At 70.5% G+C, this 56709-nt stretch carries 54 protein-coding genes and 2 pseudogenes (2 of these 56 running past the window's edge); 30 read left to right on the forward strand and 26 right to left on the reverse strand.

The genetic code is table 11. From position 1 onward, the window contains the following. Both ACWPOB_RS07815 and ACWPOB_RS07820 read left to right on the forward strand, forming a co-directional pair. Positions 1–354, forward strand: partial view of a CPBP family intramembrane glutamic endopeptidase gene (locus ACWPOB_RS07815; RefSeq protein ID WP_455400497.1) — the end only. The gene continues 444 nt to the left of window position 1, outside the view; the window shows 354 of its 798 coding nt (coding positions 445–798); its start codon lies off the left edge, out of view; the stop codon is at positions 352–354. 112 nt (positions 355–466) lie between these two features. Further along, entirely contained in the window at positions 467–1759 is a 1293-nt protein-coding gene (locus tag ACWPOB_RS07820) for an LCP family protein (protein WP_455400498.1), read from the forward strand. A gap of 93 nt (positions 1760–1852) precedes the next feature. Here ACWPOB_RS07820 and ACWPOB_RS07825 read toward each other — a convergent pair whose 3' ends face one another. Genes ACWPOB_RS07825 through ACWPOB_RS07840 form a run of 4 tightly spaced genes read right to left on the reverse strand, consistent with a single transcriptional unit; the run spans position 1853 to position 4670 of the window. Further along, positions 1853–2767 (reverse strand): DUF5926 family protein, encoded by a 915-nt coding sequence (locus ACWPOB_RS07825; RefSeq protein WP_455400437.1) that lies wholly within the window; start codon positions 2765–2767, stop codon positions 1853–1855. A gap of 9 nt (positions 2768–2776) precedes the next feature. Beyond that, entirely contained in the window at positions 2777–3550 is a 774-nt protein-coding gene (locus ACWPOB_RS07830) for a glycerophosphodiester phosphodiesterase (protein WP_100059057.1), read from the reverse strand. Further along, positions 3547–4533, reverse strand: a complete 987-nt coding sequence (locus tag ACWPOB_RS07835; RefSeq protein ID WP_455400438.1) for a DUF4328 domain-containing protein — start codon at positions 4531–4533, stop codon at positions 3547–3549. Before ACWPOB_RS07835 ends, ACWPOB_RS07830 begins: the two co-directional genes overlap by 4 nt. Continuing rightward, the gene (locus ACWPOB_RS07840; protein ID WP_455400439.1) at positions 4533–4670 is read right to left on the reverse strand and encodes a hypothetical protein; all 138 of its coding nucleotides are present in this window, start codon (positions 4668–4670) and stop codon (positions 4533–4535) included. The genes ACWPOB_RS07835 and ACWPOB_RS07840 overlap by 1 nt, the downstream gene beginning before the upstream one ends. Before the next feature lie 370 nt (positions 4671–5040). On the opposite strand from ACWPOB_RS07840, the gene ACWPOB_RS07845 reads away from it, so the two are divergent. After that, positions 5041–5967 (forward strand): LLM class F420-dependent oxidoreductase, encoded by a 927-nt coding sequence (locus ACWPOB_RS07845; protein ID WP_100057841.1) that lies wholly within the window; start codon positions 5041–5043, stop codon positions 5965–5967. A 13-nt stretch (positions 5968–5980) separates the two neighbouring features. On the opposite strand, the gene ACWPOB_RS07850 is transcribed toward ACWPOB_RS07845, so the two are convergent. The 3 genes from ACWPOB_RS07850 to ACWPOB_RS07860 all read right to left on the reverse strand — a co-directional run bounded on the left by ACWPOB_RS07850 (position 5981) and on the right by ACWPOB_RS07860 (position 8512). Continuing rightward, the gene (locus ACWPOB_RS07850) at positions 5981–6577 is read right to left on the reverse strand and encodes an Rv1733c family protein (protein WP_100057840.1); all 597 of its coding nucleotides are present in this window, start codon (positions 6575–6577) and stop codon (positions 5981–5983) included. Between the two features lie 153 nt (positions 6578–6730). Next, positions 6731–7399, reverse strand: coding sequence for a peptide-methionine (S)-S-oxide reductase MsrA (gene msrA, locus ACWPOB_RS07855; RefSeq protein ID WP_455400440.1), 669 nt, complete (start codon positions 7397–7399; stop codon positions 6731–6733). Between the two features lie 9 nt (positions 7400–7408). After that, on the reverse strand, positions 7409–8512 hold the full coding sequence (locus ACWPOB_RS07860; RefSeq protein ID WP_100057838.1) for an acyltransferase family protein: 1104 nt from the start codon (positions 8510–8512) through the stop codon (positions 7409–7411). Positions 8513–8797: 285 nt separating this feature from the next. Between ACWPOB_RS07860 and ACWPOB_RS07865 the strand changes: the two genes are divergently transcribed. The 5 genes from ACWPOB_RS07865 (at position 8798) to ACWPOB_RS07885 (ending at position 12864) form a co-directional block, all read left to right on the forward strand. Next, positions 8798–9421, forward strand: coding sequence for a superoxide dismutase (locus ACWPOB_RS07865; RefSeq protein ID WP_006944654.1), 624 nt, complete (start codon positions 8798–8800; stop codon positions 9419–9421). Positions 9422–9602: 181 nt separating this feature from the next. Then, a complete protein-coding gene (locus ACWPOB_RS07870) occupies positions 9603–10130 on the forward strand; it encodes a hypothetical protein (RefSeq protein WP_006944656.1) in 528 nt (175 codons plus the stop codon). 258 nt (positions 10131–10388) lie between these two features. Continuing rightward, positions 10389–11096, forward strand: coding sequence for a TMEM165/GDT1 family protein (locus ACWPOB_RS07875; protein ID WP_455400441.1), 708 nt, complete (start codon positions 10389–10391; stop codon positions 11094–11096). A 125-nt stretch (positions 11097–11221) separates the two neighbouring features. Continuing rightward, positions 11222–11641, forward strand: a complete 420-nt coding sequence (locus ACWPOB_RS07880; RefSeq protein WP_029546932.1) for a MarR family winged helix-turn-helix transcriptional regulator — start codon at positions 11222–11224, stop codon at positions 11639–11641. Then, positions 11638–12864 (forward strand): MFS transporter, encoded by a 1227-nt coding sequence (locus ACWPOB_RS07885; protein ID WP_455400442.1) that lies wholly within the window; start codon positions 11638–11640, stop codon positions 12862–12864. Before ACWPOB_RS07880 ends, ACWPOB_RS07885 begins: the two co-directional genes overlap by 4 nt. Positions 12865–12906: 42 nt before the next feature. Here the strand turns inward: ACWPOB_RS07885 and ACWPOB_RS07890 are convergent, their stop codons facing one another. Then, a complete protein-coding gene (locus ACWPOB_RS07890; RefSeq protein WP_100058211.1) occupies positions 12907–13689 on the reverse strand; it encodes a class II aldolase/adducin family protein in 783 nt (260 codons plus the stop codon). Positions 13690–13798: 109 nt separating this feature from the next. After that, positions 13799–14932, reverse strand: coding sequence for a PucR family transcriptional regulator (locus tag ACWPOB_RS07895; RefSeq protein WP_455400443.1), 1134 nt, complete (start codon positions 14930–14932; stop codon positions 13799–13801). Positions 14933–15105: 173 nt separating this feature from the next. On the opposite strand from ACWPOB_RS07895, the gene ACWPOB_RS07900 reads away from it, so the two are divergent. After that, a complete protein-coding gene (locus tag ACWPOB_RS07900) occupies positions 15106–15873 on the forward strand; it encodes an SDR family NAD(P)-dependent oxidoreductase (RefSeq protein WP_100058213.1) in 768 nt (255 codons plus the stop codon). 70 nt (positions 15874–15943) lie between these two features. Beyond that, complete coding sequence (locus tag ACWPOB_RS07905; RefSeq protein WP_100058214.1) at positions 15944–16759, forward strand: alpha/beta hydrolase; 816 nt, start codon at positions 15944–15946, stop codon at positions 16757–16759. 1 nt (position 16760) lies between these two features. Here the strand turns inward: ACWPOB_RS07905 and ACWPOB_RS07910 are convergent, their stop codons facing one another. Continuing rightward, a complete protein-coding gene (locus ACWPOB_RS07910; protein WP_455400444.1) occupies positions 16761–18353 on the reverse strand; it encodes a TM0106 family RecB-like putative nuclease in 1593 nt (530 codons plus the stop codon). Positions 18354–18460: 107 nt separating this feature from the next. Here ACWPOB_RS07910 and ACWPOB_RS07915 point away from each other — a divergent pair, with 107 nt between their 5' ends. The 6 genes from ACWPOB_RS07915 (at position 18461) to ACWPOB_RS07940 (ending at position 22946) form a co-directional block, all read left to right on the forward strand. Then, a complete protein-coding gene (locus ACWPOB_RS07915) occupies positions 18461–19135 on the forward strand; it encodes a DUF6474 family protein (RefSeq protein ID WP_455400445.1) in 675 nt (224 codons plus the stop codon). A 7-nt stretch (positions 19136–19142) separates the two neighbouring features. After that, positions 19143–19628 (forward strand): hypothetical protein, encoded by a 486-nt coding sequence (locus tag ACWPOB_RS07920; RefSeq protein WP_455400446.1) that lies wholly within the window; start codon positions 19143–19145, stop codon positions 19626–19628. Positions 19629–19659: 31 nt separating this feature from the next. Beyond that, complete coding sequence (locus ACWPOB_RS07925; RefSeq protein WP_455400447.1) at positions 19660–20262, forward strand: copper resistance CopC family protein; 603 nt, start codon at positions 19660–19662, stop codon at positions 20260–20262. Between the two features lie 16 nt (positions 20263–20278). Continuing rightward, a complete protein-coding gene (locus ACWPOB_RS07930; RefSeq protein ID WP_455400448.1) occupies positions 20279–21226 on the forward strand; it encodes a CopD family protein in 948 nt (315 codons plus the stop codon). Positions 21227–21382: 156 nt separating this feature from the next. Continuing rightward, positions 21383–22177 (forward strand): VOC family protein, encoded by a 795-nt coding sequence (locus ACWPOB_RS07935; protein ID WP_455400449.1) that lies wholly within the window; start codon positions 21383–21385, stop codon positions 22175–22177. Between the two features lie 40 nt (positions 22178–22217). Continuing rightward, positions 22218–22946 (forward strand): ABC transporter substrate-binding protein, encoded by a 729-nt coding sequence (locus tag ACWPOB_RS07940; protein ID WP_455400450.1) that lies wholly within the window; start codon positions 22218–22220, stop codon positions 22944–22946. On the opposite strand, the gene ACWPOB_RS07945 is transcribed toward ACWPOB_RS07940, so the two are convergent. Continuing rightward, on the reverse strand, positions 22899–23657 hold the full coding sequence (locus ACWPOB_RS07945) for a DUF998 domain-containing protein (RefSeq protein WP_455400451.1): 759 nt from the start codon (positions 23655–23657) through the stop codon (positions 22899–22901). The two genes, ACWPOB_RS07940 and ACWPOB_RS07945, sit on opposite strands and share 48 nt — an antisense overlap. Positions 23658–23862: 205 nt before the next feature. Here ACWPOB_RS07945 and ACWPOB_RS07950 point away from each other — a divergent pair, with 205 nt between their 5' ends. The 3 genes from ACWPOB_RS07950 (at position 23863) to ACWPOB_RS07960 (ending at position 25640) form a co-directional block, all read left to right on the forward strand. Next, positions 23863–24780 (forward strand): helix-turn-helix domain-containing protein, encoded by a 918-nt coding sequence (locus tag ACWPOB_RS07950; RefSeq protein WP_455400452.1) that lies wholly within the window; start codon positions 23863–23865, stop codon positions 24778–24780. A gap of 180 nt (positions 24781–24960) precedes the next feature. Continuing rightward, positions 24961–25341 carry a PLDc N-terminal domain-containing protein gene (locus ACWPOB_RS07955; protein ID WP_455400453.1) on the forward strand — a complete coding sequence of 127 codons (381 nt, stop codon included), beginning with the start codon at positions 24961–24963 and terminating at the stop codon, positions 25339–25341. A 29-nt stretch (positions 25342–25370) separates the two neighbouring features. After that, positions 25371–25640 carry an alpha/beta-hydrolase N-terminal domain-containing protein gene (locus ACWPOB_RS07960; RefSeq protein ID WP_100057662.1) on the forward strand — a complete coding sequence of 90 codons (270 nt, stop codon included), beginning with the start codon at positions 25371–25373 and terminating at the stop codon, positions 25638–25640. 47 nt (positions 25641–25687) lie between these two features. On the opposite strand, the gene ACWPOB_RS07965 is transcribed toward ACWPOB_RS07960, so the two are convergent. The 3 genes from ACWPOB_RS07965 to ACWPOB_RS07975 are packed head-to-tail and all read right to left on the reverse strand — an operon-like array spanning position 25688 to position 30223. After that, positions 25688–26332: a UdgX family uracil-DNA binding protein gene (locus ACWPOB_RS07965; protein WP_455400454.1), complete on the reverse strand. Its 645-nt coding sequence runs from the start codon at positions 26330–26332 to the stop codon at positions 25688–25690. A gap of 44 nt (positions 26333–26376) precedes the next feature. Then, complete coding sequence (locus tag ACWPOB_RS07970) at positions 26377–29565, reverse strand: carboxyl transferase domain-containing protein (protein WP_455400455.1); 3189 nt, start codon at positions 29563–29565, stop codon at positions 26377–26379. Between the two features lie 31 nt (positions 29566–29596). Next, positions 29597–30223, reverse strand: coding sequence for a TetR/AcrR family transcriptional regulator (locus tag ACWPOB_RS07975; RefSeq protein WP_029546921.1), 627 nt, complete (start codon positions 30221–30223; stop codon positions 29597–29599). Between the two features lie 106 nt (positions 30224–30329). Between ACWPOB_RS07975 and ACWPOB_RS07980 the strand changes: the two are divergent. Both ACWPOB_RS07980 and ACWPOB_RS07985 read left to right on the forward strand, forming a co-directional pair. Further along, positions 30330–30791, forward strand: a pseudogene (locus ACWPOB_RS07980) (MFS transporter); the annotation flags it as partial. A gap of 148 nt (positions 30792–30939) precedes the next feature. Continuing rightward, the gene (locus ACWPOB_RS07985) at positions 30940–31245 is read left to right on the forward strand and encodes a DUF1540 domain-containing protein (protein ID WP_455400456.1); all 306 of its coding nucleotides are present in this window, start codon (positions 30940–30942) and stop codon (positions 31243–31245) included. A 12-nt stretch (positions 31246–31257) separates the two neighbouring features. Here ACWPOB_RS07985 and ACWPOB_RS07990 read toward each other — a convergent pair whose 3' ends face one another. Further along, the gene (locus ACWPOB_RS07990) at positions 31258–31851 is read right to left on the reverse strand and encodes a TetR/AcrR family transcriptional regulator (protein ID WP_455400457.1); all 594 of its coding nucleotides are present in this window, start codon (positions 31849–31851) and stop codon (positions 31258–31260) included. A gap of 98 nt (positions 31852–31949) precedes the next feature. Between ACWPOB_RS07990 and ACWPOB_RS07995 the strand changes: the two genes are divergently transcribed. After that, positions 31950–33425 (forward strand): flavin-containing monooxygenase, encoded by a 1476-nt coding sequence (locus ACWPOB_RS07995; RefSeq protein WP_455400458.1) that lies wholly within the window; start codon positions 31950–31952, stop codon positions 33423–33425. A gap of 52 nt (positions 33426–33477) precedes the next feature. Next, the gene (locus ACWPOB_RS08000) at positions 33478–34248 is read left to right on the forward strand and encodes a DUF427 domain-containing protein (protein ID WP_455400459.1); all 771 of its coding nucleotides are present in this window, start codon (positions 33478–33480) and stop codon (positions 34246–34248) included. 10 nt (positions 34249–34258) lie between these two features. Here the strand turns inward: ACWPOB_RS08000 and ACWPOB_RS08005 are convergent, their stop codons facing one another. The 3 genes from ACWPOB_RS08005 to ACWPOB_RS08015 are packed head-to-tail and all read right to left on the reverse strand — an operon-like array spanning position 34259 to position 38365. Further along, complete coding sequence (locus ACWPOB_RS08005) at positions 34259–35368, reverse strand: CapA family protein (RefSeq protein ID WP_455400460.1); 1110 nt, start codon at positions 35366–35368, stop codon at positions 34259–34261. Between the two features lie 54 nt (positions 35369–35422). Continuing rightward, positions 35423–36754 (reverse strand): diguanylate cyclase domain-containing protein, encoded by a 1332-nt coding sequence (locus ACWPOB_RS08010; RefSeq protein WP_455400461.1) that lies wholly within the window; start codon positions 36752–36754, stop codon positions 35423–35425. A gap of 57 nt (positions 36755–36811) precedes the next feature. Beyond that, complete coding sequence (locus tag ACWPOB_RS08015; RefSeq protein WP_455400462.1) at positions 36812–38365, reverse strand: succinic semialdehyde dehydrogenase; 1554 nt, start codon at positions 38363–38365, stop codon at positions 36812–36814. A gap of 112 nt (positions 38366–38477) precedes the next feature. On the opposite strand from ACWPOB_RS08015, the gene ACWPOB_RS08020 reads away from it, so the two are divergent. Then, the gene (locus ACWPOB_RS08020) at positions 38478–39962 is read left to right on the forward strand and encodes an adenylate/guanylate cyclase domain-containing protein (RefSeq protein ID WP_455400463.1); all 1485 of its coding nucleotides are present in this window, start codon (positions 38478–38480) and stop codon (positions 39960–39962) included. Between the two features lie 319 nt (positions 39963–40281). Here the strand turns inward: ACWPOB_RS08020 and ACWPOB_RS08025 are convergent, their stop codons facing one another. Beyond that, the gene (locus ACWPOB_RS08025; protein WP_455400464.1) at positions 40282–40563 is read right to left on the reverse strand and encodes a type II toxin-antitoxin system RelE family toxin; all 282 of its coding nucleotides are present in this window, start codon (positions 40561–40563) and stop codon (positions 40282–40284) included. After that, a complete protein-coding gene (locus ACWPOB_RS08030) occupies positions 40560–40835 on the reverse strand; it encodes a type II toxin-antitoxin system Phd/YefM family antitoxin (RefSeq protein ID WP_455400465.1) in 276 nt (91 codons plus the stop codon). The genes ACWPOB_RS08025 and ACWPOB_RS08030 overlap by 4 nt, the downstream gene beginning before the upstream one ends. A 797-nt stretch (positions 40836–41632) precedes the next feature. Between ACWPOB_RS08030 and ACWPOB_RS08035 the strand changes: the two genes are divergently transcribed. The 5 genes and pseudogenes from ACWPOB_RS08035 (at position 41633) to ACWPOB_RS08055 (ending at position 46758) form a co-directional block, all read left to right on the forward strand. Beyond that, positions 41633–42154 carry a DinB family protein gene (locus ACWPOB_RS08035; RefSeq protein WP_455400466.1) on the forward strand — a complete coding sequence of 174 codons (522 nt, stop codon included), beginning with the start codon at positions 41633–41635 and terminating at the stop codon, positions 42152–42154. A 700-nt stretch (positions 42155–42854) separates the two neighbouring features. Next, positions 42855–44246, forward strand: a complete 1392-nt coding sequence (locus ACWPOB_RS08040) for an Hsp70 family protein (protein WP_455400467.1) — start codon at positions 42855–42857, stop codon at positions 44244–44246. Between the two features lie 220 nt (positions 44247–44466). Next, positions 44467–44795: pseudogene (locus ACWPOB_RS08045) on the forward strand (transcriptional regulator). After that, on the forward strand, positions 44795–45937 hold the full coding sequence (locus tag ACWPOB_RS08050) for a GlxA family transcriptional regulator (protein ID WP_455400468.1): 1143 nt from the start codon (positions 44795–44797) through the stop codon (positions 45935–45937). Before ACWPOB_RS08045 ends, ACWPOB_RS08050 begins: the two are co-directional and overlap by 1 nt. An 11-nt stretch (positions 45938–45948) precedes the next feature. Beyond that, complete coding sequence (locus ACWPOB_RS08055; RefSeq protein ID WP_100055964.1) at positions 45949–46758, forward strand: dienelactone hydrolase family protein; 810 nt, start codon at positions 45949–45951, stop codon at positions 46756–46758. Between the two features lie 598 nt (positions 46759–47356). On the opposite strand, the gene ACWPOB_RS08060 is transcribed toward ACWPOB_RS08055, so the two are convergent. After that, positions 47357–47833 (reverse strand): zinc-binding dehydrogenase, encoded by a 477-nt coding sequence (locus ACWPOB_RS08060; protein WP_455400469.1) that lies wholly within the window; start codon positions 47831–47833, stop codon positions 47357–47359. A 248-nt stretch (positions 47834–48081) separates the two neighbouring features. Here ACWPOB_RS08060 and ACWPOB_RS08065 point away from each other — a divergent pair, with 248 nt between their 5' ends. Beyond that, a complete protein-coding gene (locus ACWPOB_RS08065; protein WP_455400470.1) occupies positions 48082–49230 on the forward strand; it encodes a globin domain-containing protein in 1149 nt (382 codons plus the stop codon). A gap of 453 nt (positions 49231–49683) precedes the next feature. Here the strand turns inward: ACWPOB_RS08065 and ACWPOB_RS08070 are convergent, their stop codons facing one another. The 5 genes from ACWPOB_RS08070 to ACWPOB_RS08090 form a co-directional block, all read right to left on the reverse strand. Then, positions 49684–50637 (reverse strand): IS1595 family transposase, encoded by a 954-nt coding sequence (locus tag ACWPOB_RS08070; RefSeq protein ID WP_455400471.1) that lies wholly within the window; start codon positions 50635–50637, stop codon positions 49684–49686. A gap of 324 nt (positions 50638–50961) precedes the next feature. Then, on the reverse strand, positions 50962–51990 hold the full coding sequence (locus ACWPOB_RS08075) for a hypothetical protein (RefSeq protein WP_455400472.1): 1029 nt from the start codon (positions 51988–51990) through the stop codon (positions 50962–50964). Beyond that, positions 51987–54104: a hypothetical protein gene (locus ACWPOB_RS08080; protein WP_455400473.1), complete on the reverse strand. Its 2118-nt coding sequence runs from the start codon at positions 54102–54104 to the stop codon at positions 51987–51989. Before ACWPOB_RS08080 ends, ACWPOB_RS08075 begins: the two co-directional genes overlap by 4 nt. Then, positions 54101–55630, reverse strand: coding sequence for a competence protein CoiA family protein (locus tag ACWPOB_RS08085; protein WP_455400474.1), 1530 nt, complete (start codon positions 55628–55630; stop codon positions 54101–54103). Before ACWPOB_RS08085 ends, ACWPOB_RS08080 begins: the two co-directional genes overlap by 4 nt. A 337-nt stretch (positions 55631–55967) precedes the next feature. Then, on the reverse strand, positions 55968–56709 hold the 3' portion of the coding sequence (locus ACWPOB_RS08090) for an NYN domain-containing protein (RefSeq protein ID WP_455400475.1). The gene runs 245 nt beyond the window's last position; 742 of the gene's 987 nt are visible here — the last part of the coding sequence; the start codon falls outside the window, past its right edge — the gene reads right to left on this strand; the stop codon is at positions 55968–55970.

Consider the following 56709-nt stretch of genomic DNA (forward strand, 5'->3'; position numbering starts at 1 on the left):
GCGCCGAGCACCCTCGAGGACTACTGGTGGCGGCTGCCGGCGCTGGTGCTATGGGCGATCGCGAACTCCGCCGCCGAGGAGGTCCTCGTCGTCGCGTACCTGATCACGCGACTGCGGCAGCTGGGCTGGTCGGAGAATTCGTCGCTGCTCGCGTCGTCGCTGCTGCGCGGCAGCTACCACCTCTACCAGGGCCTCGGCGGCGGGCTCGGCAACGTCGTCATGGGCCTGGTGTTCGGCCGGTACTGGCAGCGCACGTCGCAGCTGTGGCCGCTGGTGGTGGCGCACGCGCTGATCGACAGCGTCGCATTCGTCGGCTACCAGGCGCTGCGCGGGCACGTGTCCTGGCTGCCCTAGCCCGGGCTGCGTACATTGGGAGGTCGTGAACGGCGACCATCCCGACCCTCGGCCCCGGCCCCGGCCGCCGCATCAGCCTCCGCAGATGCCGCCGCCGCGCCGCCCGGCACCGATGGGCCGGCCGGCGCCGCCGCCATCGCCGTCGCCGGAGGGACCGCAGATCATCCGTCGCGACGGACGTCCCCCCGCCCCGCAGCAGGCCTGGTCGCAGGCGCCCACACCGCAGTACCGGCCACCGGCACCCCCGCCGCGACAGCCGAGGCCGGCCCCGCCGCCACACGACCCCCCGAGGCAGCAACCGCCGAGGCAGCAGCGCGACTGGGCGCCCAGACAAACCCCCGAACCGTACGACGAGCCGCGCCGCGCCGCGCCGCCCCCACCGCCGGCCCCGCCGCCGCGGCGTCGGCCCACCCCGCCCGCGCCCGAACCGGCCCCGCGCCGTCGCCCCGTCCGCGCCCGTCGCCTGCTGCGCCGTGCCGCGATCGTCGTGCTGGTGCTGATCGCCCTCGTCGGCGCCGGTGCCGTCTACCTCGACGGCAAGCTCACCCGCGTCGACGCGCTCGCCGACTACGACGACCGCGTCGGCGACACCCCCGGCACCAACTGGCTGCTCGTGGGGTCCGACAGCCGCACCGGCCTCAGCACCGAACAGGAGCAGGAACTCGCGACGGGCGGGGAGACCGGCCCGGACCGCACCGACACCGTCATGCTGATCCACGTGCCCAGCGGCGGCGGGGCCACCACGATGGTGTCCCTCCCCCGCGACTCGTACGTCCCGATCCCGGGCCACGGCCAGGACAAGCTGAACGCGTCGTTCGCGCTGGGCGGTCCGGCGCTGCTGGTGCAGACCGTCGAGGGCGCCACCGGCGTGCACATCGACCACTACGCCGAGATCGGGTTCGGCGGCTTCGCCTCGATCGTCGACGACCTCGGGGGTGTGGACGTCTGCCTGCCGCAGGCCATCGACGATCCGCTGGCGGGGATCTCCCTGCCGGCCGGCTGCCAGGAACTCACCGGTCCGCAGGCCCTCGGCTTCGTGCGTACCCGCGCGACGGCGCTGGCCGACCTCGACCGGATGAACAATCAGCGGCTGTTCATGTCCGCCCTGCTCAGCAAGGCCACCGGCCTGAGCACGCTGCTGAACCCGGTGCGGATGTGGTCGCTGGCCTCCGGGGTCGCCGGCTCGCTGCGGGTCGACGAGAGCGACCACATGTGGCACCTGGCCCGGCTCGGGTGGGCGATGCGCGGCGAGACGGTGACCGCCACCGTCCCGGTCGGCGGCTTCGAGGACGTCTCCGGGATCGGCAACGTGCTGCTGTGGGATCGGTCGCGGGCCGTGCCGTTCTTCGACGCATTGGCCCAGGACCAACAGATTCCGCCGGAACTGCTGACGCCGCCGTCGTGAGCCCGCTCGCCGCGAGCCGAGCGAATGTATCGCTCATCTCCGTAGGCCGACGGAACGATACATTCGCTCGGCTCGGGCCGGCGACTGGACGGGTCAGCGCAAGGTGACCTGACGACTGCGCAGGCCGTCGCGCGAGCGCCGCTCGGCGGCGGTGAGCGGCGCGTCGACCGCCAAGGCCTCGGCGAGCCGGGCACCGAACTCGGCGGTGGGGCCGACCCACTCGTTGGGGTGCCGCTCGGGGTCGAGATCGAACACCGGCACGAGCAGGCCGTGGGTGCGGAACGACCCGGCGAACCGCGAGCCCTCCCCCAGGTGCAGACCGCCCGCGGCGTGCACCCGCGACAGCGCGGACATCAGGGCGTCTTCGTCCTCCGGACGCACCCAGCGCAGGTGCGCCTTCTCACCGGCATCCACCCACCAGGCGGCGACGACGCCCTCGCCCTCGAGCCGCGCGGACGGCATGATCGCGTCGTTGGCGTGCTTGACGGTGTGCGCGACGTCGGGTGAGACCTCGACGCCCTCGGGGATCCACCAGTCGAAGTCCTGGTGCACGGTGATCTCCGGGACGACGTCGACGTCGATCAGATCGTGCAGACGCGGCCCGTCCGGACCGGGTTCGGCGACGGCGAGCGACGACCCGGCCTCCGCCTCCCGAGCCCACGCGATCGCGGCGCCGAGCTCGGCGGCCGGGTCGGGGCCGGCGGCGGCGAGCTGCAGCCCGACGTACGCGGTGGTCTCGTCCCCCTCCTCGCGGGCGAGCGCGGCGACGGCGCCGGGCAGCACGGTGGCCGCGCGGACGGCCCGGCCGGGCGTGGTCAACGGCAACGTGAACACCGCCGACGGAACGAACTCGCGCAGGGCCACCAGGTCGCACTCGAGGGCGAGACCCTCGAACGGCCGGGTGACCGTGGCAGCCTCGGCCTCCCGGGCGAGCCGGCGCTGCTCGAGCTTCGCGGCACGGTTGCTGCCGGGCTTGGGTCCGCTGTTTCTCTTACTCTTCTTGGCCACGGCGCAAAACTACACGCCGCGCGAAGCGCCGAGCAGAAGCTTGGTGCGCCCCGGATGATTGGTGGCCACCCAGCCGACGCCGAGGTCGCGGCACAGTTCGACGTCGGCGGGATCGTCGACGGTCCAGCAGTAGGTGGCGCGGCCCGCGGCAGCCGCCTTGTCGACGAGCTCGGGGTGCTGGCGCAGCGTGAGGATCGAGGGGCCGATTGCGGTGGCACCGACGGTGGTGGCGGCGCTGCCCCCGAGATAGTGGGAGGTGTCGCCGAGGAGCACCGTCGGCAGCAGCGGCGCCGACCGGCGCACCCGCCACACCGCGGCCGCCGAGAACGACATCACGACGACGCGGGAGAAGTCCGCGGACGCGGGGGTGGCGAGCCGGAAGCGGGCCAGCTCGGCGAGGAGTTTGGCCTCGACGAGCCCGCCGTAGCGCACGGGGTGCTTGGTCTCGACGAACAGCTTGACGGGCCGGCTGGTCCAGTCGAGGGTCAGCTCGATCAGCTGCCGCAGCGTCAGCAGTCGCGCCGGCTCGCCGGGGGTGCCGTAGTCGAGCTCCCCGAGCTGGGCGAGGGTCATCTCGCTGACCAGGCCGCTGCCGGTGGAGGTCCGGTCCACGGTGCGGTCGTGGATGCACACGAGATGCCCGTCGCGGGTGAGCCGCACGTCGCATTCGAGGCCGTCGGCGCCTTCCTGCAGCGCCAGTTCGTAGGCGGCGAGGGTGTGCTCGGCCCTGGCGGCGGAGGCCCCGCGGTGCGCGACGACGCGCGGTTCACCGGCCGCGGTCACGAGGCCACCGCCTCGTCGGGGCGCGCGCCGACCGGTTCGATCGGCGCGATGGGTTCGTACTTGGGGCCGGTCGCAACGGTGCGGCGGGGCAGGCGACGGGGACGGCCGCGCAGGTCCTCGTCGTCGAACAGCCGCACCACATGCAGCGCCGCGACGGCGACGGCCGCGGCGAGGGCCGCGGTCACCGCGGCGAGCAGCACCCCGTCGGCCTGCGCCTGCAGGGTGGCCCTCTGCCGCCACAGCACGTTGACGACGAACAGCACGCCGCCGAGCACCCACAGCACCCACCACGTGCGCACGGCTCGTCGTAGCCGGGGGTCGCCGGGACCGGTGATCTCGGTGAGGAAGACGCCGGGCATCGCGAGGTTCACGCCGGGCACGAGGCACCCGAGCAGCAGCGAGATCCGGCCGCGCGGGTCGGCGACGCCGCGGGCGGCGAACAGCTGTCGCCGCACGCGGATCAGCCGCAGCGTCGCCGCGACCCCGGCGGCGAGGGCGACGGCAGGGCCGCACAACTGGGTGGCCCACACCAGGGCGTCGGACGCCGCGAGGGCGAGTGGGTCGACGAGGCGCGTGCGGTTGTACAGCAGCAGCCCGTAGCGGACGGCCTCGGCGACGGCGGCGAGGCCGAACACGACGGCGGTTCCGGCGAGCAGCGTCGGGGCGAGATCCGCGAGGGTTTCCTCACGCGACGGGGTCGACGGCTCGCCGGCCGGGCGAGGATCGGCAAGGCCCCAGCGCGGCACCTCGTGGTAGCGCGGGGTCGGGCCCGCCGGCCGCCGTCGCGGCCGGGGACCGTCCTGGCCGGAGCGGGCCTGCGGCGGCCGTGCCACCCAGCGGAAGTTGCGGCGCCCCGGTGGAACGGGGGCCGCGGTGTCGTCGGGGGACAGCAGCAGCCCGCGGCAGCCCGGGCACCACTGCCGGGGCTGCCAGGACACGGGCCAGCGGTGTCCGCAGCGGACGCAGATCTGGTAGGCGGCCATCAACAGATCTTCGCCGAGGCGTCGCCGTCGTGCCCGAGATCCCGTTCGTCGGCCTCGCGCACGTCGAGCAGCACGACCTCGGGACCGATCGGCGGCACGTCGGCGACCGTGACGGTGGGCACGTCGGGGAAGCTCACATCGTCAATACTGGCACGCCGCTGCGGCGCATGCAGCGACCACCGCGGATCCCGCCCACCCCACGGAAAAGGGCCGCCCGCCCGATTCGCCCCGTCCCGGCGGGGTCGCGTGAAAACGCCTCCGCCCGGGAGTTATCCACAGTTTCCACAGCTTCATCCACAGAAGGCTCAGTTTCCACAACGGCACATCGCCTCACTCCGGGAACATTTCGGCGGTGAGGGGCCGGTCTACTCCCGTCATTCGTTGCCCCACAGGCATCTTCTGCACCACCACCGCGCACGGTTCACGGCTCCCGGCGCACCTTCGGCAGCGAGTGCGCGATTCGACGCAGACCGACGTGGTCTTCGCCGAACTGAAATGATCGACGGCATGGAACTACGGATCTTCACCGAACCTCAGCAGGGTGCCACCTACGACGACCTGCTCGCCGTCGCGAAGACTGCCGAGCGGCTCGGCTACGGCGCCTTCTTCCGTTCCGACCACTATCTCGCGATGAACTCCGCCGGCCTGCCCGGCCCGACGGACGCCTGGATCACGCTGGCCGGCCTGGCCCGGGAGACCTCCACGATCCGGCTGGGCACCCTGGTGACCTCCGCGACGTTCCGCCACCCCGGTCCCCTCGCGATCACCGTCGCCCAGGTCGATGCCATGAGCGGCGGCCGGGTCGACTTCGGGCTCGGCGCAGGCTGGTACGAGGAAGAGCACCTCGCCTACGGCATCCCCTTCCCGTCGCTGAAGGAGCGCTTCGACAAATTCGAGGAGTCGCTCGCCGTGATCACCGGGCTGTGGCAGACGCCGGTCGGGGAGACCTTCTCGTACGAGGGTGCGCACCACCGCATCGTCGATTCACCGGCGCTGCCCAAACCGCACCAGCGCTCCGGTCCGCCGATCGTGATCGGCGGCGGGGGTAAGCGCCGTACTCCGGCCCTCGCGGCCCGGTACGCGGACGAATTCAACATCCCGTTCCAGTCGGCGGAGGCCACCGCGGCCCAGTTCGCCCGCGTGCAGGACGCGTGCCGCGCGGCCGACCGCGACCCTTCCGAGCTGACGTACTCGAACGCGCTCGTGCTGTGCTGCGGTAGCGACGAGGCGGAGATCGCCCGCCGCGCCGCCCGGATCGGGCGCGAGGTGGACGAGCTGCGGGAGAACGGTCTCGCCGGCACGCCCGCCGAGGTGGTCGACAAGATCGCCCGCTACGCCGAGGCCGGGTCGCAGCGCATCTACCTGCAGGTGCTGGATCTGGCCGACCTCGACCACCTCGAACTGGTGGCGCGGGAGGTCATGCCGGAAGTGTGACGACGAGGCGCGGTCAGTGGCTGCTGGTGGAACCGAGGAAGGCCGCGATTTCGCGGCTCCATTCCCGGTTGCGGGTGCGATCCAGCCGCCACCGGCCGTAGCCGAACACCGCGGCGGCGAGCAGGGCCGCGGCGAACCAGAGCGAAAGCCCGACCAGGACCGAGGAGATCTTCGCGCTCGTCGCGCTCAGCGGCGCGAGCGCCTGTTCGCCGTTCGGATCGACCCAGATCTGCACGTCGGCGCCGGCGGGTGTGCCGTAGTCCACGGTGACGTCACCCCGGCGCTTCTCATCGCCCCAGGCCCAGGTGGCGGGCGCGGACGCGGAGGTCACCATCGTGAGTTCACCGGCAGTGGCGTCCGTGGTCTCGGCCACAGCCTGCGTCTTCGCCGTCACGAGGGTGCGTTCGGCGGTCTGCTGCACGGCGAGGGCCGACTGGGTGTCCCAGGTGCGGGCGCCGACCCAGCCGGCGAGGGGGATCGTCGCCAGAACCAGGAGCAGCACCGCCACGGCGAGGCGCGCCTCGGCACGGTCGGTGCGTCGGATCAGCGGGTGGCGGCCACGCAGCCCCCGCCGCAGGACCCGCAGGTATCCGCTCGTGTTCCGCATCATCTCGGCCTCGATCCTCTCCCCCGTGACAACTCCCTCTTTCCAGAGTGATACGCACAGCTAACGACGGCAAGGCGTTCCGGCCAACGTCACAGAAGACCCGGAAATCGCCGGGGCCGATCCGCTCGGGACCGAGCGCGACGCGGGGGCGCGGCGTCAGGCTCCGAGGCCGACCGGGCAGCTCACCCCGGTGGCGTGGACGGGGCAGTACCCGTTCGGGTTCTTCGCCAGGTATTGCTGGTGGTAGTCCTCGGCGTAGTAGAACTGCGTGAGCGGCGCGATCTCGGTCGTCACGGCGCCGTAGCCGGCCGCGGCGAGGCGGGCGCCGAAGTTCTCGGCGGTGGCCTCGGCGATCTCGATCTGTCCCTCGTCGAACGTGTAGATCGCCGAGCGGTACTGGGTGCCCTGGTCGTTGCCCTGCCGCATGCCCTGGGTGGGGTCGTGGTTCTCCCAGAACTGCTTGAGGATGCTCTCGTAGGAGATCACCTTCGGATCGAACACGACCAGCACCACCTCGGTGTGCCCGGTCCGGCCCGAGCAGACCTCCTCGTAGGTGGGATTCGGGGTGTATCCGCCGGCATATCCCGCGGCCGTGGAGTACACGCCCTCGAGCCCCCAGAACTCCTTCTCCGCACCCCAGAAACAGCCCATGCCGAGGACGGCGGTCTGCATCCCCTCGGGAAACGGCGGCGTGATGCGGTGTCCGTTGACGTAGTGGGTGTCGGGAACGGGCAGCGGCTCGGCGCGGCCGGGCAGCGCCTGCTCCTGCGTGACCATCACCGACTTCGAACCCGCACGGGCGAGGATGTCGTCGAACCAGGACATGCCTCGATGCTACGCGCGCGGCTTCTCCACGGGTTCCGTCTCGGCCGCGACCTGGGGCGACGGGCGTGGCGACAACCACCGGGCGGTGATCCAGCGGGCGGCCGGCACCTCGACGCCGCGGTAGAGCAGTTCGGCGACGGCCGCGCACACCAGCGCGAAGGCGAGCACGGCGCCGGTGCGGCCGAGGTGGGCAACCGTGTTCTCGTACACCCGGTACAGCACCAGCGTGTGCACCAGATAGATCGCGTAGCTGCGGGTGGCGGTCCAGTGCAGCACCCGCGAGCGGGCGAACCGGCCGTCGATGCGGGAGAGCAGGACCACGCACGCGGTGACCACGACGATGGTCCACAGGTAGCGGCTGCCGGCCCAGTACACCTGGTAGTCGGTGGCCAGGTGCACCACCTGGACCTGGGCGAGCAGCGCGACGATCAGCCACCGCCGGGACGTCAGCCGCGCCCAGCCGAGGTACACGATCTGGCCGAGGAACACGGTCGGCATCGTGGCCGCGACCTTGGACAGGAACGGCACCGTGTACGGCTCGGGCAGGTACAGGTTGTACAGCAGCACCAGCATGCACACCACGGCGCCGAGGACGGGCACCACGATGGGCCGGGTCCGCAGGAGCGGCCGGGCGGCGACGCAGTACAGATAGAACGTGATCTGCACGGCGAGGGTCCAGGTGACCCCGAGGACCGCGACCTCGGGCTTCAGGAAGAACCCGCCCAGGAAGAAGCTGAGCACGGCCTCGACGCCGGAGACGCCGGTCTGGCCGCTGAACATCCCGTTGATCCCGAGCCGCACCAGCAGGATCGCGGCGAGGATCGCAACCCAGAACGCCGGCAGCAGCCGCGCGCTGCGGGCGACGAGGAAGCGCCGCGGTTCGTCGCGGATGGCGGAGCGGGTGATGAGCAGCCCGGTCAGGGTCATGAACATCGCGACCCCGAGGAAGGACAGGTGCTGGTTGAGGCCGGCGCCCTCGATGAGAACCCGGTACACGACGTCGATGACCCACCAGCCGGTGCCGAGGTCGTCGATGAGATAGAAGGAGATGTGCGAGTACAGCACCGCCAGGACGGCGACGGTGCGGAGCAGGTTCACACCGGGCAGGTCCACACGCGGCGCCGGGGCGTCGTGCGTCCCGTCGCTCGCGAGGGGCCGAAACATCCGACGATGTTAAGGGCCTGTTCACCCGTCGGCCGAATTGTCCGGCGTTTCCGCAGGTAGGTCGTCGGTCCCTTTTCGGACGCCGCCGCGACTCCCTCCGCCGCCACCGCCGCCCCGCACAACCGGCTGCGCGGGCGGTATTGCAGAGGGTGTACTTATGGGTTTGGGTGGAAACCCAGAAGTACTTGAAAATCACGCACGGGCCCCGCCGGGCCCGAAGAGAAGGGATCCTTCGTGGCTGAGTACACGCTTCCGGACCTGCCCTACGACTACGCCGCGCTCGAGCCGCACATCTCGGCGAAGATCATGGAGCTGCACCACAGCAAGCATCACGCGACCTACGTCGCCGGCGCCAACACCGCCCTCGAGAAGATGGCGGAGGCGCGGGAGAACGGCACGATGGCGGCGCAGGCCACCAAGCTGGAAAAGGACCTGGCCTTCCACCTCGGTGGCCACACCAACCACTCCGTCTTCTGGAAGAACCTGTCGCCGGAGGGTGGCGACAAGCCGGACGGCGAGCTCGGTGCCGCGATCGACGATGCGTTCGGTTCGTTCGACGCGTTCCGCGACCACTTCTCGGCGAACGCCAACTCGATCCAGGGCTCCGGCTGGTCCATCCTGGCCTGGGATTCCATCGGCCAGCGGCTGATCATCGTCCAGCTGTACGACCAGCAGGGCAACATCCCGATCGGCCTGACCCCGCTGCTCATGCTCGACATGTGGGAGCACGCCTTCTACCTGCAGTACCAGAACGTCAAGGCCGACTACGTCAAGGCCTTCTGGAACATCGTGAACTGGGCGGACGTGCAGGCCCGCTTCGACCGCGCCCGCACCCAGACCGCCGGTCTGCTGGTCTAGTCGCGTCGCACTTCGCGAAGGGGATGCCGGATTCCGGCATCCCCTTCGCGCGTTCCGGAGGGACGCGCGACGGAGCTGGCACTCGGGGGCTCTTGTGTGCCAGCGGACGAAACGGTCATTCTTCACCTACCCAACGGCGTGTATCGGTCATCGACTGTCGTCACACCGAGGAGGTAGCGGGATGAGTGGGAACGAACAGATCGGCCTCGCCGCCTTCCACACCGGAGGATCCCTGCGGGGATTCGTGGTTTCGGGGCGGTGGCCGGAGAGCACGCGGGAATGGGCACAGCTGCTCGCGGTGACGGTGCGGGTGGCGTCGCTGCCCGGCCTGCTGACCACCTCGACGGTGTTCGGGGTACGGGAGGAACTGCCCGACGACCCCGCGCCGGGCACGGTGGGCCTGGTGCTCGCGGAGGGGCCGGTGATCGGCGACGAGGCGGTGGAACCGGGCCGGTTCGCGGCGCACCAGCCGCCCGCCCTGATCATGCTGCACCCGCCGTCGGAGACGCGGCCGTCGCTGCCGGAGTGCACGGGTGCGGCGTCGGGGTGCGTGCTGCTGCCGGGGCTGCCGCACCTGGGCCTCGAGCACCGGGCCGCGTGGGTGGAGGCGGAGGCCGACGGGACGGTGACGTCACTGGTCAGCCGGGTCGGCGTGGATCCCAACAGCGATCCCGACACCGCGGTTCTGGCCATGCTGCTCGCCGCCTGACCGGGACCCGCACCTCGAAGTTCGGGTTTCCAAACTTATTGTCGCCTTTGCCTTTTCGTGCAGCCCACGTTATGGTTGCCTAAGCGAAGGGGAGTAGCCCACAATCGCCCGGTCGACATACTGGCGTTCAGCCCGGCCCGGCGAACCGGATTCCGCGCCGGTGGGCGAGACCTTCGGCCGCGACGCACCCGCGTCGCCCGGCCGGAGGAAGGTCCCCACCTCCTCCACACCGACACGCGAGGAGGAGGAACCCCCGGTATGTGGTCCGCCCTGGTCCTGAGTTTCGCCGTCGTGTTCGTCGCCGAACTCGGCGACAAGTCGCAGCTCATGGCGATGACGTTCGCCTTGCGCTACCGCTGGTGGGTGGTCCTGTCCGGCATCCTCGCGGCCACGACCGCGGTGCACCTCGTCTCCGTCGCCGTGGGCCACTACCTGGGCCTCGCGATCCCCACCTCGGCAATGGCGATCGTCGGCGGCCTGGCCTTCCTGTTCTTCGGCCTGTGGACGCTGCGCGGCGACTCCCTCGACGAGGACGAGCAGGGCAAGGCCGCCCGCGTCACCCGTTCGGCCTTCCTCGCCGTCCTGTCGGCCTTCTTCCTCGCCGAACTCGGCGACAAGACCATGCTCGCCACCATCGCCCTGGCCGCGGACAACGACTGGGCCGGCGTGTGGGTCGGCTCGACGATCGGCATGGTCGCCGCCGACGCGCTGGCCATCGTCGTCGGCGCCGTCCTCGGCAAGCACCTGCCCGAGAACGCGATCCGGCTGGCGGCGGCGGCGCTGTTCTTCGGGTTCGGCGCCTGGATGCTCGGCGAAGGCCTGGCCCCCGGCACGCCCGCCGGCCCGGTCGCGGGCGGGGTGACCCTCGCCGTCGCGCTCGCCGTCGTGGCCGGCCGTGCGCTGCTGCGCCGCCGGACCGAGGTCGCACGGGTCCCCGTCGCCGTCGAGGAACCCGCCGAGCGGTAGAGCACCGCGCGGGTGCCCCTGCGTCCGCCTCCCCAGGAGTATGCTTGCCGATAGGCAAGTAAATGGAGGTGGGCATCACGACCGCACACGACCGCTTCGACGAGGAAGACGTCAACCGCCTGCGCGTGGCGCTCGGCCGCATCGCGCGCCGCGTCGACCGCCGCACCGCCGGCGCAGGTGGACTCACCCGGTCCCAGTTCTCGATCCTCGCCACCGTCGCCCGGCGCGAGACCGTCGGCGTGCGCGAGCTCGCCGAGATCGAGGGCCTCAATCCGACGATGCTCTCGCGGATGCTCGGCAAGCTCGAGGACGCCGGACTCCTGACCCGTTCCCCGGACCCGGACGACAAGCGCGTCGTCCGCGCCCACATCACCGAGGCCGGTGCTCGCACGTTCGCCGACCTGCGTCGCATGCGCACCGCAGTGTTCACCGAGCACCTCGCGGAACTGTCCCCCGAGCGGCTCCACGCCCTGCACGACGCCCTGCCGGCGCTCGAAGCGCTCGCCGAGCAGATGTGCCGTCGCTCCGCGGAGGAGCGCCGATGACCGTCCTCACCGACCTGCGCGGCCAGACCTTCGCCGCCTTCCGCGGCGCCAACTTCCGGCGCTACATCAGCGGCCAGGCGGTCTCCCTGATCGGCACGTGGATGCAGACGGTCGCCCAGTCGTGGCTGGTGCTCGAGCTCACCGGCTCCGGCACCGCGATCGGCCTCGTCCTGGCCCTGCAGACCGTGCCGATGCTGCTGCTCGGCCCCTACGGCGGGGTGGTCGCCGACCGCGTCGACAAGCGCCGGCTCATGATCGGCCTGCAGTCCGCGATGGGTGTGCAGGCCCTGATCCTGGGCCTGCTCACCGTCACCGGTGCCGTCCAGCTGTGGCACGTGTACGTCCTCGCCGTGGTGCTCGGACTCAACCAGTGCTTCGAGAACCCCGCCCGCCAGTCGTTCATGCTCGAGCTGGTCGGACCGGAGGACCTGCGCAACGCCGTGAGCCTGCAGTCGGTGCTGGCGTCCGTCGCGCGCCTGATCGGCCCGGCCGTCGCGGGCCTGATCATCGCCGTCGGCGGTCTCGGCGTGTGCTTCCTGCTCAACGCGCTCAGCTTCGTCGCCGTCGTCGCCTCGCTGGCGAGCCTGGACCTGTCCCTGCTGCGCCCGTCGCCACCCGCCGCCCGCGCCCGCGGCCAGCTCCGCGAGGGGTTCGCGCACGTGCGGCAGACCCCGGCACTCGCGGTGCCGCTGCTGACGATGGCGCTGGTGGGCTGCCTGGCGTACGAGTTCCAGGTGGTGCTGCCCGTGGTCGCGCAGCAGACCTTCGGTGCCGGCGCCGAGACCTACGGCTTCCTCACCGCCGCGATGGGCGCCGGTGCCGTCGTCGGCGGGCTCGCCGTCGCCACGTGGGGTCGCACCGGCACGACCGCCGTGGTGGTCACCTCCGCGGTGTTCGGCGTGGTGCTGCTCGCGGCCGCGGTGGCGCCCACGCTCGAGCTCATGCTCGCCGCGATGGTGCTGGTCGGCGTCCTCAGCGTCGCGTTCACCGCCACCACCAACAGCTCCCTGCAGCTCGCCGCGGCCCCCGGCATGCGCGGGCGCGTGATGGCGCTGTTCGCGGTGGCGTTCCTCGGCTCCACCGCGATCGGCGGTCCGATCGCCGGGTGGGTCAGCGAACAGTGGGGCGGCCGGGCCGGACTGCTGCTCGGCGCCGCCGCGTGCCTCGTCGCCGCGGGCGTCGGCGCGACGCGCCTCGGGCGCGACGGCGGGCCGGAGTCGTGACCCCGGCCGCCCCGGTGCCGGGCGGCCGCGCGAGGGCCTGCTTCAGTCGAGCAGATCGGGCTGGGCGGCGACGATACGTTGATACAGCGGCTGGAACTGGAACCATCCGGCGTACTCGAGTCCGACCTGGTCGTACGTCAACTTCGCGGTGGCGGCGTCGAGGGGGTGGGGGGTGCCGGCGGCCATGGCGATCAGTTGGGCCTGGCACGACCGTTCCATGGTGATGAACCACCACGCGGCCGAGTCGACGGACTGACCCACGGTGAGCAGCCCGTGATTGGCGAGCACGACAGCCTTGTTGTCGCCGAGGGCGGTGGCGATACGTCGACCCTCCTCGACGTCGAGCACCACACCGGTGTAGTCGTCGAACACCGCGTGGTCGTCGTAGAAGGCACAGGCGTCCTGCGTCAGCGGCTCGAGTCCGATCTTCAGGCTCGACAACGATTTGCCGTAGAGGGAGTGCGCGTGCGCGGCGGCCACCGCGTCCGGACGCGCAGCATGGACCTGGGAATGGATGGCGAAGGCCGCCCGATTGACGGGCCGGTTCCCCTCGACGATCTCGCCCTCGTGGTTGACCAGGATCAGATCGCTCGCCCGGATCAGGCTGAAGTGCACTCCGAAGGGGTTGACCCAGAAGTGGTCGGAATGCTCGGGATCGCGAGCGGTGATGTGGCCGGCGACGCCTTCGTCGAAGCCGCATGCACTGAACAGCCGGAACGCTGCGGCCAGGCGCTGCTTGCGGTGCAGGCGCTCGTCGTCGACCGAGCCGAACGTCGGCGGCCGCGGCACCTCGATCCCCGGACCTGTCTGCGCTGCGTCGGTCATGAGCACTCCCTTCCCGAGAGCCGATCTGTGTCCCGGTTCATACTCGGCCTTCGCTTCGCACGTGACCACCGGCAACAGAGCCGAAGTTCGGGCATCCTGTTCGGCAATTTCACGAGAGCGCCGGACCGACCATCGACCGGACGAGCCCGTCGACCGTGCGCAGGTCCCACCCGGTCAGCTGCTGCCAGCGCTCGAGCCGGTACGCGAGCGAATTGGGGTGCAGGTGCAGTCTCCGGGCGGCCGCGCTGGCCGAGAACCCGCTCTGGGCGAACGCCGAGACCGCTTCGGCCAGGTGCGGGTGCCGGGCTGCGATCTCCGCGCCCTTCGCCAATATCGGCGCCAGCTCTTCCCGGTGTTCGAAGAGGATCGCCGGCAGCCAGCACTCGTCGAAGTCGGCGGTCTGTGCCCGGCCCCGCACCAGCGCGAGCGCGCGCCGGGCGTCACCGATGCTCGTTGTCGCCCCCTCCAGGCCCCGACGGGCGAGCCCCAATCCCACCGACATGTCGGGGCGCACGTCTCGGATCGCATCGACGACCACCGAACTCACGACCGTCTGGAAGACGGTGACGACCGTGGTGCCGCGTCGGCTGCACAGCGCCGTCGCCGGTCCGTCGTCCAGCGCGTGCTGCAGTCCCTGCAGCTGCACATCGGACCACGCCTCGGACGGCGTGCATGCGGCTCGGAACATCCCGTCCGGGTCCAGCCCCAGCGCGACGGCCAGCGTTCGGGCCTCCTCCGTCGGGTGTCCCTGCTCGAGCAGTTCGAACAGCAGCGAGCGGCGATTGGCCCGTACCGCCTGCGCCGTGCGGGTGGCTTCGTCGTGTCCCATCGCTACCGCGGTCGTCCCCGCATGGACGAGGTCCCACAGCAGACCCCCGGCGAGCAGCAGTTCCGTGGTGGGCTCCGGCGCGTGCTCGACGAGAGCGCGCCACAGTTCTCGCGACCCGATGTGGAAGGACTCGATCACATTCGCAAGGGTCAACCCCTGCAGTGCCCGTTGCCTGCCGAGTTGCCGGGCACGCTCGAGCTCGGGGCCGGCCGGGTCCGTGTCTGCGGGACGATCCGCGAGCAACCGGAGGGTGACGAGAAACTGTTGCCGGGTCGATTCCCGGTGCTCGTCCGGCGGCACCACCAGGTAGGTCGGCAGACGTTCGCGGATCCGGTCGACCGCCTCCGCCGACAGTGCGTCGAGGTCGGCGATCACCGTGTCGCACAACTCGGCGATCGAACTGTCGGATTCCACGGTGCCCCCTCCTCCGCTACCGGGCGTTACGGTGGTCGACGCTAGCCGCCCCCGCCAGGTCCGTCGCGGGACTGCCCTACCACCGCTGCCGATCCGCACGAGCTAGCGCGCGCTAAGGTGCGAGCGTCGACAAGGCGCACGCCGGACGGTGGCGCCACGAAAGGAGCACGGCAGTGGAAATTCAGGGAACCGCCGCACTGGTCACCGGCGCGGCCTCCGGTCTCGGCGCAGCCACCGCCCAGCGTCTCGCCGACGCCGGCGCGACCGTCTTCGGCCTCGACCTCGCGCAGTCCATCGAGCGCGTCGGCGACAAGGCGCCCGCCGGCGTCACCCTCATCGCCACCGACGTCACCAGCGCCGACGACGTGCAGGCCGCCGTCGACCAGATCGTCGCCTCGGGCCTGCCGCTGCGCCTCGTCGTCAACTGCGCCGGCGTCGGCTGGGCCGGCCGGGTGCTGTCGAAGAACGGCCCGCACGACCTCGAGCTGTTCCGCACCGTCATCACCGTGAACCTGCTCGGCACGTTCAACGTGCTGCGCCTGGCCGCCGACGCGATGTCCAAGACCGAGCCCGTCGACGAGTACGGCCAGCGCGGCGTCATCGTCAACACGGCCTCCGTCGCCGCGTTCGAGGGCCAGATCGGCCAGATCGCCTACTCCGCCTCCAAGGGCGGCGTCCACGGCATGACCGTCCCCGCGGCCCGCGACCTGGCCCAGTACGGCATCCGGGTCAACACCATCGCCCCCGGCATCGTCGACACCCCGATGCTCGCCGGCGTCACCGACGAGTACCGCAAGGGCCTCGAGGCGGGCGTGCCCTTCCCGTCCCGCCTCGCCCAGCCGTCCGAGTACGCCCAGCTCGTGCAGATGATCGCCGAGCACGACTACCTCAACGGCGAGACCATCCGCATGGACGGCGCGCTGCGCATGGCGCCGCGCTAGGCGGCTCCGCCGCCGTGGTGTCCTTTCGGATCCGCCCGGATCCGAAAGGACACCACGGCACACTGGTGCCATGCGCCTGGTGTGGCTCGTGGTCGCGGTCGTCGCGGTGCTCGCGTCGGCCCTGTGGTTCGGGCAGCGCCGGCTGATCTACCTGCCCGACAGGTCCCCACCGCCCCCGGCGCAGTCGCTGCTGCCCGGCGCCCGCGACGTGCTGCTGACCACCTCCGACGGGCTCGAACTCGGCGCCTGGTACGTCCCGCCCCGCCGCACGGCGCGGGGCTTCACGGTGCTGCTCGCCTCGGGCAACGGCGGCAACCGCGTCGACCGCGCGCCGCTGGCGGCAGCGCTCGCCGAGGCCGGCTTCGCCACTTTGCTCTTCGACTACCGCGGCTACGGCGGCAACCCCGGCCGCCCGAGCGAGGACGGCCTCGCCCGCGACGTGCGCGCCGCCCGGCAGTACCTCCTCGAGCGTGAGAACGTCCGATCGGACCGGCTGCTCTACCTCGGGGAGAGCCTGGGCACCGGGGTGACGACGGGGCTCGCCGCCGAGCATCCGCCCGCCGGCATGCTGCTGCGCTCACCGTTCGTCGATCTGCCCACCGTCGGCCGGCACCACTACCCGCTGCTGCCCACGGGGCTGATGTGGGACCGCTTCCCGGTCGCCGAGACCGTCGCGCGTCTCGACGTGCCGATCACCGTCGTCTACGGGACCGCGGACACGATCGTCCCGCCCGGGCAGAGCGAGGCCGTCGCCGGCGCCGCCCGCCGCCTCGTCGAGAAGGTGGCCCTGCCGGGCGCCGAGCACAACGATCCCGTGATGTTCGGCCCGCCGGTGGTCGACGCCCTGATCCGGCTCGCCGAGGCGGTGACGCCCCCGCAGGAGTGATCTACAGGTCGGAGATGTGCGGGATCTCGTGCACCGCACGCTCGCTCATCCACTCGCGGAGCACCTTCGTGGCGATCACATCGTCCTCGTTGTACTCGAGCAGGCGACGTCGCTGCTGCGGGTCGGGGTCCCCGTCGTAGCCGACGGCCTCGCGGTACCAGCTCATCGACGCCTCCCCACCGGCCTCCTCGTCCCGCCAGCGGTGCCCGGCGATCGGCGCGATCTTCTTGAGCCCCTTGCCGTTCGGGCACACGAACTGATCGGTGACGACCTGGTAGATGTCCACCCACTGCGGCGAGTCGATGAACTCGCGCACCTCCGCCTCGCTCGGCACCCCCGGGAAACCGGCGAACCGGCGGGCCGAGCCGAGCAGCCACTTGTCCTCCGCGGTACGCGAATAGCAATAGGCAGCAAAGGTTTTCCCACTCGCGGCGGCGGCGGCCCGTTCCGCGGACAGCCACGTCCAGAACTCGGCGAAGGAGCGGGCCTCGTCGTCGGTCGGCACCGGATCCCAGCTGACGAACGCCCGGTACGCGGAGATCCCGTCGACGTTGAGCAGCGTGCCCCACAGGTACGCGCCGTGCTCGTGGTAGCTCTCCATGTCGATGTCGATCTCGATGTCCGCACGCCGCACGTGCACGTGGTCGTGCCGCCGCACCAGCGGCGCACCCGCCAGCCACGCCTTGGCCACCACGACGGTGTCCTCGAACGAGCCCTGCGGCCAGGTCTCGGGCGGATCCCCCTCCCAGCGGGCCAGCTGGTCGATCGTGTGCACGCCCAGCTCGCGCAGCACCGCCGCGCGCTGCCCCGGCGCCACCAGCGACACGTCGTGCGTCGCGCTCAGCTGCTCACGGCACCGCGGCCACCACGGGCAGGTCTTGCACTCCCCGATCTGCAACGGTTCCGTCGGCGTCTCGCCCCGGGCGATCGCGAGCCGGTCGGCCAGCCGCGCGTCGTAGTCCTCGAGGACCGCACTCAGGTCGTGCACCAGGATGCAGTCCCCGCCGTACCCGATGGCGCCGCCGACCTGCGCCGGGCTGGCCAGGCCGTGACGCTCGAGCATCCGGTACAGGTGGGCCACCCGCATCTGGTCGCGCACCTGGCTGCGCACCTTGCGGGTCTCGTCGACCACCGGCTCCCACGCGAACAGCCCCGACGTCGTCGCGCCCCGGCCCGGGTCGGTGACCTTGTGATTGACCACGATCACCGGGATGTAGCCGCCGCGCTCGACGTCGCGCAGCAGGATCTCGGCCCGGCCGCGCCGGCCCGTGTCCGGCTCCGACGGCAGGACCGCGCCCCAGATCCGGTTCGCGCCGCGACGGCACGCGTCGAGGGTGGCTTCGGCGCGCCGCCACGCCGGCCCCTCGGGGTCGATCCGCGCCCAGTCGCCGGGGTTCGCGTCGAACAGCCGCTGCCGCACGGCCTCGCGGTGGGTGGCCGCCGCCTCCTGCCGCTGCTTGGCTCCCGGGTGCTCCGGGGCCGCGGCCAACTCGTCCGGAAAGGCCGCGTCCAGATGGACCCGGTGCCGGCAGCGGGTCAGCGCGCTCGCCTCGATCAGGACCGGCGAGGTCCGTCTCTCGCTGGATACGTTCACGATGAAGAACAGTATTCGTCCACCTAGGGTCAACCGGAAACCCCCGTCACGGATAGGCTGACCCGTGGCGCCGTGGGCGCCGTACACCGAATGGAGGGTCCTGTTCGATGGCGTTGTTCAACAGGCGGAAGCGCCGCGCCACCCGCAAGGCGGAGGCGAAGGCTCTCAAGCACAAGGCGAAGCTCGAGGCCAAACTCAACGCGAAGCATCAGCGCAAGCGCGACAGCCGCCTGACGAAGGCCGAGATCAAGGCGGCCAAGGCCCAGCTCAAGGCCGACAAGGCGCTGATCGAATCGCAGACCCGGGTCGAGAAGCAGCAGCTCGCCACGCTCAAGGCCCAGGAGAAGGCCGCCGCCCAGAAGGGCTTCACCGCGGCGAAGGTGCGGCGCTACCTCGCCGTCGTGCGGCTGCTCGCGCCGGTGCTCGTGCCGCTGGTGTACCAGGGCGTCACCGCGCTGCGCGGTCAGCTCGACGCCGCGCGCGCCCAGCGCATGGGCGTCGCCGTCGACCAGCTCGGCGAGTACACCGGTCACGGCGCGCACCTGAGCGCCCGCATCGCCGGGGCCGAGAAGTCGCTCGACGAGATCCTCGAGCGCCATCCCAAGGACGCCGAGACCCAGAAGTTCGCCGACGCCATCCGGGGCCGGCTCACCGACCTGACGGCCGCGGTGCACGCCGCCGAGCAGATGCCGGCACCGCGCCGCAAGGCCGCGCACGCCGGCATCTCGCGGGAACTGGACGGCATCGAGGCCGACCTGCTCGCCCGCCTCGGCGTGCGCTGACACCATCGTGACGCCCGGCTCGACCCTGCGCGGCGCCGCCGCGGGAGCGCAGACCGCCGCCCTGGCGGTCGCCGCGCACGGCGGCGCCGGCGGCGGCATGCCCGGCAACGCGGCGGTGGCGTTGCTGCTCGCCGTCGCGGCCGGGGTCGGGCTCGTCGCCGCCCACCTCCGCGCGGTGCCCACCGCGGTGCTGCTCGCGGCCGGGCAGGGGGCGACGCACCTGGTGCTGGCCGCGGTCACGACAGGCCACCTGCACGCGTCGGTGCCGATGCTCGTCGCGCACACCGTCGCGGTCGTTGCATGCGCGGCCCTGCTCGAGGCGGCGCAACGCCTGTACGGGCCGCTGACCCGGGCGGTGCGGGCGGCATGGACCACCGCGCCCCCTCGCATCGAGGCAGCCCGGACGGTGCTGCCGGCCGTGGCGGGTCGGACCGTCGCGTCGGCCCGGCCGGCACCGTGCATCTCCCGGCGGGGGCCGCCCGTCGCGGCGTGACCGCGACCCACCCCACCGGAGAAAGAAACCCATGAACATCCCGAACACCGTCGCCGCACGCCGGCGACAGACCCCACTCGTTCTCGCCCGGCTCGCCGGGCTCCTCGGCCTCGCCCGGCTCGCCGGGCTCCTCGGCGCGGTCGCGGCGGCATTGCTGTTCGCGGCCGGCCCGGCCGCCGCGCACTCGGTCGTCATCGCCAGCACACCCGCGCCGGGCGAGCAGATCGCGCAGGGCCCCGAGCGCGTGAGCCTGACCTTCAACGAGGCCCTGCAGGAGTCCTTCGCCGCGCTGACCGTCGTCGGCCCGGACGGCAACCTGTGGTCCAAGGGCGATCCCCTCGTCGAGGACGCCACGGTCTCCGTGGCCGTCGGCGATCTCGGCCCGGCCGGCGAGTACACCATCGCGTACCGCGTGACCTCGGCGGACGGCCATCCGGTCACCGGCACCCAGGTCTTCACCCTCACGCAGGACGGTCCGGGCGCGCCCGGCGCGGCGGCCGCCGCCGGTGCCGCGGCGCCCGCGGCCGACAGCGACGAGGACAGCGGCCCGGCCGTGTGGGTCTTCGTCGTGGTGGGCGTCGTCGTCCTCGTCGGCGTGCTGTGGTTCGTGCTGCGCAAGCCGAAGAAGGCCTGACGCCGGTGGCGGGGCGTTGACGACGAGCGGCACCGGCACCGCCGCGCACCGGGCGTGGCTGCTCACCGCCGGCGTCGGCGCCACCGCGGGCGTCGCCGGCGGCTGGCTGCTGGCGAACCCGGCCGCGTCGAGCTGGGTGCGGGCGCTGTCGCTGTGCCTGGGCGCGACGGTGCTCGGCCTGGCCGCGCTCGGTGTCATGGTGCGCGACGAGCGGCGGTCCCCCGTCGCCCCCGGCGACGTCTGGCGTGCGATCGCCGGTCTCGGCGGGCTCTGGGTGCTGACGGAGGTCGTGCAGCTCGTGCTGCAGGCCGCGGACACCACGAACGTCCCCGTGACGCGGCTCGGGATGTCGCGCTTCGCGGAGTACCTCGGCAGTGCGGGCGCCGGCCGGATCGGCGTGGCCGCACTGCTGTGCGTGCTGGTGTGCACCGTCGTCGCGGCCCTCGCGTATCGCCGGTCGGCGACGTGGCCGACGGTCCCGGTCCTCGTCGCCGCGGCGCTGGCGCTCATCGCCCGGCCGGTCACCGGCCACATGTCCCAGCAGGCCCTCGGATCGCTGCTCGACGCGGCGCACGCCCTCGCGGCGGTGCTGTGGTTCGGCACGCTCGTCGCGCTGGCCCTGACCGTCCGGTCCCGCGGCGCGTGGGCCCGGCTGCTCCCCCGGTATTCGGTGCTCGCGATGCGATGCGTCGCCGTGCTCGCCGCGACGGGCATCGTCGACGCGGCGGTACGGCTCGGCTCGGTCACGGCCCTGATCGACACCGGATACGGCCGCATCGTGCTGGCCAAGACGCTGACCCTGACGGCACTGCTGGCGCTGGCGTGGTGGTGGCGGCGGACGTGGGTGCCGGCCGCGGCCGCGCACCGGGTCACCGCGGAGGCGTCGCTGCGCAACGCGGTGCTCGAGGTCGCCGCGACGTCCCTCGCATTCGGGCTCGCGGCGGCGCTGGCCACCAGCGCCTGAGCCTTCCGCGGCCGCTCGCGTCTTCCGGGGTTCGCCGGGTCCGTCCGCTTCCGCGGCGGGATTCTCTCTGCATGTCACAGGTACCTGGTTAGCTGACGGACGCGGGGGCACCCGCGGCCCTGCGCACCGGACTCGAACACCAGAAGGGACCAAAAAATGCCTACTCGCAACGAACCGTGGCCGCAAGGCACCCCGTGCTGGGTCGACTGTCAGGTCGACGACACCGCGGCGGCCCGCCGCTTCTATTCCGCGCTGTTCGACTGGGACGTTGTCGACAGTCCTCCGGAGGCCGGCGGCTATCTGATGGCGATGCGCCACGGCACACCCGCCGCCGGAATCGGGCCCAAGCCCGGCGGCACGACGATGCCGTCGGCGTGGACGACGTATTTCGCGGCCGACAGTGCCGACGCCGTCGCCGAGCGCATCACCGCTGCCGGCGGCCGGACGTTCATGCCGCCCTTCGACGTCCTCGACCTGGGCCGGATGTTCGTCGCCGCGGATCCGACCGATGCGGCGTTCGGGGTGTGGGAAGCCAAGGCGCACAACGGTGCCGGCGTGTTCAACGAGCCCGGCGCCTACTGCTGGAACGAACTGCACACTCGCGGCTTCGGGCCCGCCCAGAAGTTCTACGCGACGGTATTCGGGTGGGCCTACACCGAGATCGGGGACGGCGAGAATTTCGTGTACTCCACCTTCGCCCTGCCCACCGGAGGGGAACCGGTCGGTGGCATCAACGATTCGACGAAGATGCCGGGTGAGACGCCGTCGTACTGGCTGACCTGGTTTCAGGTCGCCGACACCGATGCCGCCCTGGCGCGCGCAGGAGAACTTGGCGCTTCGGTCCTGATGGGACCGGACGCCAGCGAGTTCGGACGCATGGGTGTCGTGCAGGGACCTCAGGGCGAGGTGTTCGGCCTCATCGACCCCACCCGCACCGACAACCCGGAATGAGGATGCCACCGCCGTCGGCTCCACCCCGGAAGGAGTGGACATGAGCGCGCGGTCGCCGGTGTTGCGGGTGGGATCGGCGATGCCCGATCCGCCGTTCGAGTTCTACGAGCGTGGCGGGCCCGTCGGGTTCGACATCGACCTCACCCGGGCCCTCGCCGGGCACCTCGGGCTGCGGTGGGAATTCGTCCCGCACGAGGGCGACGACTTCGAGACGATCTTCGACGAGCTGGCAGCGGGGCGCTTCGACGTCGTCGCCTCCGGCACCACCGTCACCGAGCCGCGCCGCGAGCGGGCCTCGTTCTGCGCGCCGTACTTCGTGTCCGGGCAGTCCCTGGCGGTCGACACCACCCGTCACCCCGCGGTGCAGGGGGTGGCAGACCTGGCGGGCCTGACCGTCGGGGTGCAGCAGGGGAACACCAGCGAACCGGTGGTGAAACGCCTTCTCGCCGAGGGACGTATCGGCGGGATCCGGATGTACGCGTACCACGAGATCGACCGTGCCCTGGACGAGCTGTCGACCGGCGGCTGCGACGCCTTCATGAAACTCGGTCCCGTGCTGACGTGGCTGACCCGCGGCCGGCCGCACGTCGACGTCGTCGAGTACGGCATCACCCGCGAGGAGATCGCCCTCGCGGTGCCCCTCGGGGATGCCGAACTGCGCGCCGACCTCGAGGAGGCGCAGCGCGCCCTCACCGCGGACGGCACACTCGGCGCGCTGGTCTCACGATGGCTCTCCCCCGCTCGGGGCGACGGCACGTCGTCCTCCTGACGCACCGCGAAGCGATGCCGGCCGGGTGCGGCGGACGAGCAGAACGACCGCCAGCACCGCGACCCACAGCACGAACGCCCCGAACATCACGCGTTCGACCGCGCCCATACCGGGGGTCGGCTCGGCGGCGGCGACCGCCGGAACGTACCGGCCCGTCCACGCTCCGAACGCCAGGATCGTCGCGACCGTGACCGCCGAGTACACCCGGAACCAGGTTCCGAAGGCGGCGGCCGCGAACCCGATCATCGCGCACCACAGCGAGACCGTCACCGCGCTGAGAACCAGGTGCATGGTGTCGGCGAGCGGCATGGCGGCCCCGGCCTCGATGTTCTCGCGTCCGGTCATCGGAAACGGCAGCCACAGGGGTCCCACGAATCCGTAGGCCACCAGGAGAACTCCCGCAATGCGCAGGGGGCGGACGCCGTGGCCCGTTCGCCACACGCCGATCCCGAAGGCGACGATCAGCACGTCGTAGAAGAATCCCACGACGGTCAGGGGCGCCCGGGTCGGCGCGCCCACCGACGTCAACTCGCTGATCGCCTGATCGAACCGGCTGTAGCCGTCGTAGAGCGCAGCCGCGAGTACCTCGTGCGCAGCCACGTACAACAGCGACGACACGACCCCGCAGGCGAGCAGCACCGTCGACGCCGTGCTCGGACGGTGCGGCCCGTCGCGCCGGGCCTGGGATGTGTGCGGAGCAGGGGTGGACACCGTCGACCTCCCCGGACGCCGACTCGGCGGTGCGGGCGCCCGATGGGTCCAGCATGATCCGGCCGGGGAGGCGACGCCAGAGACCTTCGGCCCCGATCCCCGCGGGGTGTGAGCTATCCGTCGGCCCGTCTCCCACGCCACGGCCGGTGCCGCATGCCACGCTGACGCACCGAGCCACGGACGCGCCGGGGCGGAAGGGACGAGGGTGTATCGGAAGATCGAACTGCGGGGCCGGCAGGGCTTCGAGGCGATGGCCTCCGATGCCGGGAGCCGCACCGAGCTGTCCGTCCCCGACGTGACGCAGTTCCGGTTCCGGATGGAGATCTGCAACGTCGGGGCGATCAGCGTCGGCCGGGTGCAGATGTCACCGCATCGTGCTCTGGCCGGCGTCGTCGAGGACGGCGAGGTCGCGAACCTGTTCCTGATGCTCACCGGCGAGCGGGTGGTCGACGACGGCACCACCCGGGTACACGTCAAGAGCGGCCGGATCGTCCTGCAGGTCGGGTGGAATCGATACGACGCCGCGGATGCGGACGGCTCGGACCTGCTCCTGGTGCGCATTCCCCGGCACCGGCTCGAAGAACGCGGACTCGATCTCGAGGAGACGGCCGTGACGTTCGGGCCGGCCAAGCCCACCATGTCGACGCACGCGCTCAACGCGGTGGGAATGGCCATGCTCCGCGAACGCGGTCGTCACAACACCACTGCGGCCCCGCGCGGCGTGGAGAACGCCCTGATCGAGCTCGTGGTGGGGCTGCACCACGAATCGCTCGGCTACGGAGCCGATTCCGGCGAACTGTGCGGCAGCGCGTACACCCGCGCCCTCACCCTCATCCGGGCCCATCACAGCGACCCGATGCTGACCCCGACCGTGATCGCGGAGCGGCTGCAGATGTCGTTGCGGAGCCTGCAGCGCGCCTTCGCGGCCCACGACAGCACGGTCGCGTCCCAGATCCGGCGACTGCGCGCGCACCGCGCCGCCGTGCTCCTCCAGGAACCCGCCTATGCCCGCACCACGGTCGCCGAGATCGCCGCGATCACCGGTTTCGCGTCGAGCGCCGAGCTGCGTCGTGCCCTTCGCGCGTTGCGCGACGTGAGCCCGGGTGAGCTGCGACCGCGCTGAGTTCGACCGCGCTGGGCCTCGACCCGCACCCCGGAACGATCGTGGTGCATTTCGCGTCACCACGGTGCACTCTGCGCCGCCGTGTTCCGGTGCTCGGCGAAGACCGTGTACCTGTTTGCGTCCGGGTGTCCTTTCCGTCCTTTTCCCGGGCACCTCCGAACCGTGAAAGGCGTGTGCGTGATGCTGGATTCGTTGTGGGACCTGTTGTGGTACACCCTGGTCGTCTTCGCGTTCGTCGCGTACCTGCTGATCCTGTTCCAGGTGCTGACGGACCTGTTCCGTGACCGTTCCACGTCCGCCGTGGTCAAGGTCGTGTGGATCATCTTCCTGATCGTCCTCCCGTACCTGACCGCCTTCGTCTACCTGCTGGTGCGGGGCCGCGGCATGTCCGAGCGGCACGCGGCCGCCCACGACGCGGCCCAGCACGCTGCCGACGACTACATCCGCAAGGTGGCCGGACGATCCCCCGCCGCCGAGATCGCCGAGGCCCAGGCCCTGCTCGAGGCCGGGACGATCACCGGCGACGAGTTCGACCGGCTCAAGGCCAAGGCCCTGCGCTGACCACCGCCGCTGACGCCGAGCCCGACCGGGTGGCCGCGCCGCGCGCTCGGGTGCGCGGCTACGGGCGCCGGTTCCATCCGGTCGGTCTGGGGTTCGCGCTGGTGTTCTTCGTCTGGTCGCTGACGCCGTCGTTGCTGCCGCGGGTGTGGTATCTGCAGGGCGTCCCGGCCGGGTTCGGGCACGCGTACGGCCCGGAGGCCGCGCAGTTGTGGGCGGACACCCTCACCCCCGACGGCTGGGACGACGCGGCCACCCACCGGGTGCAGAACGCACTCGCCGGGACGGCGTCCGACGACTGAACCGCTGTGGGTACTGAACAGCTGTAGGTACTGAACATCTGTAGGAACTACAGCACCCCGGCGGCCACCCGCAGATCGGCGACCAGCCCGGCGAGGGCCTCCTCCCGCTGCTCCGCCGGTCCACGCAGGATCGCCGACGGGTGGATCGTGGCGACGACGGCCGGAGCGGACGGAATCTGCACCTCCCCGTCGAGATGCAGGATCTCCCCGCGGTGCGCGGTCACCCGGAACGACGGGCCGAGCAGCGACTGGGCCGCGGTGGCGCCGAGGCACACGAGCACGTCGGGTTGCACGGCCTGCAGTTCGGCGACCAGCCAGGGCCGGCACGCGACGATCTCGCCGCGTGCCGGTTTCTTGTGGATGCGACGCCCGCCGGCCGCGGCCCGCTCGAACTTGAAGTGCTTGACCGCGTTGGTCACGTACACCTCGCCGCGGTCGATCCCCGCCTCCTCGAGGGCCCGGTCGAGCAGCCGCCCGGCCGGGCCGACGAACGGCTCCCCGGCCCGGTCCTCCTGATCGCCGGGCTGCTCGCCGACGAGCACGAGCCGGGCCGTGGCCGGGCCGGCGCCGAACACGGTGCGTTCGGCGTTCCGGTACAGCTCGCACCCGCGGCAGCCGCCCGCCGCGGCGGCGAGCTCGGCCAGGTCGGTGGTCTCCGGCACGAACTCCTCGGCCCCCGGTTGCCTGCTCACTGCCGCCTCCCTCACGTCGGTGACGGACGGGTACCCACCGTTGCTCAGGACATGCGCAGCCGCGACACCCAGGCCCGGGTGTCGGCGGGATCGATGACGTCGTCGAGTTCGAAGATCGTCGCGGCCTGCAGGGCCTTGCCGTGCTGGTAGGCGGCGGCGACGAGCTGCGCGAACAGCTCGTCGCGCGCGGCCCGGTCGGGTGCGGCCTCGAGTTCCTTGCGGAAGCCGAGCCGCACCGCGCCCTCGAGCCCCATGCCGCCGATCTCGCCGGTGGGCCACGCCACGGTGAACTCGGGTGCGTGGAAGGACCCGCCGGCCATGGCCATGGCGCCGAGGCCGTAACCCTTGCGCAGGATGATCGTGCCGAACGGGACGGTCAGGCGCGCCCCGGCGACGAACAGCCGGCCGAACCGGCGCACCGTGGCCTCCCTTTCCGACTCGGGTCCGACCATGAATCCCGGTGTGTCGCAGAGGCTCACGACGGGCAGGCGGTGCGCCTGGCACAGCTCGAGGAAGTCGGCGGCCTTGTCCGCGGCCTCGGCGTCGATCGCGCCGCCGAGGTGGTGGCTGCTGTTGGCGAGCACCCCGTACGCCGCGCCCTCGACGCGGACGAGGGCGGTGACGATGCCGACACCGTAGTCGCCGCGCAGTTCGAGCACGGAACCGACGTCGGCGATCGCATCGATCGCCGCGCGCACGTCGTAGGCGCGCAACCGGTTCTCGGGAACCACGTGCCGCGCCAGCCGCGGGTCCGGGGCCGCCCACTCGCCGGCGGCGGCCGTGAAGTAGCCGAGGTACTGCCGGGCCAGTTCGACGGCGTGCGCCTCGTCGCGTGCGGCGAGGTGCACGACGCCGTTGCGGCGCTGCACGTCGATCGGGCCGATGTCCTCGGGCCGGTACACGCCGAGCCCGCCGCCCTCGATCATCGCGGGCCCGCCCATGCCGATGTTGGTGTCGGGGGTGGCGATCAGCACGTCGCACACGCCGGCGAGGGCGGCGTTGCCGGCGAAGCACCGCCCGGAGACCACCGCGACGGTGGGGACGCGCCCGCGCAGGCCGGCCATCGCGCGGAACGTCGACAGCTCCAGGCCCTGTCCGGGTCCGGCGTCGACGTCCCCGGGGCGTCCGCCGCCGCCCTCGGCGAACAACACGAGCGGCACCTCGCGGCGGGCGGCGAGTGCGAGCAGCCGGTCGGTCTTGCTGTGGTTGCGCATGCCCTGTGTGCCGGCGAGGACGGTGTAGTCGTAGGAGAGCACCACCGATTCGGCACCGTCGATGCGGGCGAGACCGCCGACGAGCCCGTCGGCGGGGGTGTTGGCGATCAGGTCCTCCTCGCTGCGCCGGCTGCGCTGCGCGGCGAGCACGAGCGGCCCGTACTCGACGAAGGTGCCGTCGTCGACGAGGTCGGCGATGTTCTCCCGCGCGGTGCGACGGCCCGTCCGGTGCCGCTTGGCGACCGCGTCGGGCCGGGCGGCGTCGAGGGTGCGGGCGTGCCGGTCCCGGATCTCGGTGAGGTCGTCGCGCACGGCGTCGAGGTCCCGCTCACCCCCGTCGCCGGTGGCCGCGTCGCCGGACCCGGCGCGCACCACGGCGAGCACCTCCCCCGGCTGCACGGTCTGCCCCGGCCGCACCAGCAGGCGCACCACGGTCGCCGGTCCGGAGGCGGACACCACGTGCTGCATCTTCATCGCCTCGAGCACCGCGACGGGTGCGCCCGGCGCGAGCGCGTCGCCGTCGGCGGCGGTCTCGACGACGGTGCCGACCATGTCGGCGCGCACCGCCTCCTCCCCCGCATGCAGTTCCGGCGCGACGGCCGGTGCGCTGTCGGGGCCGGCGACGGCGAGGTCGGCGATCCGTTCGTCCAGCCACGAGGTGTGCACGTCGGATGCCGCGAAATCCTTGTCGCGCAAGATGTTCTGCAGAAACTCGGCATTGGTGGCGACGCCCTCGACGAGCAGGTCGCCGAGCGCCGAGTCCGTCTTGCGCAGCGCCGCCGCGAAATCGTCGGTGCGGGTGTGGGTGATCACCTTGGCCAGCAACGAGTCGTAGCGGGGGCTGGTCGTCAGCCCGGGACGGCCGTAGGTGTCGACGCGGACGCCCGGCCCGGTGGGCGGCGTGAACACGGTGAGCGTGCCGGAGGCGGGTACGGCCCGGCCGTCGGGACGCATCGTCTCGGTGTTGACGCGAGCCTGGACGGCGATGCCCCTCGCGGCGGCGGGCTCGCCGCGCACGCCGGCGCCGTCGGCGGTGACGCCGCCGGGCAGGCCGAGTTCGTCGAACCGGGCACCGCGGGCGATCGCAATCTGCGTCGCAACCAGGTCGACGCCGGTGACCTCCTCGGTGACCGTGTGCTCCACCTGGATCCGGGGGTTCACCTCGAGGAACACCGCGTCGTCGCCGGCGACGAGGAACTCGACGGTGGCGAGACCCCGATAGCCCACCGATGCGCACAGCCGCGCCGCGGCCTCGTGCAGCGCGCGGCGCACCGTCGCGTCGAATCGTTGCGCCGGAGCGATTTCCACGAGCTTCTGGTGGCGTCGCTGCACGCTGCAGTCCCGGTCACCGAGCGCGAGGGCCCGCACCCCGCCCGCGCCGTCGGGGGCCGCGACGACCTGCACCTCGATGTGCCGGGCCCGAGCGCACAGGGCCTCGGCGAACAGCGCGCCGTTGCCGAAACCCAACTCCGCCTCGGCCGTACACGCGCGGAAGGCGTCGTCGAGGGCCGCGGCGTCGCGCACGATCCGCATGCCGCGGCCGCCCCCGCCGGCGAGCGCCTTCAGGACGATGCCGCCGGGATGGGCGGCGAGGAAGTCGCGGGCCGCGCCGGCCGTGACGCCCCCGTCGGTGGCGGGCAGCACGGGCACCTGTGCGGCGACCGCGGTGCGGCGGGCCGCAGCCTTGTCGCCGAAGATCCGCAGCACCTGCGGCTCGGGTCCGACGAACGTCACCCCGGCCGCGGCGCACGCTTCGGCGAATTCGGTGTTCTCGCTGAGGAATCCGTATCCGGGGTGGACGAGGGTGCAGCCGGTCTCGGCGGCGGCGCGCAGCAGCGCCTGCCCGTCGAGGTAGGCGGCCGGCCCGGCACCGGTCAGCGCGACGGCGCGGGTGGCGGCGGCGACGTGCGGGCTGTCCGCATCGTCCTCGGCATACACGGCGACGGTGTCGAGGCCGAGTTCGGTGGCGGAACGGATGACCCGCAGGGCGATCTCGCCGCGGTTGGCTACGAGCAGCATGGGTGTCGGGGGTCCTGTCGGTCGGGGCCGGTCAGCGGAAGCCGATGAGCCGTTCGGACATCGCGATCATGTCGTCGATGTAGGACTGCTGTTCCTGTCTCGGGGCGCCGAGCAGGCGCAGGGCGCCGGCGCGTTGCGCGTCGGCGAGGGTGCGGGCGATGCGTTCGGGTGGCGCGCACGGGAGCACCTCGCCGGTGGCGTTGATGCGTTCGACGAACCGCACGTAGCGGCCCACGAGGCGTTCGCGCACGCTCTCCCACTCGGCGCCGACCTCGTCGTCGAGGCGGGCGCGGTGTTCGATCAGCTCGAGGATGCGGCCGTTGACGTAGACGGACTCGATGAAGGCGCGGGTGGTGGTGCGCAGCACCCGGCGCAGGTCGTCCACCGCCTGCCCCTCCATGTGCTGGGCGTCGAGGAACTGCCGGCACACGAGGGTGGCGAGCGCGCGGAACACCTCCTCCTTGGAGGAGAAGTACGCGTAGAAGGTGGCGCGGGAGACGTCGGCGCGGCCGGTGATCACCGCGACGGTGGTGCGCTCGTAGCCGAGTTCGCCGAAGCAGTCGCGGGCGGTCTCGAGCAGGGCCCGCCGGCGCGGGCCGTCGCTGTCGCGCCGCGCGGACCGGGCCCGTTCCTGGGCTTCGCTCGTCGTCACCCGCACAGCATGCGTTGACGTTGACGTCAATGTCAACGGTGGAGGCCGCGCCGTGTCGCTCCGCGCCGCCGGACGGGGCGCGGGTTCAGGACCCGCTGGGGCCCTCGGGGCGGGCGGAAAATTGTCCGCGACCCGCGGCCCGGAGGCCACCCTGTTGATCGGATGCCTGGTCATCGCCGCCGGCTACGGCTCGTCCCTGCTGCTCATGGGCTCGACGTGGGGCTTGATGCTCGTCGTCTGCATCTGCAGCGCCGGTGCCGGCTTCGCCTACGGGGCCATGCCCGCGCTGATCATGGGTGCGGTGCCGCAGTCCGCGACGGCGTCGGCGAACAGCGTCAACTCCCTGATGCGCGCAGTGGGCACCTCGGTGTCGGCGGCGGTGGTCGGCGTGGTCCTGTCGCAGATGAGCGTGCAGGTCGGCGGCTACAGCCTGCCGACCGAGGGCGGGTTCCGCACCGGGATGCTCATCGGCTGCGGTGTCGCCCTCGTCGCCGCCGCCGTCACCCTCGCCATCCCCGTCGCCCGGCGGCCGAGCCTCGAACCGGTGCGCGAGCCCGCCGCGGCCCGGGTGTGAGCCGACCCGGTTTACGCAACACGGGTGTTCTCGAAATACACCGCGCACCAACGAAATCCGCTCGGCCACTACCCTGTTCGCACACCCGCCGCACCACTACCATGGTCTGCATCCCGTAGTGGACAACCTTCCTCCGGAAGGATCGATCATGACCACGATGGAAATGCCGCACGTCACCGAGTGCAGTGTCGGCACCTGCTCCTACAACCACGACGGCTGCCACGCCTACGCCATCAACGTCGCCGGACACAACGGCAGCGCCGACTGCGAGACGTTCATCCCGCTGTCGACCAAGGGCGGCCTGGACACCGTCACCAGCAGCATGGTCGGCGCCTGCCAGCGCGCCGACTGCGTGCACAACCAGGATCTCGAGTGCTCCGCGAGCGAGATCCGCGTGGGCGGCACCGGCAGCGGAGAGCACGCGGCCAACTGCCTGACCTATCAAGCCCGGTAGGTTCCGCCTACCTCACCGCCGCGGCCGCATCAACGCGCGCACCGCGTCCGTCAACGCGGCCGCCGACAGCTCGGGGCTGATCGCGCGCTGCAGGCCCAGGCCGATGCCGAGCCCGAGCAGCATGGTCGACGCCTGCCCGGGATCCATCGTGGGCGTGACGTCGTACCGGTCGGCGAGCGAGCGGATCAGCTCGGCGATGAGCGTGCGTACCCCTTCGGCGCCCGCCGCGATGCGGGAGCGGATCTCCTCGTTGTGCCCGGAGCGCACCGAGAACTCGATCTCGAGCAGGGTCCAGCGCCGGTCGCCGATGGTGCGCTCGGCCCACGCCCCGAACGCGGTCACCACGTCGTCGAGCGACGCACCGGCCGCGAGCGTCGCGGCGATCTCGCCCATGCGCTCGGCCCGGATCCGGTCGAGCACCGCGAAGCACAACTCGTCCTTGTTGCGGAAGTTGGAGTACACCGCGCCCTTGGAATAACCGGCGTCCTCGGCGATCTGGTCGAGGGACGCCGCGGCGTAGCCGCGCTCGAGGAAGTGCTCGGCCGCCGTGGCGAGCAGATCCTCACGGGTGCGTGCCTGGGTCTCCTGGCGGGTCTGTCGTGCCACGACTCGACGGTACCGGAGCGGCCGAAGTTCGGATACTGTGGTTATCCGGATACCGACAGTATCCGGATGGGGAGCACGGGAGACGAGGGGACGACGCGATGGACGAATACCGGGTGGTGGTGATCGGCGCCGGGATCTCCGGCATCGGCGCGGCGATCGCGCTGCGACGGCGCGGGATCACCGACTTCGTCGTACTCGAGAAGGCCGGGAGCCTCGGCGGCACGTGGCGCGCCAACACGTACCCCGGATGCGCCTGCGACGTACCCTCGCTGCTGTACTCGTACTCCTTCGCCCGGAACCGGGACTGGAGCCGTATCTTCGCCGGGCAGAACGAGATCCGCGACTACATCGAGCGCACCGCCGACGACCGCGGCGTGACGTCCCACGTCCGGTTCGGGATCGAGATGCTGCGCGCGGACTGGGACCCGATCGACGCGCGCTGGACCCTCGAGACCACCGGCGGGACCGTGCGGGCGCGGTTCCTCGTCGCCGCCGCGGGACCGTGGAACGAACCGCTCGTACCCGACATCCCCGGTCTGTCGCAGTTCCCCGGCGAGGTGTTCCACTCGGCGCGCTGGAACCACGACTACGACCTGCGCGGCAAGCGCGTGGCCGTCGTCGGCACCGGAGCCTCGGCCGTCCAGTTCGTCCCCGAGATCGCGCCGGACGTCGCGCGGCTGCACCTGTACCAGCGGACGGCGCAGTGGGTGCTGCCCAAGCCCGACCGTCGCCTGTCGGGGTTCGAGCGCCGGCTGCTCGCCCGCGTCCCGGGCGCGCGACGACTGGTCGAGGCGACCGAGTACGCGCTCATGGAGGCCCTCGGTCTCGGCTTCCGGCACCCGTGGATCATGCGGCAGCTGCAGTGGATCGGCCGCGCCCAGCTGCGGGCTCAGGTCCGCGACCCGCGGCTGCGTCGCGCCCTGACCCCCGACTACACCCTGGGCTGCAAGCGGCTGCTCATGTCGAACACCTACTACCCCGCCCTCACCCGCCCCAACGTCGAGGTCCACCCGGCCGCGGTGCGCGAGATCCGCGGCTCCACCATGATCGCCCAGGACGGCAGCGAAGCCGAGGTCGACGCCGTCGTCTTCGGCACCGGCTTCCACATCCTCGACATGCCGATCGCCGGCCGGATGTTCGACGGACAGGGACGCAGCCTCGACGAGCACTGGCAGGGCAGCCCGCAGGCGTACCTGGGGTCGTCCGTCGCGGGCTTTCCCAACGCGTTCGTGCTGCTCGGCCCCAGCCTCGGCACCGGTCACACGTCGGCGTTCCTCATCCTCGAAGCCCAGCTCGAGCACGTCGCGACCGCGATCGACACGGCGGTGCGCCGCGGCTGGCGCACCCTCGAGGTGCGACGCGACGTCCAGGACACCTTCAACGACGAGGTGCAGGCCGCACTCCCCGGCACGGTCTACAACTCCGGCGGATGCCGCAGCTACTTCTTCGACGTCAACGGCCGCAACAGCTTCAACTGGCCGTGGTCGTCGGCCGCGCTCCGTCGCCGGGTGTCGGCGTTCGACCCGGGCGTCTACGCCGTCACGCGCGACGACCAACCCGTGCCTGCCGGGTGATCCGTGCGCCCGGCGGTCCTCGGTGCACGGATGGTCGGCGTACCGTCGGATCATGGCCCGCAGGTCCGCCACCCGCCGCCGTCCGCCCCTGTCGGACGGCTACCTGTACGAACCCAGCGAACGGCGGGTCCGCGGAACCTGGGCCGGTCACACCGTGGTCGACACCGTCCGCGCGCTGCTGGTGTGGCCGCCCGGACACCCCGTCCCCTTCTACCTGTTTCCCCGCGACGACGTGCGCACCGATCTCCTCGCGCCCGCGACGGCACCGGGCGGCAGGAACGACGTCGCGCGGTGGTTCGACCTGACCGACGACGAGAACCGGGCGCCCGCCGCGGCGTTCGTGCTCGACGTCGCGGGACTCGAGGAGTACATCGGCTTCGAATGGTTCGGCCACCGCGGAGCGGGCATCGAAAACTGGTACGAGGAGGACACGGAGATCTTCGTTCACCCCCGCGACCCGCACCACCGGGTCGATGCGCTGCCCAGCAGCCGGCACGTGCAGGTGTCCATCGCCGGCACGGTCGTCGCCGAGACCCGGAACCCGGTGCTGCTGTTCGAGACCCACCTGCCCGTGCGGTACTACATCCCGCCCGCGGACGTCGACTTCTCGGTACTCGAGGAGACGGAGCTGCACACGTCGTGCCCCTACAAGGGCACGGCCCGGTACTGGAGCTTCACCGGAACGCCGCGGGCCGAGAACGTCGCCTGGTCGTACCCGGATCCCCTCCCCGCCGTCGCACCGATCGCCGGCCACGTCGCGTTCTACAACGAGGCGGTGGACCTCGTCGTCGACGGCGTGCCCGTCGCGCGTCCGGGCGGCTGACCGCGCCGGCTCACCGCTCGAGCCGGATCCACGGGCCGCCGTCCCCCGCGGCCCGCAACCGAGTGCCGAAGATCGCCGACGACTCCTCGAGCGCCGCGCGCAGCCAGCGCTCCTGCGACTGCGTGACGTGTTCGAGCCGCATCCGCCGCGCCCGCACCGGCATCATCCGCAACTCCCGCAGCTCCCGCGAGTCCGCGTCGAACGAGACGACATACAGCAGGCGCAACTCGTCGCGGAAGCGCTCGTAGCCGCCGATGCCCTCGTAGTCGTTGATCAGGTCGCCGCACCCGTACAGCACCGGCTTGCCGCGGTAGACCTCCAGCGGCCGCGGGTGATGGGACGAATGCCCGTGCACCACATCGACGCCGCCGTCGATCAGACGGTGCGCGAACCGCACGTGCTCGCCCGGCACCGCGTAGCCCCAGTTGGACCCCCAGTGCACCGACACCACCACCACGTCGCCGGCCGCACGGTCGGCGTCGATCCGGGCGAGCAGTCCGTCGGCTCCCGCCTCCGACACCTCCGGCAACAGCGCCACCCCGGGCCGCGTCGCCGTCGCGGCCCACCACGGGGCGATCCCGCTCGACACCGCACCGACCGACCACACCCGCACCCGGCACGCCCCGACCGGGACCGTCGCCGGCCGCCACGCCACCCGATCGTCGCCGCCCGCGCCGGCGAGCCGCAGTCCCGCCGCCGTGAGGACCTCGACGGTCTCGCGCAGACCGCGGACGCCGAAGTCGAGCACGTGATTGTTGGCCAGGGTGCACACGTCGACCCGTGCGACGGTGACCACCTCGACGTTCGCCGGATTCATCCGGTAGTGGATGCCCTTCTCCGGCGCGTAGTCCCGCGACGTGGTCACGGACGTCTCGAGGTTGACGATCCGAACGTCCGGGGCGCACTCGTCGAGCACGGACAGCGCGATACCCCACGGCCAGTCGAATCCCGCGGGCCGCGGAATCGCGCCGCTGCGGGTCTCGGCGAGTTCGACGTAGTCCCGGGCGTCCTTCACGTAGGACTCCCGCAGCGTGGGACCTCCGGGGTGCGGGAGGATCTGGTCCACACCCCGGCCGGTCATCACGTCTCCGGCGAGGAAGAGCGTCACCGTGCCCGGCACACTTGAGACAGTAATCCCCGGCCCCCGGATCCGTCGCGCGTCCACGGGCGCAGGTCAGCCCGACGCGTAGCTGGGCTGCTCGGTGACGTCGCCGAGCACGACCAGCGTCGCGAGGGTGTTCTCCCACCGGATCCGGGCGGCGCCGACCGTCGCCTGCACGACGGTCCCGTCCGGCCGGCCGAATTCGCACAGCTGTCCGGTCCGGTCGTGCAGCGAGCGGACGGTGACGGAACCGTCGGGCCACGTGTCGCCGGTGAAGATCTCGTGCAGCGCCCGGTCCTCCACGTCCCGGGGGTCGACGCCGAGCAGCGCGGCAAAGGTGGGATTGGCGTAGGCGATGGCGCCGCCGTCGCGCACGGCGATGATGGGGACGGGCAGCAGATCGAGGACGGCGGGCAGGGGCAGCGGCGCCAACCGGTCCGGCAGGTGCGCCCAGGTCGCGGCCTTGGCCCGATACAGATCCATGTCGGCGTCGTGGTAGAGGTCCATGGGGTCGCTGACGACGCCCGCCGCGACCCCGAAGCTGACCGGCACGGGATTCGCGCGGGCCATGTCCTCGAGCACCGCGCGCCCCTCCTCTTCGTCCGTGTCCGGGAGCACGACGAGGAATTCGTCGCCGCCGAGACGAGCCAGGATCCCGCCGCGCGGCACCTGCTGCGCCCACGCCCCGGCGGCATCGCGGAGCAGTGCGTCACCCGCGGGATGCCCGTGCTCGTCGTTGAACGCCTTGAATCCGTCGACGTCGAGCAGGCCCAGGCAGACCCGGGTGCCGCGGTCGCGCGGCCGCGAGCGCAGTTCGAGGTCGAGACCCGCGCGGTTGCGCAGGCCGGTGAGCGGATCGCGGGTCGCCGCGTTCACCAGCAGCCGTCCGACGGCCCCGAAGATCGCCCCGGAGCCGAGCAGGGCGGCGGCGACGATCACGTAACCGACCCACAGCAGGCGCGTCGGGGCGACGGCCGCGGCGCCGAGAGTGGCCGCGGTGAGCGCCCCGATCCACAGGACGGCCTGCCGCGGCGGCCAGAACGCCGCGAGATACATCGACAGGAACATCGAACCCATGACGCTGATGAGGATGCGGGAGGGGTCGACGTGGAACGCGATCACCGCCGGCATCGCGACGACCGCGCACGCGGTGGCGGCGACGATGGGGGTGCGGCCCAGACGCCGCGGCGCCCACCGCAGGATCACCAGCCCGGCGATGCCCAGCGCCAGCGCCAGGACCGTGCCGGCGAAGCTGCCGGATCGGGCGATTGTCGGATCGAGCAGGGCCGCAACGATTCCTACCGCGACGAGCCCGGTGCTGACCGCCAGGTACCACACGAGCAGACGGCGCCGCTGGACCCGGAGGTTCTCCGTCGCACCGTGCAGCACCTGGCGATCGCCCACACCCGGATTATCCCGTTCGTCGCACCGTTCGTGTCCGGCTCGGCGAAATGCCGGCCGTCACCGGCCCGGCAGCCACTGCATCGCCTTGACGAAGGGCGGCATCACCTTCGACCACAGCTTCGGCGGAACCCCGCGGGGTCCACCGAGATTCATCACCCGGGTCGTCGCGATCGTCTGCGGTTCGGTGTACTTGATCAGGCCCTCGGCGCCATGGCGACGGCCCATGCCCGAGATGCCCATGCCGCCCATCGGCGCGTCGGTGCTGCCCCATGCCGGCGCGTAGCCCTCGTCGACGTTGACGGTGCCGGCCCGCACCCGCGCCGCGATGGCCTCGCCCTGCGCCTTGGTGCCCGCCCACACGCTGGCGTTGAGTCCGTACTCGGTGTCGTTGGCGCGGCGGATCGCCTCCTCGACGTTGTCCACCGGGTACACCGACACGAGCGGGCCGAACGTCTCCTCCCGGTAGCACTCGGCGTCCTCGGGGACGTCGGTGAGCACCGTCGGCTCGTAGAACAGAGGGCCGAGATCTGGCCGGGCCCGGCCGCCGGCGACGACGGTGGCGCCCTTGGCCACGGCGTCGTCGACGTGCCCGGAGACGGCCTTGACCTGGGTCTCGTTGACCATGCTGCCCATTTCGACGCCGTACTCGTAGCCCGGCCCGAGGGTCATGCTCCGCACCCGCTCGCCGAGCATGCGGAGGAACTCGGGGGCGACGGACTTCTCCACGTAGATCCGTTCGATGGAGATGCACAGCTGCCCGGAGTTGGAGAAGCACGCCCGCACGGCCGCGTCGGTGACCTCGCGCAGGTTCGCGCCGGCGGTGACGATCATCGGGTTCTTGCCACCGAGTTCGGCGGAGAAGCCGATGAGGCGGCGGCCCGCCTGCTCGGCGAGGAGGCTGCCGGTCTGCGAGGAGCCGGTGAACATGAGGTAGTCGGCGTTCTCGACGAGGGCGGTGCCCACGACGGAGCCGGGCCCGGGCACGACGGCGAACAGGTCGCGCGGCAGGCCGGCCCGGTAGAGCAGTTCGACGACGGCCAGCGCGCAGTAGGGGGTCTGGCTGTCGGGCTTGAGGACGACGGCGTTACCGGCGAGCAGGGCGGCGATCGCGTCGGAGACGGCGAGGGTCATCGGGTAGTTCCACGGGGCGATGACCCCGACGACGCCCTTCGGGTGGTAGTGCACGGTGGTCTTCGTCAGGCCGGGGAGCATGCCCGTGGCGCGGCGGGGACGCAGCAGCCGGGGCGCGGTGCGCGCGTAGTAGCGCGCGGTGAGGGCGATGTCGAGGACCTCCTCCTGCGCCGACGCGCGGGCCTTGCCGGTCTCGGCCTGGGCCATGTCCATCAGCTCTTCGCGGTGGGCCAGCACCAGGTCGTGGTAGCGGTGGAAGATTTCGGCGCGTTGCTCGACGGAGCGGCGCGCCCAGTCGGCCTGCGCGACGCGGGCCCGCTCGAGGGCGGCCCTGGCGTCGTCGGCGGTGCCGATGGGAACCGTCGCGAGTTCACGACCGGTGAAAGCCTCCACGACCGAGCGGGTGGGACGGCTCGCTGCGTCCGGGATGGCGATGAGCTCGGCCAACCGTGCGAAGGTGGCGGCGCTGGGAGCAGGCATGTCGTACCCCTACTGGTGAGTAGTTCTTGCAGTTACACCAACCTACCGCGCGGCGTGGTGCTTGTCACAGAGCGGGCTGTTCGCCACCCGGCAGCCCCGCTAGCCTGAGGAGATGGACCCACCGGTCACCCGGTATCTGCCGCGCGACGGCCACGGCCTCGCGTACCAGGTGGTGGGTGAAGGCCCGGTGGACGTCGTGTGGTTCCTCGAGATCCAGACCCACCTGGACCTGATGTGGACCGACCCCCACCTGCACTACCTGATCGAACGCAACGGCACCTTCGCCCGCTCGGTGTACTTCCAGCGCCGCGGGATCGGGCTGTCCGATCCGCTGGACCGGGTGCCCACCCTCGAGGAGCAGGCCGACGACGTGCTGGCCGTGATGGACGAGGTGGGGATGCACCGGGCCACCCTCGTCGGCGTCGCCAGCACCTGCGGACCGCAGTGCCTCGTCGCCGCCCGCGCCCCGGACCGCGTCGCCGGCCTGGTTCTCGTCCAGCCGTTCGCCGAGCGTCTCCTCGGCGGCGACGGTGAGCCGCACGGATGGACGCCGGTGCGGCGGGCGGAGTTCGTCGACAACTGGCGGACCGTGGGCCGGGAGTGGGGTTCCGGGGCCTCGGTCCGGATGTGGGAGCACCACGCCGACAACCCCTACAACCGGCGGCTGATGGCGATGCTCGAACGCTGCTCCGCGACACCGACCACGACGCAGGCGCACCTCGAGTGGATCTTCCGGCTCGACTACTCCAGCGCCCTGCCGTCGATCCAGTGCCCGGCCCGGGTGCTGCTCCCGGACGCCAGCCCCGTGCCCCGCGCCGCCGCCGAGTTCGTCGCGCGGCAGATCCCCCGCGGTTCGTTCCACCTGCTGCCGAACGCCCCGCCCGGCGCCTCGCTCGGGGAGGCGTGGCGGCCGATCCTCGACCACGTCGAGGAACTCGCCACCGGGATGCAGCATCCCGTCGACGCCGACCGCAGCCTCGCGTCGCTGCTGTTCACCGACATCGTCGGCTCGACGAAACTGCTCGCCCGTATCGGCGACGGCGCCTACCGCGACCTGCGCGCCGCCCACGAACGACGCGTCCGGGCCGAGGTGGAGCAGGCCGGCGGCCGGCTCGTGAAGGTCACGGGCGACGGGACGCTGAGCCTCTTCGACGGCCCGGCCGCGGCCGTGCGCTGTGCCGCGCGGATCCGCGACGACGCCCGGGGCCTCGGCATCGAGATCCGGGCCGGCGTCCACACCGGCACCGTCGAGCACGCCGGACCCGAGCTGACCGGATTGTCCGTGCACATCGGGGCGCGCATCGGCGCGACCGCCGGTCCCGGCGAGATCCTGGTCTCCCGCACCGCCCGCGACCTCGGCACCGGCTCGGGCCTGAGGTTCGCCGACCGGGGCCGGCACCGGCTCGCCGGGGTGCCCGGCCGATGGCAGCTGTACGCGCTCACCGACGCGATCACCGACCCGCCCCCGATCGCGCACCGGTCCCTCGACCTGTCCGTGCTCGACCGGGCCGTGCTCCGCACCGCCCGGCGCGCACCGCAGGTGCTGCGGGCGGCCGCGGCTCTCGCCCACGCCCGGCAGCACCGGCAGGCGCGGTGAGTGTGGACCGGAAGACCACGATCACCCGTGCGTGACCCTCGTGTGAATCAGCAGGCGAGGTCTCGGTGGCAGGCTCGACCTGCCAGGCTTGGGTTGTGATGAGGCCGGAACGGGGACGGCGCTACCGATCCGGTTCCCCAAGGTTCGGCCCTGCGAGTCAGCACTGAGCAGGATTCGGGGAGAGGTGTCGCCGGTGAGCTCCGGTCGAGCAATTGATGGATTGGCACGAACACGGGCAACTGCTGCGGCTACGTCCGAGGTGATCTGCACGGACCGCTGCAGCCGTGCGTAGCCGGGCCGCAGGACCAGCTCCGCGGTCTCAGAGTCGGTAGAGGTGGGCGCGGTGGTCGATGTCGACGATCAGGAGGGTGTGGTGCTCGTCGTCGATGCGGAGCAGGGTGCGGTAGTCGCCGCGGCGGGCACTGCGCAGGCCCTCGAGCTCGTAACGCAGCGGTTTGCTCAACCGGTGCGGATTCTCTGCCAGCGGGCCGGCGAGGAACTCGACGACCGCATGCACGACCCGCCCGGGCAGCCGGGACAGGGCTCGGCGGGCGGGTGAGGCGATCGCGATGTCGTAGGGTGCGGGCGTCTCGTCCGTCATCGGGGCGGCAGGCCGTGCTCGGCGCGCAACTCCTCGAGCGAGGCGGTTCGGCCGGCGGCGTACTCGCGGTCGGCGGCCGCGATCGACTCGGCGGTGCCGGGGCGAGACAGCCAGTAGATCGTTTCCTGCAGTGATTCCAGATCGTCGACCGACATCAGGACCGCGGCCGGTTTGCCGTGCCGGGTGATCGTGATGATGTCGTGAGTGGCTTCGGCGCTGTCGACCAGCGCCGAGAGCTTGTCCTTGGCTTCGCCGAGCGGTACCGTTGCCATGCCTTCATAGTAGCCTGACAATTGGCCTCAACGAAGCCTTATATCTGGCCTGACAACCATTATTATGTCAAGTAGAGTGCCTCAGCCTCAACCGCACCTCGTGCACGAATATTGCCCTCATACGCACCCGGTAGCAGAGTGGCGGCGACCACCGCGCCCCGCCCCGCCGCCCAACGGCTGGTCCCGAGCGCACAGGACAGATTCCGCCCCTCACGCCGCAACCACGATCGTGTCCTGCGCGGGCCGGTTGACCGATCCGGGACGATGGGACCAGATCTGCCGCCAGATCGGCTTCGGGGAGGCGGTGATCCGCCCCACGACCGTTCGCCGCACCGCCCGCACCCGGGTAGGACCTGCCCAGCGACCGGCAACGCCGCGACGCCTCGAGGCAGTGTTCGCCGACGAGCCACACCCGCCGGTCGCGGTCACTGGGCAGATCGACCAGGACGTCATCGACACCTCCCCCGGGACCGACCGGCGGCGCGGCAAAGACAAGGCCGACCCGGGTCCTCGACAGATCCGCTCCAGGGTTCCCGACGGACTCGACGACCTCGCCCAACTCGGACGCACCCTGCACCGACGCAAGGCCGACGTGCTCGCCTACGTCGACCACCACCGCGCCTCGAACGGACCCCCGAGGCGATCAACGGCCGACTCGAAGCACTGCGTCGTCACGCCCTCCGATTCGGCAACCCGACCCACCACCGGATCCCGTCACTGCTGCACTGCGGCAACCTCACCCGCGCGATCGAGGCACTCCAGATCCGGAAGAGCCCGTACAGCGGCACCATGGGGCTATGGACATCGCGCCCGAACCCGCCGAGCCCGACACTCGTGACTGGACCTTCGTGCTCGACGGAGGGTGCCCCGAGTGCGGGTACACGCTGCACGATCCGACCACGACCGGTGAGCGCTTGCGATCCGGCGTGCCACGCTGGCAGGCCGTGCTGCGGCGGCCGAACGTCGCCGAGCGGCCCGCTCCGAGGGTGTGGTCGGCGCTCGAGTACGCCTCCCACGCGCGTGACCTCATCGTCGTCCTCGGACAACGAGTGCGGGCGATGATCACCGACAACACTCCGACGTTCGCCGATTACGACGGCGAGGCCGAGGCGATCCGTCGGCGGTTCTGGGCGGCAGATCCCGCCGACGTGGCCCGGCAGATCGCTCTACGTACCGACGAGACCGTGGAGATCATCGAGGGCGTCGAGGACTGGCGGCGCGACGGCCTGCGCAGTGACGGCCGGAGGTTCACCATCGTGCAGTTGAGCCAGTATCTGCTGCACGACGTCGAGCACCATCTGCACGACGTCGCGGGCTGATCCGGCCGAGCCGCGTACGCGTCCCGGGCAGTGGTGGGGTCCAGGACCGAGCGGCGCGGTGGCGGTGTATCGGCAGCGAGCCCAGCACCGGAAAGGAACAACACCGGAAAGCTCGAAACGCATTCACCACCAACACAATACGAAAACACCACCGATATCCTACGCACAAAGACGCCCGAATACCCTACCGATCAACCACACTCACGAAAATTACTGCACCGCAACATAATTCCCGAATTCGCACAAGACCGGCACCGAACCGGGTGGTGCGCCCGCCCGTGGGGCCCGAACCACCATCGCGACCGCACCCCGCACCGACGTCGCGGGCACCCCGCCGGTCCCGACCCGGGACGTGCCCTCACACCAGGCCGACCCCCGCCGCGGGCGCTCATCGCAGGCGCGGTCGACGGTCTCGGAGGATGCGCACACCCGGCTCGGGCTTTCCGGTCGCGAGGGCACGTCGAGTTCACCGTCGAGCCCACCGTCGACCTCCGGACCGTGCTCGTGTCGGCGTTCGCTCGGATCTCCCCCCGACACCCTGAGCTTCGACCAGAGGCGGAACGCCACGCCGTAGGGGCGCGGCACCGAGGCGAGAGCGCGGCGCCGATCGGCGAGCTCACCGACTACCTCGATCGTCCGCAGCACCGAGCCGGCCTGCTCCGTGCGCGCGACCCGTGACCGAACCGTTATAGTCGGCGTCATGACGTCGGTTCTCGGTATGTCGGTCGGTGCCAGCGCTGTGCGCTTCGCGTGCCGCGACACCGAGAGCCCCCACGGTCCGATCTTCCGATCACGGTCGGTGACCGCGCCCCTCGAACGACCGGGGGACCCGGCCGCCGAATCCCTCGAAACGGTGCTCACCGAAACCGACGAGATCGACGAGGTCCAGGCCATCGGCGTCGCGTACCAGAACCAGGCGCAGGCCGGTGCCGTGCAGGCCGCGATGACCCGACTGGAGATCGGCCACTTCCACTTGGTCCCCGAAGTGACGGCCGCGCTCGAGATGCTGGAGACGTCCGGGGATCTCGGCGACCACGAGACGCTCGTGTTCTACGACCTCGGCAGTTCCGGCCTCACCGTCACCGTCGTCGACCGAACCACCGGGATCGTACTGAGCACCGCACGCTCGGACCGGATCAGCGGCGACCTCGTCGACCGGCTGATCTACGACCACCACCTCGCACTGCACCGCTTCACCCAGCCTGCCGACACGGCAGCACAGCTCGCTCTCACCGCCAGGTGCCGCGACGCGAAGGAGCAGCTGTCCACCAACGGCGCGGTGTGCATGCCCGGTGAGGGCGGTCTGCTGCTGCTCTCCCAGGACAGCTTCGATTCGCTCATCGACGGCCCCGTGAAGACGTCGGCCCGCCTCACCCGTGACGTCATCCGCCGCTCGGGGCGCACCCCCGACGCCGCGGTGCTCATCGGCGGCGGTGCGCATATTCCGCTGGTCACCTCCGTGATGGAGTCCTGGCTCGACCTCCCGGTGATCGTGCCCGCACAGCCCGAACTCGTCGCGGCCGAGGGTGCGGCACTGCTGGCCCGCCCGGCCACCGGCGAGGTCGCCGGCGCGGTGATGTCCCCGACGCAGGCACCCGTGCCCCACGAGACGAGCGACAACGTCGACACCGTCGACATCCGGCACACCGTCGAGACGACCGCACCACCGCGGACACGTCGACGCCTCCTCCTCGCCGGGGGTGCCGTCACCGTCGTCGCGGCGATCGGCCTCGGCCTCGGCACCGACCTGCTGCAGGGTTCCGAGCGGGACGCACAGCCCACCGCCCCGCCACCGCCCACTACGACCGCGGACGTGGCCCCGCCCCCGGAAGCCGCCCCGCCGGTGGTCGACAAGCCGAGGATCCCCGCACAGACCGAGGCGCGCACCACGAACCAGCCGCAGACGCAGCGTCCGACCCAGATCCCTACCCTCCCCCGGACGCAGAACAGTGCGCCGGCCGACACATCGGCTCCGCCACCCCTACCGGAACCAGCCCCACTCATTCCCGGTCTCCCGCAGTACCAACTGCCGATACTTCCTCCACCCCCGCCGCTCCCCCTACCGGAATTGCCCCGGATACCCGGACTCTGAACCCTCAGCCCACACCATCGACATGTTCTGACGCAGCTCCCGAAGACACGCACCACGGCACCCTGCCGGACTCCGGGCAAAGGCCCCACCCCCGATACTCCGGTCGGGATCCGAAACTCCCGCACGGAGGGTCGAACGTCCGCAACGGCTATCGGCACCGTGATCGCCACCTGGGATCTGCTCCGGGCCGAATACAGAGAACTCTGTACTGTTCGGGTGTATGGAGGCACTGATTCACCGCGACATCCTCGTCCGGTTCGGTACGCACTGTCCGACACGACCCGGACGTAGATCCTGCTGACCTTGCGTTCGGGTCCGGGGTCGCCGTCGGAGCCGGTGGATCAGATCGGGCTGTCGCGGCAGATCCGGCCGAACCATCTTGCGTGCCTGCGTGGTTGCGTTCCGGCAGTGGACTTTTCGGAGGGACGGCGCAGCCGCTACGAGTTGGCGGCGCCGCGGATCGGTCCCGCTCTCGCCGATCCGGTCCCGCTGGTACTCGCTGTGGACCCGAACCGTCGTCCGGACGCTGCCTCCGACGGGTGCTGCTGATGGCGGGCTCGCGGGCCGCCATGCCGGAAGTGGGTGCTGTGCGGATCGGAATCCTGGCCTACGAAGGCTGTTTCGCCACCGAAGTGTTTGCTGTCTCCGATTTTCTCCGCATCGCCAATCATGTCGCCCGCGAAAACGGTGCCGCCACCGTCGACGTGTTCGACACATCGGTGGTCGCTGTCTCGCCGGAGCCGGTGACCACCGCGGGCGGGTTCACGATCGGGGCGCGTCGATGGCATCACCGGTTCGATCTGCTCGTCGTGCCGGGATTCGAGCTCACGCCCGCCACCGATCTGGACGTCCGGCTCGGCGACCGCAGCCGCGAGATCGCCTTCCTGCGCGCCGCGGGGCGCCGTCGCACCCGAATCGCCTCGGTGTGTGTCGGAGCCTTCCTACTGGGTGAGGCCGGCCTGCTGAACGAACGACGGTGCACCACTTCATGGCTGTTCGCCTCGAAACTGGCCCGGCGGTATCCCCGGTCGACTGTGTGCGCGGAGTCCCTGATCGTCACCGACGAGCAGATCACCACCACCGCCGCGTTCAGCGCGTCACTCGACCTCGCGACCGCCATCGTCCGAGAGCACCTCGGCGCCGACGTCGCGCGGGCCACCGCACGCATCACCCTGGTGTCGGAGAACCGGACCAGCCAGGCACCGTACGTGGTCGAGTCCATGGTGGAGACAACGACGGGACCATTCGCGATCGCAGTCCAGCACTGGCTGGTCGATCACCTGGCCGAGCCCTACAGCCTCTCCCGGCTGGCAGAGGCCTTCCACGTCAGCACGAGGACGGTGTTGCGGCGCTATGCCGACGAGGCCGGCTGTTCACCGCTGGACTTCCTTCAGCAGGCCCGGATCGGCGCCGTCAAACGACTCCTGACCGACACCGACGTGCCGATCGGCAAGATCCCTCGACGCGTCGGGTATCAGGACCCGAGCACGTTGCGTCGACTCTTCCTGGATCGGGTCGAAATGGGGCTCGGCGACTACCGCCGCCAGTTCCGCACACGCCAGAAGTCAGCCGGCGCGGTGGCCGGATCCACACGGAAGCTGGCGATCACGCCCCTCCCCCACAGTGCCTCCGCCCACGAGGATCGAGCCTGTTCACCCGAACCACACGACGAACAGGAGCACATACAGTGACAACGCGCGAGATGACCGAGGACGATCCGCTCGACGACTTCGAGCGTCGGCACCTCACCTTCGACTCGGCCACGAAGGTCGTGCTCGTATCCGGCTCGGGTCCGGCCGTCGTCGTGATGCCGGAGATGCCCGGCATAAGTCCTCACGTCGCCCGTTTCGCGCGGTGGGTGCGTGACGCCGGATTCACCGTGTACCTGCCGTCCCTGTTCGGGCGAGACGGTGCGATACCCACCGTCGAGGACGGCACCGCGGTGATGCAGCGAGCGTGCATCAGCGCCGAGTTCCGGGCGTTCGGCGCGAACCGGACCAGTCCCGTCACCCGATGGCTCCGGGCCCTCGCCGCCGCCGCGCACGAAGAGTGCGGCGGCCCCGGTGTCGGAGCCGTCGGAATGTGTTTCACCGGCAACTTCGCTCTGACCATGACACTCGAGGCGTCGGTCCTCGCCCCAGTGCTCTGCCAGCCATCCCTTCCGCTCGACGACCCCGCCGGGCTCGAGATCGCACCGGAGGACCTCCAGGCGGTGCGAGAACGACTCGACCGCGACGACCTGACCGTGCTCTCGTACCGGTTCGCCGGCGACAAGTGGTGTCGTGCCGAGCGTTTCGCCGCCTACGAGTCCGCACTCGGAAACCGGTTCGTGGGCACAGTGCTCCCGGACAGCGCGGCCAACCCCACACCCCCACCGTTCTTCGCGGACGTGGTGGCCAGTCCGCACAGCGTGGTGACAGCTCACCTGATCGACGCTGCGGGCGAGCCAACGCTCACCGCCCGCGACGAGATCCTGATGTTCCTTGCCGCACGGCTGGCCCCCGGGCGCTGACCGGAAGTGGGAAGTGTCCTTATCCGACAGCGAATACCGCCCACTCGGAGGTCGAATCAGTGATCGGAGGTGAATGAGAACCCGATGTCGCATTTGTCTTGGTCACGGCAGACGATGCTGACGCCGCAACCTGAGAGCCCCCGGCCGCTCCCACAACACACCCGCCCCCACTACCGACCCCGACCCCGAGCGCACCGTCCGCGACCCGCCCGAGGGCGCCGGAACTTCCCCTCGCATGCCTACCTGGCCGAACCGTTGCGCCGGTGGAACGACGCCGTCGACCGCCTCGACCCGGATCACAGAGGCGGCAGTCGAGGGCCGGCGTGCTTCGCCGTATCGCGCACGTTCGCCACAGTCGAACATTCGTGCGGCAGTCCGATGTCGGCCACGGCGGAGCCGAGTGTGTCAACGGCACCCACTCGTGGCGCTCCGCCGCAGCGATCCGGTCAGCAAACGCGATCTGCGCGCTCACATCGTGGGGTCGACGATCGCCGTCCCCGGCACCGACGCACCACCCTACCGGCGATCGAACTCCCCATGGGCCGAGGTGGGTCCGCGAAACGTTCCCACCCGAACGGACGCATCCGTCCGAACGAGTTCAATCGGCGGGCCGGATGACGACCTTGAGCGCCTGATTGTCGGCGGCGTCGGCGAAGACCTCGTAGGCCGCGCCGAACTCACCGAACGTGAAGTGGTGCGTGCCCATGAGATGGGCCGGTATACGACCGGATTCGACCATGGTGAGTAGCGTGGGGATGGACACGGTGTCGACCAGACCCATGGTCAACGTGAGATTCCGGATCCACAGGTCCTGCATGGGCAGTTCGACGGGGGCACCGTGCACGCCCACGTTGGCGACGGTACCGCCGGGCCGTACCAGCGCGGCGGCCGTCAGCAGGGTCTGCGGATATCCGACCGCCTCGATCGCCACGTCGACGCCGAGTCCGTCGGTGAGCGCCAGGACCTCGGAGACGGCATCCGGACCCGCCTCGACGGTGTCGGTGACGCCGAACTCGAGCGCCTTCAGAGGTCGCCGGCGAAGAGCCAGGCTCCCCAGGGCCCTCGCTCGGGGCAAGCCCCACCACGCACCGGCCTGTCGGCGGCGTTGGCAGCGCCGGTGGGGTCACCCCGACCGCAGGTCGCCGGCCCTGACGTCGTAGCATGTGCCGCGACGGCCGGATCGGGGCCGACCGCGTGCCCGGGCAGTCCCCCGCGCTCGTTCTCGGTACGTCCTTCGTGGGTCGGTGTGTCCGACCGGATCAGTAAGGAGCCGCCACCATCCTGTCCCCGACGTCGCGCCCGATCGTCGCAGCGACCTTGCCGGTGATCGGCGCGCACCTCGACGAGATCTCCGAGCTCTTCTACCGCACGTTGTTCGCCGCGGTCCCGGCGCTGCGCACCGATCTGTTCAATCGCGCCAATCAGCACAGCCGCACCCAGCAACAGGCACTCGCAAGTGCGGTCGCCGCCTTTGCCACGCTCCTCGTCACGGAACAGCCCACCGACATCGATGCGATCATGGCCCGCATCGCCGCCAAACACGCCTCGCTCGGGGTGCAGGCCGCCCACTACGAGATCGTGCGCACCCATCTGTTCGCGGCCATCGCCGAGGTCCTCGGCGACGCGGTGACCCCCGCCGTCGCCGCCGCGTGGGACGAGGTCTACACCCTCATGGCCAACTCGCTCGTCGAGCAGGAAGCGGGTCTCTACGACAGGGCCGGGGTGCCCGCCGGTCAGGTGTGGCGCACGGTCGTCGTCGCCGCCCGCGAGTACGACGGCGCGCATGCCACGACGCTGTTCCTGCAGCCCCTCGACGGCGAGAGACTGCCGGCCTATCTGCCCGGCCAGTACATCTCCGTCCGGGTGCCGCTCGGCGACGGCACCGCACAGATCCGGCAGTACACCCTCACCCGCGGCCGCAGGCCGGGCGAGTGGGCGCTGTCGGTCAAACGGGTGCCGAACGGGTACGTCTCGCCCATCCTCGCCGACCGAGTCGGCACCGGCGAGCGTCTCGTCGTCTCCCATCCCTTCGGCAGCCTCGTGATCGGAGGCGGCCACGCACCGCTGCTGCTCATCGCTGCGGGGATCGGAATCACCAATACGATCGCTGCGCTGCAGTACCTCGTCACACACGACCCCGACCGGCAGGTGACCGTCCTGCAGGTGGAGCATTCGCCCTACGAACACGTGCGCCGCATCGAGTTCAGCCACCTGGTGCAGAGGTTGCCGGGCGCACAACTGCACCTTCGGTACACCGATTTCGACGGTGTCCACGACGACGGCCGCAACCCCCTCTCCGGCATCACCCTGCCGCCGAACGCGCAGACCTATGTGTGCGGACCGGTCGACTTCATGCGCGCCATCCGCCACCAGCTCGTCGCCGCCGGCATCCCACCCGCGTCGGTGCATTTCGAGGCCTTCGCACCCGGATCCTGGCTCGGCCTCGAACGCGAGCACGAACCCCTGTCCTAGCTCCCGGCAGCGACGACGAGAGCACGCGTAGGCGGCGCCGGCGGGGCGGCTGCGGATCGGCTCGACCGCCGCCTCGGCACCGGGGCCGCGGTCCGGGCGAGGATGCCTTCGGCCGTTCGCCCGCGGCGTCGGAGGGCCCCGCCGGCGATGACCTCGGATGCACGTGCCGGCGGGGTTCGGGGTGTGCTGCTCAGTCGCCCACCTCGATGTCCTCGACCTCGGCGTGCGGGCCGTACCTCCGGCGGGCGCGGGCCAGTGCAGGGAGTGCGGCGTCACGTCCAATGAGGATACGGGCCGCAACAGCCGGGCAACGAAGCCGCAGTTCAGTATGCGCATGAGTGGCTAATGTGGACGGGTCGTAGCGTCCAAAGATGGTGGACGTCATGGGTTCGCATGTTCTGCAACTCGAAATCGTCCATAATGGATAAGCACGATCATGCTTATCCGGTTAGATCAGGTGAGTTTGGCTGCGCCCGGTCCGGTCGCGATGATCTGCCGGTAGGTCGTGGGCTGCTGCTGGGACTGCAGGCCGAGCAGGGTCTGGAAGGCGGCCATCGGGGTGTGGCGGCGGTTGAATCGGAAGGTGTACTCGTCGAGGTAGACCTGCAGGTGCTCGCCGGACACTCCGCGGTGGGTGCCTTGCAGCCAGCTCTTGAGGTTGGAGATCACCCGGTGCACGCGGGGCAGTATCTCGTCGATGTCTTCGCCGTCTGCGCGGGCTGCCCGCTGGCTGCGTGGCCGGTGATCGTAGCCGAGCCCGGTCAGTGTCCGGTAGCCGCGCCAGGCGTCGGTGTGCACGGTGGCGCCGGCGGCGACGTTGTCGCGGACAAAGCCGGTGAGTGCGGCGGCGGACGCGTCGTCGATGACCGCCATGCGGGCCCGTCCACTGCCCGCGCCGCGGACCTCTATCCCCACTGCCACAAGGGCTTTCGTGCCACGAGCCCGCCCGCCGCGCAAGCCGGCTTCGTGCCCGCCGACGAAGCACTCATCGACCTCGACCTCGTCGAGCAGATGCTGCCGTTCCGGGTTGACCATCGCCCGACGCAGCTTGTGCAGCATCGTCCACGCCGTCTCGTAGCGCCCCAGGCCCAGCTGGCGCTGCAGCTGCACCGCCGAGACCCCGGGTGTCGGCGTGCTCATCAGGTAGGCCGCCCAGAACCACAGATGCAGCGGGGTGTGCGTCTTGTGCAGCACCGTGCCCGCGGTGACCGACGTCTGCCGGCGACAGGCCGCGCACTCCCACACCAGCCGACGCTTGGCCACCGGCCAAGCCTGCCCGTGGCCACAGCGCGGACAGGCGAACCCGTCGGGCCAACGCGACGCGAACAGGTACTCCATACAGGCGTCATCATCAGGGAAGCGCCGCTGGAACTCCACGATCGTGCGTGGGAAGTCAGGACGCGGCATTTGCACAGGATACCTGATCTAACCGGATAAGCATGAGCACGATTATCCATCAATCATGTTGCGGTACGGTATGGTTGAATGCAACGGGAGGTCGAGCGGGATGTCGTGGCGCTGGTGCTGCACATCGCGCGGAAACACACGTTCAGGCTCGTTCAGGGCCGAGACCGTCCCAGTCGATCAATCCAGCACGGTCGGCGGCAGCGAACAGCGCCCCGGCCGTGATCGCGCGGACGGTGGTGGACATCATCGGATCGATCGCCAGGCTGATCGTTGCGCCGGTTCGGTTCGTGACCGGTCGGCGAGGGTGAGACCGATCAACAGAATTCACCTGGTCGTTCGGAGTGGGATGTGCAGGGCACGTAAGTGCGCAAGGACGGTATCTGCGTGGTGCCGGACCGTCCAAGAGTCCTGAGTCGGGAAGCCGCAGAGGGCAAGGAGTACGCGTGTTTCCGGAGGCGGCAGCGGATTCCCGAGGCGTATCCGCGTGTAATCGCTGGTGTTGCCGACAATGGCGACGGTGTGATTTCCCGCCCGGTGATCCAGTCCGTACATGAGGCGGCGCACATGGAGAGAATTGAGCTCTCGGTGACCGACGACGGTACCCGCGGCTAACTCGACGACAGAGAAGCCCGACCATTCACCGAGAACGTTGTGTCGCGCGAGGTACCGGCCCTCGAGGTCGCGGCGCGGAGCGAACCAACGGTCGCTCTGTCGCGACTCGGGGCGGGCTGAACCAGGCAGATAGACGCGCACCGTACCCGCTGTTTCCTCGGGCTTGGCGAGTGGTGCGTCGAGTACTTCAGTCGTCCACTCTTCGAGCGGAAGGTCCGGAATACGTGCCCAGTCGTCGAGTCCGATCACTGGTAGCCCTGCCGGCCGGATGTCGTCGACACGCTCGACGATCCTGGTGTGCCCTGAAAGCCGCAATGTGTGCCGCACTGTGCTCGGAAAAATCCGGTTGGGGATGCCACTGACCAAGAGGTGCGGTGGTCGGTCGCCCGAACTGTCGATGGATACGACCGAGCCGGTGGCGGAAACCCACTGTCCACGTCCGAGTGCAGCAAGGTCGCCCACCGCGGCAAGGTCGTCCAGTCGTGCGCGGAAGAACTGGCGACGAACGTGCTGGTCGAGCGACCCGTCGTGCAGTGCAGCGTCCGCATCCATCACTCGGTCCAACAGTGTGCGGGTCGATACCGGCGTGCGACCACCGGTCGACGCCCATGTCACCGCACGCACCAACTCGTAGGAAAGTTCGGTCTTGGGTGTGCTCGGCGGCAACGCCAAGGCCGAACATACGAGATTCAGAGTGGAGGAGGAAGACAGCTCCTCGATAATGGGGGCGCCCGGGATCACGCGAACGTGCGCTGGAATCGATGCGCCAACCGACGGAAGGCCGCAGTATTGACATTGCCGGTGCCGCACCACTTCGCGACTGCATCCGCCGCATCGGCAAGTTCCGGACCGGGCACAGATGTAGCGATCGCCGGAAGCAACACCGACATCGCGATCGCATTCTCGACCGAACCACCGCGCGCAATCTCCTGCAATGTGGTTCCGAATCGCTGCGCCGCGGTGGTGAGTCCGTCGTCGACGACCCAATACTCACCGAGCACTTTGTCGAGCCGTTCCGCGAGTTCGCGTATCCGGGGCGCGGGGCTTGCTGGGGATTGGCTGCCCAGGCGTGTGGCGGTGACATGACCCGCAGGGATGGAAGCGGCCGCAGGCACGTCGATCGCAACGCAGAATCCCCAGATATCGGGGCTCAGGGGTGCCGTCGTCGCTCCGGCGACGGCGGTGGCTGCCAGAAGAACATTCCCATGGATCACGACGCGCGAACACCCTACGACGTCTCGAGCGGCAGGAGGTACCGCGATACCTCGGTCGTGGGCTTGGAGCCAGGGGAGTAGGAATGCTTCGGTCGGCGCTTGGTTGACCGACTGAAGCACCAGCATCGCCGGACCGTCGGTTTCGGCTTCGCGGTTGGCGGCCAGCAGTAGGTCCGCGTGTAGGCGCTGTTTCGCGGGGTCGGACGCTCGGACTCCGAGAAGATCTACGGGGCTGAGGAAGTCATGCGCCACTGGAAGCGAGGCGACGCGGCCGGCGCAGGCGACTTTTGCGTAAGCGGTAAGTGCGGCGTCGGCTCCATTCCCGGTAACGATGGGGACGAGCCCGGCTCGGACGGCCGCGTGGATGCGGCGAAGTGCTGCGTGCGGAAGACCGTACGCGGAGGCTGCGGCGCGAAGGCATTGATCGAACTCGGCCGTCTTGTCGATCGCAACTGCGTCCTTGCTCGGACCGAACAGACGGCCGGTGCGCGTCTTCGGCGGGTCTACAGGAGTCGCGGATGCGTGTCCGAGAGCCCGGAACATCACAGAGTCCGCGAGTAACTCCGACGCGTTGTCGACAGCTTGCCCGACCCTGTCGACGACGCGCGACTCGAGTTCGTCCAATTGACGGTCGACGGCGCGGGCAACACTCGTGAGTTCGTCCCGTTTCGCGGTGACGGCTCGGTCGAGGTCGGCAAGCTCCCGGCGTAGGGCGTTCTCGTCGTTTCGAAGTGTCGACAGCTCGCTTTCGAAATCTCGTCGGCCCTCCGTGAGTGCCTCCGCACGCGTGGACTTTCGTATCCGATCGAGCTCCGCGGAGACGGCAGGATGCGATAGGAGTGCGTCGGCCAGTTCCGTTGCGCGGCTGGTCACGATGCTGCTCTCGGCGCATACCGTCAGTGCTCGTTCGAGACGTGCAAGCTTACTGGTGCGATCGCCGGAGCTCTCTCCGACTCGGAGAAGCGCAGCCGCTTGGTCGATTTGCTTCTTCGTGCTGAGGGTGACCGGCGTCGGATGACCGGCTTCGTTCAGAACCTCGACTGCGTCGTGGAGAGCCGTTCGCAATATGTCTGCGTCACTTCGGCAGTCGACGAAGGCGACGGGAGGCACACTCGGATCGCAGTAGAGCCTTCCATCCGGTGCGGTGAGTACGGCTTGCTCGCCGTGCCGGACCGGTACGCGACCGAGCCGACCGGATTCAGCGAACACAGCGGAGGGCGTGCGTACCGGTCCGACTTTGAACGGTCCGACGAGCATGTCGTCTGCGCACCAGAGATACACCTGGTGTTCACGCTGGTCCGGAGCCGTCGGGCTATTCGTGCGTGCGCGCAACTTCTCGGTAGCGTCGGCGTAGCTCAGCGGCCGCATGTCTTCGACGAGTGGCAGGACCGAAGGCTCCGACACTGCGAAGTGATCTTCGCCGTTGGGATTGTGCTCGACCCGACAGGTGATGACTTCACCGAACTCGACGTCTACGGCGCCTCGCCAGAACAATCTTCCTCTGGTCGGGTAGTCCGATGAGTCTGCTGCTTCCCACCCGTGACCTACGTCGTGGTAGATCGGTTTGACGCTCGCGATCTTTCGTTCACGGTTGACTCGCTCGACACGACCGATGACGGGGACTCCGGCTGTCACTGTCATTCGAACACTCTAAACCGATGTTCGCGGCAATTCGGACGAGCCTCCCGGTTGTGAAATTGCCAGTGCGGAACGGCTGGGTCCGAGGCCGAGGCCGCCGCGAGTGCGTACGCATGCTGCCACCCGGAACGGTCGGGCGTAGCGACACTGGTTTTGGGTCGCGTCGTGGGTGGCTCACCGAAGTCGATGCGCACGAAGCCGAGGTTTCCTGCTTCGATCAGAACGCGTGTTGTGTCCTCCGGATGCGTGGCGAACCAATCGGTCAGCTCGGTCGCGGTGGCGTTGTCGAGTCGATTCTCGGTGCCGGATGAACCGTGCGCTGCCGCTCGGAAGCGGAGGTGCTTGATCTCGGATACAACTTTGACGGTCGAGCTACGGGAACCGTTCCGATGCGTCGTGAACGGCTGAAGGTGGGCTTCCCCGCACATCACCGACCAGACCGGGCTGAAGTCCTCCATCGGAACACTGGTCTCGGCGATCATCTCGGCGCGGACGGTGTCCTGCTTGGCGTCGGTGCGGAGGTGAAGGGTGCCTGATTCGACGGTCGTAATCGCCAAGGCAGCCTGTGCTGTCCTGGTGCGCCGTTGCAGCCGCCTTGCGCTGATCGTCGCGTGTGCTTCCGCCACTATCGTTGTGGCCTGCGGAGATGGGATCACGACCAACGGTTCGTCGACGTAGAAGTGTGGAGTCCCGTCGGCCCCGTATTCCACGGCCGGAGTGACGATGCGCGTGCGACTTCGACGGTCTTCGATGGCAACTCCGAATCGTGCGAGCCACGTCGAGAAGGAGCCGTTCTCCTTACTCGGCAGCGTGATGAGCCATGCCGACCAGTCGGTGCCCTGCGACGGCGTCGGGTTCAGTGGCTTCGCGTGGAGTTGCGGGGGAGGCGCGGACTGCCGTGTTCCTACGAGGACGAGCCGATCACCCCAATGAATCGGGGTCGACCACCCGTATCGCCGGTACGAACCGCCACGGTAGGGGACGAACAGGACGCCTTGAGAAGGCAGCCCGCGCAGCGTGCGCTGCCAACGAGCCGGCTGAATCCCTGTAGGCCATCTCCCTGTGGCCCGCACCTGACTGTCGTGCCGGCTCGGTGGGACAGTGATCGTGTTGCGGCTCGATCCGGGCCACAGGACAGTGGCTCCCACCCGGCGAGGATCAATCCCGTGCTGATGCAGCTCGATTCTGCCGGAACCGAAAGCAGATGGAACGGAGCGTCTGCTCTCGCTTGCGGTGAGCGGTGGAAGCTCGAGGTACAAGGTCCAGTCGCCGGTGTCGTCGTCCACGTGGAGGTAGAGGGGTGAGCTGACTGCGGACTCGTCGTAGTGGCTGTGCGTACCTGAGCCGGGGTGATACTCCTCGCAATGGGACGTGCCTTCGCCGTGGTTGTGCGCGAAGTGGGCAACCTTCACCTTGCCCGGTCGGAGGTGTACGCGGCCGCAACAGCAAGGACAGAGGTAGCCGGGGTGGGGCTCGGCCTCAAACGCCGAGACGTAACGGTCGATTGTCAGATCGTATGCGCGCTCCACAGTGGATCCTCGTTTCTGCCGCTGGACTCTAGGATGCGTCTGAGTTGGCTCACGGTCGGCGGTGAACGGTCGCTCGCGTCTGGGACCTGATGGTTCTCGCCGCGATCGGCCTGATTTCACGCACTAACGATATGAGCCAACTCGGGAGCCGTTAGTGTGCCATTTTCCGAACACGCACCGCTGCTACCTGCACAGATGGCAAGATCACCCTAAAAATCGGGCTTACCTGGTGCAGGTCAGGTGCAGCCTCTTTCTCGGATGTGCGGGGATCGGATATGCACCTCGACCATCCGGTCGGATGTGGTCGACCCCGGGGGTAGATGCCTACGGGCGGATCTCAGCCCTCGTCGTACTTCTCCCAGAAGCGCGCCCGCAACCGATACCTGCTGTCCTCGTCCAGGTCGTAGTGCTGCATCGCGACGGACGCGTCGAGCAGCAGGGCCCGGTCGATCTCCCGCGGGATCGAGGGCCTGGCCCGGTCGAGCTCGAGTTTCTCGTCAGCGGTGGCGCTTTCCCGGAACGAGGCCAGCACCCGCGTCACCACTTCGTCGATCGCGTGGTTGTCCTCGGCCTTGTCGTTGTGGTCGTAGCCCGGCAGCATCTGAGCGGGGGACCCGGTGGTGCTGCTGTAGGCGAGCACACTGGTCCGGCGCGGGGCCGACGAGGCGTGTACCCGCGCCGCCACGTCCAGAGGGGTCCGGCCAGCCGGCTGGGCCGCCGGGATCGCGGCGGGCTTCGGCGTCGGTGGCGTGGGAATCGGTGCGGGCACCGGTTGCCGGTCGACCTTGAGCACCGTGTCATCGACGACTCCGCCGTCGATGATGTCGAGCTCGTCGGCAGCGCGGATCAGGTGCCGACTGACCCCGTGCGAGGTGCCCACCGCGGTCGGGACGGCGAGCAGCACGACTTGAACTCCGTGAACCTGAGCCTCTTCGACGGCTTCGGTCAGGTCATCGTCGCCGGAGACGAGGAAGAACACATCCGATGCTCCGTTGCGGGCGTGGGCCACCAAGTCCAGGCCGATGCGCAGGTCCACGCCCTTCTGCTCGCCGTTGACGCCGAAACGGCCGAGACGAAGC

This window comes from Rhodococcus sp. 2H158 (assembly GCF_053764755.1).

Bases quoted from the DNA above. Each gene is read 5' to 3' on its own strand.
- ACWPOB_RS08030 (WP_455400465.1), bottom strand. From the start codon at position 40,835: ATGGCAACGGTACCGCTCGGCGAAGCCAAGGACAAGCTCTCGGCGCTG.
- ACWPOB_RS07835 (WP_455400438.1), bottom strand. From the start codon at position 4,533: ATGGCCGCCTACCAGATCTGCGTCCGCTGCGGACACCGCTGGCCCGTG.
- ACWPOB_RS08035 (WP_455400466.1), top strand. From the start codon at position 41,633: ATGGACATCGCGCCCGAACCCGCCGAGCCCGACACTCGTGACTGGACC.
- ACWPOB_RS07970 (WP_455400455.1), bottom strand. From the start codon at position 29,565: ATGCTGCTCGTAGCCAACCGCGGCGAGATCGCCCTGCGGGTCATCCGT.
- ACWPOB_RS08015 (WP_455400462.1), bottom strand. From the start codon at position 38,365: ATGCCTGCTCCCAGCGCCGCCACCTTCGCACGGTTGGCCGAGCTCATC.
- ACWPOB_RS08025 (WP_455400464.1), bottom strand. From the start codon at position 40,563: ATGACGGACGAGACGCCCGCACCCTACGACATCGCGATCGCCTCACCC.
- ACWPOB_RS08080 (WP_455400473.1), bottom strand. From the start codon at position 54,104: ATGACAGTGACAGCCGGAGTCCCCGTCATCGGTCGTGTCGAGCGAGTC.
- ACWPOB_RS08040 (WP_455400467.1), top strand. From the start codon at position 42,855: ATGACGTCGGTTCTCGGTATGTCGGTCGGTGCCAGCGCTGTGCGCTTC.
- msrA (WP_455400440.1), bottom strand. From the start codon at position 7,399: ATGTCCTGGTTCGACGACATCCTCGCCCGTGCGGGTTCGAAGTCGGTG.
- ACWPOB_RS08050 (WP_455400468.1), top strand. From the start codon at position 44,795: ATGGCGGGCTCGCGGGCCGCCATGCCGGAAGTGGGTGCTGTGCGGATC.
- ACWPOB_RS07885 (WP_455400442.1), top strand. From the start codon at position 11,638: ATGACCGTCCTCACCGACCTGCGCGGCCAGACCTTCGCCGCCTTCCGC.
- ACWPOB_RS08020 (WP_455400463.1), top strand. From the start codon at position 38,478: ATGGACCCACCGGTCACCCGGTATCTGCCGCGCGACGGCCACGGCCTC.
- ACWPOB_RS07870 (WP_006944656.1), top strand. From the start codon at position 9,603: ATGAGTGGGAACGAACAGATCGGCCTCGCCGCCTTCCACACCGGAGGA.
- ACWPOB_RS07935 (WP_455400449.1), top strand. From the start codon at position 21,383: ATGCCTACTCGCAACGAACCGTGGCCGCAAGGCACCCCGTGCTGGGTC.
- ACWPOB_RS07995 (WP_455400458.1), top strand. From the start codon at position 31,950: ATGGACGAATACCGGGTGGTGGTGATCGGCGCCGGGATCTCCGGCATC.
- ACWPOB_RS07850 (WP_100057840.1), bottom strand. From the start codon at position 6,577: ATGATGCGGAACACGAGCGGATACCTGCGGGTCCTGCGGCGGGGGCTG.
- ACWPOB_RS07820 (WP_455400498.1), top strand. From the start codon at position 467: ATGGGCCGGCCGGCGCCGCCGCCATCGCCGTCGCCGGAGGGACCGCAG.
- ACWPOB_RS07845 (WP_100057841.1), top strand. From the start codon at position 5,041: ATGGAACTACGGATCTTCACCGAACCTCAGCAGGGTGCCACCTACGAC.
- ACWPOB_RS08070 (WP_455400471.1), bottom strand. From the start codon at position 50,637: ATGCCGCGTCCTGACTTCCCACGCACGATCGTGGAGTTCCAGCGGCGC.
- ACWPOB_RS07890 (WP_100058211.1), bottom strand. From the start codon at position 13,689: ATGACCGACGCAGCGCAGACAGGTCCGGGGATCGAGGTGCCGCGGCCG.
- ACWPOB_RS07905 (WP_100058214.1), top strand. From the start codon at position 15,944: ATGCGCCTGGTGTGGCTCGTGGTCGCGGTCGTCGCGGTGCTCGCGTCG.
- ACWPOB_RS07915 (WP_455400445.1), top strand. From the start codon at position 18,461: ATGGCGTTGTTCAACAGGCGGAAGCGCCGCGCCACCCGCAAGGCGGAG.
- ACWPOB_RS07925 (WP_455400447.1), top strand. From the start codon at position 19,660: ATGAACATCCCGAACACCGTCGCCGCACGCCGGCGACAGACCCCACTC.
- ACWPOB_RS08055 (WP_100055964.1), top strand. From the start codon at position 45,949: ATGACCGAGGACGATCCGCTCGACGACTTCGAGCGTCGGCACCTCACC.
- ACWPOB_RS07985 (WP_455400456.1), top strand. From the start codon at position 30,940: ATGACCACGATGGAAATGCCGCACGTCACCGAGTGCAGTGTCGGCACC.
- ACWPOB_RS07875 (WP_455400441.1), top strand. From the start codon at position 10,389: ATGTGGTCCGCCCTGGTCCTGAGTTTCGCCGTCGTGTTCGTCGCCGAA.
- ACWPOB_RS08000 (WP_455400459.1), top strand. From the start codon at position 33,478: ATGGCCCGCAGGTCCGCCACCCGCCGCCGTCCGCCCCTGTCGGACGGC.
- ACWPOB_RS07955 (WP_455400453.1), top strand. From the start codon at position 24,961: ATGCTGGATTCGTTGTGGGACCTGTTGTGGTACACCCTGGTCGTCTTC.
- ACWPOB_RS07940 (WP_455400450.1), top strand. From the start codon at position 22,218: ATGAGCGCGCGGTCGCCGGTGTTGCGGGTGGGATCGGCGATGCCCGAT.